This window comes from Paenibacillus sp. J31P190 (assembly GCF_059692075.1).
Map to the genome: position 1 here is coordinate 115,344 of NZ_JCAUAS010000015.1, position 55,821 is coordinate 171,164.

Here is a 55,821-nt window from a genome sequence, read left to right on the forward strand (position 1 = left end):
CCCGAACGACCTAAGTAACTATATTTCATCTTTATCTCCTCCAGTAGTTTTATAGAGCAAAGCTCGTTTCCAGCGTGAAGTGATATCTACTTTATTCATATCTCCATCATTATCATACCTGAATCTGGGAAGCTTCAGAAGTACGCACTTTTCCTTAACATAGTTGGCTTAGGGTAATCTACTTACCTAAATGTTAGTACTATTTTGGTAAAAAAATTGCTGAAAAAATTAAAAAAAGCCGCGACTAGCGCGACTTTCAAGCTTAAACCTTCTTAACAAATTCGGATTTTAATTTCATTGCTCCGAAATCATCAATTTTGCAATCAATATCATGGTCTCCATCAACCAAACGTATGTTTTTAACTTTTGTACCTATTTTTATGACGGATGAACTTCCTTTTACCTTAAGGTCCTTGATTACTGTAACCGTATCACCGTCGTTTAAGACATTACCATTGGCATCTTTAACAATTTTGTTATCGGTACGATCTTCCGTTTCCAATTCTAATGTCCATTCATGTGCGCATTCTGGGCAAATTAATAGATTCCCATCTTCATATGTATACGCTGAATGACATTTTGGGCAATTTGGCAAATCTAGCATTAATCTCATTTCCCCCATTCGTTATATGCTTATATACTGCCATAGTCATCTCAAATTAACAACCCTTTCACCTTCCCTTGTAACGTACAAATGTACAAACACACTTGCAGCTTTTGCATTTACTGTATAAATAAAGGAAGGAGAAGTGATAGGATGAACGCGAAGCGAATTACATTCTCAACTGGTATTTTGCGGAGACCGAAAAAAACCAAGTTTGCCCTTGTCGATGTCGTTAATTTCAATAAAAAGTGCTCCCGCAGGGTAACAGTACAAGTTTTTGACTGGTCAACAGGTTCACCGATTCCCTTGAAGGTAAGTCCTTGCAACACAAAAAAGTGTACAGTTAAGGTAGGATCTAATAAATCGGTTTTCTTGTTTGCAGACGTGTCCAAGGTAAGGTTTAAATATGAGGTTCGTATTACACAGCCCAATGACCGCAAGTTAGTAACGAATGTAACGGGTGTTACGAATGCACCCTTTACTCCGCAAGAAGGGGATACGGTGCTTCAACGAAGCTTAATAAGAATAAAATAGCATCACTATTTTAGTTGAAATTGTTTCATAGACGAGCAGACCGCGACAGCATCTGCTCTCTTTGTGTTATTTTACTTTCGACTACCTTGCCATGTAAGATTAAGGAAACAACCAAAGAAATGAGATGATTTCAGATGGAGAAAACAGTAAAAGTGTTAGCCATTTCGGGGAGTCTTCGCCAAAAGTCTTCTAATACAGCTCTTATGCACGCTATTATTGGTTTAGCTCAAGAAAATATAGTCTTCACTGTATACAACGGTTTAGGTGATCTACCCCATTTTAACCCCGATCTTGACGTCGATGACGGTCCAGAATCAGTCCATGATCTGCGCACACGACTTAACGAAGCGGATGCCGTTCTTATATGCACACCAGAGTATGGAAATGGAGTACCTGGGGTTTTGAAAAATGCACTGGACTGGTTAGTTTCATCAGGTCAGTTTATGAATAAACCGACAGCGGTAGTCACAGCGTCTCCCACTCCAATGGGCGGTGACAAAGCGCATGATTCTATTCTGCTAACGCTGAACATGATCAATGCCAAAATTGTTGAGGCGGGAACTATGATGATACCTCATATTAACTTAAAACTTAATAAAGAAGGCTTCATTACTGATGCTTTAACCGAGAAATGCTTAAGGTCCCTGCTTGAAAGTCTTGTAGAGGCTTCTTCATAAGTCAGATTCTGTTTTGTTATTATGAAAAATCAAAAGAGCTCCGAGTTCTCGAAGCTCTCTTTCGCCATATTTATTACTTGAACCATCCTTTTTCTTTAAAACGCATAATAGCCTCAATACGATTGCTTACATTGAGTTTATCAAGGATGACAGAAATGTAGTTGCGGACGGTTCCTGTGGTTATATACATTTGATCAGCGATTTCTTTCGTATTTTTACCGTCAGCTATCAAGATCAGTACTTCCTTCTCACGCTCGGTCAATGGATTTTCTTCCCCATATGCGTCATCTACTAACTCTGAGGCATAGATGCGGCGGCCGGCCATAATACTGCGAATCGAAGTAGCGAGTTCCTCACTCGGGCTATCTTTCAACAAATAACCGTTGGCACCTGCCTTCACAGCTCTTTCAAAATAACCGGAACGGGCAAACGTAGTCAGTATCATCACCTTGCAGCCAAATCCCTTAAGTTCCTCTGCCGCGTCTAATCCGCTCTTGACTGGCATCTCAATATCCATGATACAAATATCCGGCTTATGAAGATGAACCAATTTCACAGCATCCTCGCCATTGCTTGCTGTACCAACAACCTGCATATCTTCTTCCAAATCCAGCAAAGAAGCAAGTGCGCCAAGCAGCATTCGCTGGTCCTCGGCAATTACAATTCGAATCATATCCCCGCCTCCCTTTCCGGTGGTTTGAAGACATTCGGCACTTTAATAACGATCGTCGTTCCTTGGTTTGAAACAATTTCCATACATCCGTTCACAAACTCAAGCCGCTCTTTCATGCCGCGCAGACCATTTCCAAGTAAAACAACAGATTCTTTGGCCATGCCGACCCCATTGTCCCCCACCTTGATAACCAAATCGGATTGAGATGGCTCAATGGAGATCGAACAGGTAGATGCGCTGCTATGTTTAATAATATTGGTAATGGCCTCTTTTAAGCACATACTCACCACATTCTCGTTCATTAATGAAGTGTTGGTTAACTGAGGATCCCCTTCCAAAATGAGGTCGATCTCAGCAGCCTTCAAGATCTGCTTAACGCGAAACATCTCATCCTCGAGTCTAGTACCCCGCATGGATGTAACCATTTCTCGCACTTCCTTCAATGCACTTCTAGCCGTCTGCCGAACATCATTGATTTCAATTTGTGCTTGCGTCGGGTTTTTGCTAATTAATTTCCCCGCCAAATCACTCTTTAAGCCAATTAATGAGAGCTTCTGACCCAGTGTATCATGTAAGTCGCGGGCTATTCTTTGGCGTTCTTCCAACTTTACAAGCTCGGAAATTCGTTTATTTGCGTCCTCTAGCTGTCCCTGCAGTTTATCACTTCTGTTTCGGTTGTACGTGGTGACTGGAAGCAGAATGACGCCAATCACGTTAATGATGACAAACGGCAGCTGCGTAATATAGACAGGGTTTTGGGATACAAATCCATAGTTGATCGTTACAATAGTACTGACTAAATGAATGGTGTACAACGTAATAAATCCCGCTCGATTTTGAATATTGCCAATAAAAAAAGCTAAAAAAAGCGAGAAATATACATAACTAAAAAGCAAGGTCATGGTAATTGAAATCAGAATTTGTACACTCGACCAGAAGTACATAAGCCAGCCTTTAGAGACAAAGGAAAGCACGTAGCAGATAAAGAAAACAATAATCATGCTAGTGCCTAATACGATTTGGTAAGTAGCAGAAGAACGAAATATGAAGTAAAAAGGGAGGATGTAAAAGACAACCCATACATAAGGACTAAGACCTGTTTTTTTATGAAAAATCTGATGCCATTTTTGCATGGTCCCTTACCCTCTTTTTCTTCCCTGTTGATTTCATTCTATTTTAACATAAACATGTATGGACTGGATTATTTTCCTTATATGACCGATTTACGTACTTTTAAGTTGTTCCCCAAAGAATCTTGCTTATCTTGGTTAGGGAGCACCTGCTTTTTATTTTTATAACCGACAAACGTTTTGTTCTGCTCGTCCCAAAGACGGAAACGTAACGATTGCAGACTCGTGCTAATAGTAATCGTCGTTGCTTTTTGCAGCGGAGGAGTTGCATTATGCGCCTTCTCCAAGTTATAATTTGGCACTTTCGGACTCAAATGATGCACATGATGAAACCCAATATTTCCGGTTATCCATTGCAAAAGCTTGGGCAGCTTGTAATAAGAGCTTCCATCTACCGCGGCTTTCACATAACTCCACTCATCTTCGTTCTCAAAATAGGAATCCTCAAACTGATGCTGTACATAGAACAGCCAAATCCCCAGCAAGCCGGCTACGAAAACGAGCGGAGCTTGGATCATAACAAACGACTGCCATCCAATTGCCCAGCACATAAATGCATATAAACCGATGATGGAGACATTAGTCAAGTAAGTATTGATTCTTTCCTTACGCTTCGCACCTTTTGTATTAAAACGGTTCGTAAATAGGAATAAAAAGATAGGGCCAAGTCCAAACATAATGAAAGGATTCCGATATAATCGATAGGCAACTTTGCGCAATAATGGAGATGTCTCATACTCATCGACCGTAAGAACCCACATATCACCAGTCCCGCGTTTCTCGAGGTTACTGCTCGTTGCATGATGAATTGAATGACTGTTTTTCCATTGTTGATAAGGAAATAGGGTAAGAATCCCCGTTATCGTACCGATGATTTCGTTAGCTCGACGGCTTTTGAAGAACGATTGGTGACAACAATCATGGAAAATGATAAAAGTCCGTATAACAAACCCGGAAGCAATAAACGTAATCGGCAATGTTATCCAATAAGATACCGATAGGCTTAGATATGCAGCATACCACAGCAGTAATAAAGGTCCTAAGGTGTTGAGCAGCTGTTTAACACTCGCCTTCGTATTTGATTTTTCATAAGGGGCAACCTGTTTTTTTAAATGGGATAACGTAGATTGGGTCATTGTAGAGTTCCTCCTCGGGTATGGTAAGCAGGTCATGTTGTCAACGTAAGTCGCAATATCCTATCTTCATTATAGATATCGCTTTCATTTCGTTGTAGTCATAAACGTCAAGTAGCGAGTATGACAAATGTCATGCCCCAACATCAAAAAAGTGCCGCTACTCCGTAAATTACGAAATAGCAGCACTTTTTCACTTGGATTTGATTCACAATAACATCCTCACTTTAAACGCAGACCCATAGATAGCTTCTCAACGGCCTTCTCAATGCGGGCGCTCCTTGTTTTCACTTTCTTAGCACTTTCAATCCAATCACAGTATTCCTTGCGACTGGAATAAGACATTTGTTCAAAGAAATTACGAGCTATTTCGTTATCGAGTAAAGCAGCAGTCAAGTCATCAGGCACTGTAACTTCTCGATCCTCATCATCTTTTTCCAAACGAATGTTAACTTGATCTCCTGCCTCAGCATTTATCGCTTTGCGAATAACACTATTTACGACGAGAATGTGCCGTGCTCCTCCTTGCGCCATCAGAGAACTGCGAAACTTAACGCCATTAATCTCTCCTTTAACCGGAACCCGTCCTTTGACCCCAAACTTCTCTTCTACAGAGAATGGAAATTCTACATAAGTCCACGTACCTGGAGCGTCTGGTCGATAAAGTTTTGCTTGAAATGTCATCATTTATAGATTCACCTCTTCCATTTATTGAACAATCGTTATGGCGATATGCATAGCTAATTGTTAAAACAAATTAGTCATGGTCCTGATCTACTAATTTGCTCATCAAAAGTCTGACTTTCGAATCGGTATCCGAACCGGGAGAAGGTGTATATACACTGCATCTTAAATCCGTACGACCTTGTACTTGAAGCGTTGTCAAATCGAACAGCATTTTGCCCACTTTGGCATGCCTGAATTCAATGAACACTTCGGGGGCTGAACTCACATCACTTTGGTTCCAAAAAGTTCTAAAATCCTGGCTCTGCTCACTGATCTGCTCGATAAACTCACTGTACCAGTTATCTCCCACATACTGCCCATAATAAGATCGAAACATCGCCAAGAATCCCTTTACAAAATCATGCCAGTTGACAGCCAGAGCTTTTAATTCTTTACGTGTAAAAAGCAGCCATATCATATTTCTTTGCTCTACAGGGATAATTGCAAAATCTAGGAATATAGCCGCAGCTGCTTGATTCCAACCAACAATATTACATCTGCGATCTGAAATAATCGTGGGGCAATCGTGAAGTTCTGTCAGGATTCTGCTTAACGCTGGGCTGATCGTAGGTATATGATCTACAAATGTGGTCGGTGCCGGCTGCTCGAGAGCCAACATGAAGAGATACTGGCGCTCATCCTCATTAAGCTGCAAAGCTAAAGCAATACGGTCCAATACTTGCACGGACATTTTGATATCTCTACCCTGCTCTAACCAGGTATACCAAGTCGTGCTGACACCAGCAATTGACGCCACTTCTTCTCTGCGTAAGCCAGGGGTTCGTCTACGGCTCCCGCCAAGCACTCCAGCATCACTGGGTTGAATTCTAGCACGATGTGTAGTTAAAAATTCGGATAGAGCCTGTAACCGTTCCTTTGTATTCACGCCATAATCCTCCTACGCATTTATCATAGAAGCTATTATACCAGTATAAACCGTAACTTGTAATAGGATAAAGAGTGTGACAATCTAATGGAAAGTAAACCATTAGGAGGAATAACAAATGAAACGTGTAGTTGTGACAGGAATGGGCGTCATTACACCCATTGGAAATCAGGTGGATACGTTCTGGGGGAATCTTACGGATGGTAGATCAGGTATTACCAAAATAGATCATATGGATGTAACAGCTTATAAAACCAATTTTGCTGGTGTTGTTCGAAATTTTGATGCAGAAGCAGCTGTTGGTCGGCGAGATGTACGTCGAATGGACCGATACTGCCAATTTGCAGTTGCCGCGGCCAAGCAGGCACTTGATGATGCAGCATTAGTCATTGATTCCACAAATGAGGAACGTATTGGTGTCTATATTGGCTCTGGAATTGGCGGTATCCAAACGATTCTGGACAATTATCGGACGTTACTAACCCGCGGACCTAGCCGCGTGAGTCCAACCGTTGTACCTATGATGATCGCCAACATGGCGGCGGCACAGGTCAGTATCCTGTTCGGAGCCAAAGGCCCCTCACTAGCTCCAGTGACCGCTTGCGCCACGGGCAATAATGCCATTGGCGAAGCTTTCAAGCTTATCCAGCGCGGAGGCGCAGACGCCGTCATTGCCGGCGGCGCCGAAGCGACGGTCACCGACCTCGCGCTGGCGGGCTTCGGCAATGCGACGTCGTTGTCGACGCGCTGTGATGCGCCGGAGCAGGCCAGCCGCCCGTTCGACGCGGAGCGGGACGGCTTCGTCGCCGCCGAAGGCGCCGGCGTACTCGTGTTGGAGTCGCTCGAGCACGCTGAGCGTCGGGGGGCGCGGATCCATGCCGAGCTCGTCGGCTATGGATCGACTTCGGACGCCTACCACATCGTGGCCCCCGATCCTGAAGGCTCGGGGGCTTACCGAGCCATGCGCGAAGCGGTCGCCGACGCCGGCATCGCCGCGGCGGAGATCGACACGATCAACGCTCACGCGACGAGCACGATCGCTGGCGATCTTTCAGAGACACTCGCCATCAAGCGGCTGCTGGGTCACGGTGCGTATGACGTGCCGATCAGCGCAAACAAGTCCATGCTCGGCCATATGCTTGGCGCAGCTGGCGGTGTAGAAGCAGTTGCACTGATCAAAACCTTACAGGACGGCCTCATCCCTCCGACTATTAATCTGGAACATCCAGATCCTCAATGTGATCTTGATTACGTTCCACTCGTTGCAAGACGGGCTGAACTTCAATATGGCCTGTCCAGTTCATTTGGATTTGGCGGGCATAATGCCGTCCTCATTTTCAAAAAACATGAATAAGTAATCCCTTCCTTCTACTCTCATACTAAATAAACCTAATCCGTTCAGCATAACGAAACGGATTAGGTTTATTCCTTGAGTGATTCAGGAAGTCTAGTGCCAGAACCATTTCTCATAAATATAGTAGGTGCAAAATGAAATGAAAGCGAGGGCTATACTGAGCCACCCTGTAAGAAGGGCACCTTTTTTTTCTTTGATCATACCAGTCTTCACATAGATTCTAACATCGAAACATAAAATGAGGATCCCAGAAATTAGTAACAACAAAACCGTGTAATAGTTAAAGGTAATCATTGTCGAACCCCTTCTCACCCGAGCCGCGGTCGTAAAACTCGTAGTATGGAACCAAGCTTTAACGGATTATTTGGTTTTCGTACCAATTCGTCGAATATTTATACGTAGACTTACGTCAACGGACATTTCACGATACATTTCTTCCCATTTCTGCTTCGTTTTAATTTCCCTATTCCAATAGGAAGGATGGAAAGCACGTACGTCTTCCCCGAAACCGAAAATGTCGCAACCGTCCTTTTGGGTCTGGTGAATTAGTTTTTCAAACCCTATTTTCCCGTCCTTTTCTATGGATTGCTCTAATTTTTTAATCGTTTCCTTCGTTAACCTCAAATTTTCATCCGATTTTTCCCGTAAATCTCCTTCGATTTGACTCACAACTTTGGCATGAATTTTACCGTTTATGATCTCCGTAGTAATTTTCGCTTTACGATGCGTAGATTGAAACATGACAGATGTTTCTGAACCGGGTATCTGTGAGATGACGCTGTATCCTCCAGGATTGATTTGCTTCATTGCCATAAAGTGACCAATTTGAAGTGGCGTAGTGATTCCCTCCATTTTATCACCTCTAAAATAAGCCAATCCGGCGATTTCAATGTTAGATTCCTTCTTCAAATCCAGATACGGGAGAGACCCTTCCTGTCCTTTAGCTGAACTAGCACTATAGAAAACGCCTAGGAAATTATTTGGAAGTTTCCCCATTTCCTTGGCACGATCTAAAGTGGCCACTAAGTATAAAGTGGGAACACGTTCCAATTGGGGAGTGGCTCTCATAATATCTGAAGCTCTCCCTTTGGACACAACCATCCAAACGGTTCTTCTTACCTGAGGCTGACGACGGAAGAAATCTTTCTCATTTTCGATCCCCCTTCTTGCCATCGCTTCAGATACCACGATTACACGCAAATGACCGAAAAACAAACGATCTGCCAATTGCTGCTGCAGATTCATCAAAGAATCATTGATGGTACTCCCAACGCTGCTCAGCACCCAGACTGGGTTCTGCCCGGCTGGAACGCCTCCCATACCTCCCGTCCCCAAGGGAATACGTCCCGGAACGGCAATTTGTACGGTGATACGTATTAAACCTTTATGTAACTTAGGATTTTTAAGAATTTGTGTGGCATTGCTGCTTTCGTTCGCTTCTTGCGGTTTGGCCTCATCAATGGCAATGGCTAAAATAACGGCTCGATCTTCGATTTCTAAACGATCCCAGCATCCGGTAAGCATTGGTAAAAGTAATAGAAAAACAAGAACACGGCTAATCTGTTTTCGCCACACGCTGATCACCCCGACTCCCCTTCTTTTTCTTGCGAATGAGGGCTACGATCAATAGAACCAAAGGATAGAAGACCGTGATGACCAGTCCCCAACGACCAACAATTTGAATAATGCCATACATCTGAAGCAGGTTTTGCGGAAACATGGCAATGACATAGATGAAAGGAATGAGAAAAAATGAGAAAAGCTTGTGGTCGCGCAAATGTAACAGTTGGCTTAGAAAGTGAATGGCCAAATAATAGGTCGACAACAATGTCGTAAATACCGCTGTGACCCAAACGGCGAGAAAAGCGCCATCCAACCTTTCCAGGATGTTGGCGGGCAGTGATGTGGTTTTGGCTAATTCCAAGGTAGGCCAAACTAAATTTTTAATTTCCTCAGCTCCAAATACACCAACGGTAGCAACTACAATGAGTAAGTAGAGCCCCCCCGAAATCAACATGCCGACTAAGCTTGCCAACATCGCTCTATCCGGCTTACGCATGGCAGGAATTACGATGGTCATGATGAAAGATCCTTGAAACAAGGCAGCCATGGTAAGGATTCCTTTGGACATGCCGCTCGGTTCATTCCCCCATATTGGCAATAAATTGACCACTTGTGCATTTTTCAGCGATAGAACGACGATCAATACAAGCGGGAATACAATAACCGGGAAATAAAAATGATGGAAATAGGTAAAGGTTGTCATATCAGCACGTGAGGAAACCGCTGCTAACAACAGCATCACAATAACAGTGACTTCCAGCGGAGTTTTCGTTAAAACGGAAGTCACTACGACTTCACCGAATTCGCGCGAAGCCAGTGCTGTAAGTACGGAAAAGAAAACGATAATTAAGACGCTGAAAACCCGAGCCGTCCATTTACCGATCAGATCTTCACTGTATTCAATAATCGTTTGAGTGGGAAAGCGCATGCCGAGTGCGGTAACTAGCCAAAGCCCCAGAGAACCGATTAAGATACCTATAAAGGTTACGAGCGGCGCCCCCGAATCGGCAGCTCTAACAGCAAAAAGCGAGAGTGCTAATACACCAACACCAATAATCGTGCTAATTAGAATTATCGCTGCTTGAATCATTGTTACTTGACGAGGATACTCCATCTTCTATGTCCCTCCTTGTATTGCCTACTTTCAATGGATCTAAGGTATTGCTTGGCGGTTGCTTCATTTGCTTCGTTTTCAATCCCAGACGGTTATCATTCGGCGTATGCAAGAGTGCCGGTCTCTTTGGCATGGACCAGAGTGGCAGCCGAGCCAATGTATCCTTCATCCCTTGGAAATTTCCTGGTACAATCGGACTCAAGTAAGGTACCCCGAACGATTTTAATGAGAGCATATGGTTGGCGATCAGGATAAGCCCGATCATCACGCCGTACAAGCCAAACATGCCGGCCAAAATCACAAGCGGAAAGCGCAGCATCCTTAATGCCAACGCCGCGTTGTACGCCGGTGTGGCAAAAGAACCGATCGTTGTTAAGGCGATGATTACGACCGTAATGGGACTGATGAATCCAGCTGCAACCGCTGCTTGTCCAACAACTAGCACACCAACAATCGATAGCGCTCCCCCAACCTGCTGGGGCAGCCGTAGAGTCGCTTCCCTCAGCACCTCCATGGAAACCTCCATGACCAGAACTTCAATTAGAGATGGAAAAGGCACTCCGGCTCTCCCGCCCGCAACGGCTACAGCAAACTCTGTTGGTATGAGCTCCGGATTAAAAGAAATCAGAGCTACATATAACGAAGGGAAAATCAAGGAAAAAACAAGAGCTACCAGCCGCGCTAACCGAATGAAGCTGACCAGTAGAAATCGTTCCGAGTAATCTTCGACCGTTTGGTAAAACTGACTGAATACGGTCGGCAATATGAGGGCAAAGGGGGAACCGTCGACCAACAGAATAACCCTGCCTTCCAGAAGATTGGCGACAGCTTTATCCGGGCGTTCCGTGTTTTGAATCTGCGGGAAAGGAGATAGATGATTGTCCTCGATAAACTGTTCCAAGTATCCCACATCAAGAATCCCATCAATATCAATCAAGTCTAAACGTCTGAACACCTCTTCAACAAGTTGGGGATTAACAATCCCATCCAAGTAACAGATAGCTACTTTAGATTTGGTTACACGCCCTATTCGAAGCGTTTTTACCCGTAGATCCGGTGTCGGGAGGCGGTAACGAAGCAAAGAAAGGTTCGTACCCAACATTTCGATGAAACCTTCTCGTGCTCCGCGGATGACCTGCTCCGTTTCAGGTTGCGTGATCGAGCGCTTATCTACATTTCGTGTACTGAATAACAGCGCATCCTCCATCCCGTCCACTACAAGAACCGTTTCTCCTTGTACAACGGCTTGGATAACCTCAGATAACTTTTTTTCTGTTCTCCCTTCACAGGCATATAATGTATCTCGAAATAATACCTCCTTTAAGGGCCGGCTTTCCTTCGCTTTCCCCTGCTTGTTAGTCGACGATAACATCAGCGGTTTTAAAATGTGCTCATTCAAATACTGCTTCTCAATTAAGTCGGAGAAATACAAAAGCACAGCCGGGTACTGATCAAATATACGAAACCGGTGCATAACAAAATCGTCGTTTTCACCAAGTATTTTATCAACGAATGAAATCGTCTCTTCGAGAAATGGAGTGATTTTCCCTTCTTCATTTTCCTCCAAAATCTGATGAACAGGCGGCTCCTTCGGCGGAATCATGCGAGGTTGCTGGCTCTGAGCTACTTTTATAGACCTTCGTTTATACCATTGCCACATAGCCACGCTAACACCCCCTCCTGAAAACAGTCCCAAGATGTTCTATTCTTCCTGATTCCCTTTCATTTCCTTCTCCGTATTTTTATCCATTTTCCCAATAATATACATGAGAATAGGTAATCCGTACGGAAGAGCCTTTCCTACCGTGACTCCAAAGAGGAAGTTTCCACAGATACATCGAATAACTGTATGGTAAATTATTTTCGAATTGGCGAGGGGGCCATTATGCTTTATATAAAAGATGTTTTACTGCAATTACTGTTCGCCCTAACTCCCTTTGTTCTATATAACATCTACTACCGTGATAAAACCGCAAACTATTCAAAACGGTTTATCAACATTACGTGTATGATCTGCCTATTTATGTCTATGACCTTTCATTCTAGCGTTCAGAACGGAATCATTTTTGACATCCGTTACGTGATCATGTTTTTCGGAATGGTGTACGGCAGCATGACTACGGGACTTATTTTGCTTGTTGAGTTTGTCTTGTACCGAGTACTAATTGGCGGACAAGGACTGCTTTCAGCGATGACTATTCTTGTCATTACATTCAACTTATCAGTCCTGTTAGCCATCTTATATCGCCGACGCTCCGAGTACCGAAACCTAATAACTTTCCTAGCTGGGTTAAGCTTTTCCGTTATACCAATTTGTGTCATGCTGGTAACCGAGCATAAATATGTAGTCGAGCACCTGACCTTTAATATCCTAGCTATGCCCGTACAAAATTCCTTGGGTATTTGGTTATTGATTTCGCTTTTCAATAAGGCTGTTTCGGACAAGCAGCTATTTCAGAAATATCTTCAAAACGAAAAAGTTGAAACCATCGCTCACGTCGCCGCCTCCCTTGCCCATGAAGTGCGCAATCCGCTTACAGCCGTAATTGGATTCCTGAAATTAATTCGTAATGATTCTCTCTCAAAAGAAAAGATCCACTATTATATTGATATTTGTGTTGAAGAAATGAAGCGGACAGAAGTCATTCTATCCGAATATCTATCTATTGCTAAACCTAATAATCCAATTTATGAACAAATAGATCTTGTGCCTCAGTTGAATTCCGTTATAGATATCATGACACCTTACGCAAACATGAATAACGTCGCATTAGAGGTTCACAATCAGGGAGAAGAACTTTATATATCTGCGAATCCAAATGAAATCAAACAACTACTCATTAATTTTATAAAAAATGCCATTGAGGCTTGCTCGTATATCTCAAGAGGTAAAGTCATCATTCGTATGGCCCCCGAATCCCAACTTTACGCAAAGATAACCATTCATGATAATGGGGTTGGCATGAGCAGCGAGCAGCTTGAGCGGCTTGGAACCATTTATTTTTCAACAAAAAGCAAAGGGACAGGATTAGGACTAACCTCCTCCTATCAATTAATCCGTTCGATGAATGGTGCTGTAAATGTTCGAAGTACATTAGGAAAAGGAACAGAATTCGTTATCTCGTTACCATTGATCAACTGACTATTTTCTTTATTAGTTTCAAAAGTTTGAGATAAAAAAGAAGAGGCTGTCTCAAAAGTAACATGATAGATGTGTGGGACAGATCCAATTGTTTAAAAGTGTGAATATTTGAATGAAAAGGAGCTAAGCGCTTGTATGTGCTTAGCTCCTTTGTTTTTGGCGTCCACTGTCCCAAACTAACATAGCCGTTGTTTTGTCGTAAAGCCTACCTATCAGACATCTTCGGCGATTTTTTGGACAGCCATTTTTGCTGCAATGATGTATTTCATCGTTAGATTCAAGTTGAGGTCGCATTCCGATTGCTGCAACGGTGTTTTACATCGTTAGGGGCGAGATTGGGCGAACTACGGTTCATAAAAGGTTGATGGAACGATGTTTTACATTGTTGCAAGGTAGCTCAATTATCATTTTAATGCTGTAACGATACTTTTCATCATTGCGTAACAGGCCGGTAAACTCTGCGTGTACTGCCTATCTCCCCGCCATCTTCGACTACTTTTTTGGACAGCCAACACTTAATAAAGGGGCAGTCCAAAAAAGTAGATTTTATCCACTTTGGTGACAGCCCCTGCATTCCACTTTATGGCTTCCTTTACTCAATCAACTAGTCAAAAGAACGATGAGATGGCCAAGACCCCTGCAGCTTGCGAATGAACATGATCTGTCCCGTGTGATAAGCATCATGCATGATGAGGCTATTCACCCAACGGCCAACGGGCAGAGTTCGATTGGGGAAAATGTGCTCGAATTCTTCCTCTTCCCAATTTGAGATCCGATCACGAATCCCCTGATGAACGGATTTCAAGCGGTCCAAGGTTTCTTGCCAATCCTTAGTCGTCATTGACATCACGGCAAAAGTATCATCATTGGTTAGTTCCGCAGGATAATCGGATTCTTCACCTGTCATTCTTTTCAATAATCGTTCTTTATAAAAAATCAGATGATGGACATTTTCCCAGATCGTGTTGACATGTTTTCCCTCTGGCCGCCAATTGGCTTGCTCTGCAGTTAACTCCTTAAGCGCATCAGTTAATGGCGGATACCAGTCTTCCTTCTCATAACAGCTATCCCATCCGTGAAGTAACAACTCGACTTTATTCATTGCATATCCTCCTTAAATCGCACATTTATAAGTACCAAAATAAGATTAACGAGATACAGTTTTAATGTACCATGGAATATTTTGGAGGTCACCACATTTTAAAAAGCCTTAACCGGCAAGCGGTCAAGGCTTCTTGTTATTTTTGCCCGGAATCAAAAGGCTCGTCCGTTATTTTGACCTTCCCCTCTGCAAGCTGGTGTATACCGTCACTCGTCCCCGCTGCATACACATCCGAAATTTGTTCTTGCGTAAGTGAGCTGCCTTCTAATTTTTTGTCGCGTGAATTCTTATCATTTTCCACTGCATTCACCTCCATTTTCCTGTTATATCCAATATAGTTTGTACTCTCAGACTGTTCTTATTCTCTACTATTTGCATATCTTATTTAAATATTTCTCCTAAGTGAGGAAAGTCAATAAACGGATTTCGGTTCCCCTGCAATTCATAAATGGCCAAGTTTCTGTGCTTTTCATAAAGAGATACCGGAAATTGCTGATGCCACTCGATTAATAGCTGCAGATCAACGTAATTCTTATTTATTATGTTTGGATATCTGGTTATAAAATACATAGTAGCCCTTGCGACAATTCCCTTCCCGTATTCAGGCTCAAACTTTCCTTCTTCTAACTTTCCACAGCCTTCCATTATTCCTAAAGTACGACTTTCCGGAACATAATCAAGAAAATCATAATAAGGATGGTTTCCACGGCGACTATTGCATGTGGGTTCGCAAGCAAATAAATGATGTAAATCTCCCCTCATCGGTTCCTGCTTATCAAACCATGATTGAGGTACAACATGTTCACAATTCAACCTATTTTCAGCAGATAAACTAGTTATGTTTCCACTTATGGCGTTTTTAAGCATTTGAATATCTTCCTCAATGGCAACGAGCGGATCCATCCCTCTCCCGGAATAAATGCTTTTAAGTTTCTTATTCTCATGAATATCAACCCATGGATACACATAACGATAAGGAGAGTAAAACAGCTTATTCTGGTGCGTTTTTTCTAATAAATGAGAAATACCGTCTCTTTCAAATGAACTATTTTGATAATAAATATGTTGGATTTCTTTATCCTTGTGCTCATCATAATAAACGAGGTTAACGCTATAAGCCAAATAGTCTGCAATTGCTTTCTCCCGTTCTGCGGTCAATAATTCAAGGCTATTCATCATAAGCTCAGTAATTTAGCAACAAATTTGGGATTAAATACTTCGGATAGCTCGTCCATTACATTTAAATAGACAAGCCCATTGCCTTCAAGCTTTGGAGAATTCCCTAGAGGTACGGTTCTTTTTATTAATTGAGCATAAAGCTCACGCTCTGTGAGATTTCGCTCGAAACTTGCATTCACCAGTACCTTTATTAGCGCCATTGCTCCGGCGACATGAGGAGTTGCCATAGAAGTTCCGCTTAATGTTGCATAAGTTCCGTTTAAATAGGTTGATAAAATTTTCTCTCCAGGGCCTACTAGATCGACTTCATTATTCGAATTAGAGAAATTGGAAGAGTGTCTCTCCAAGTCAATTGCACCTACGCTTATGACTTCGTTATAAGATCCTGGGTAGTCAAACTCATCTGTCGAATCAACACCATCGCCTTCATTACCTGCCGCACAAATCACAACAATGTTGGATGCTACGGCTTTTTGAATAGCTTCGTGTAACGCAGGAAGATTTTCTGGACCTCCAAGGGACATGGAGATAATATCCGCTTTTTGTTCAATCGCATAGTTAATGCCATTAATTATCCAATCGTATTGACCAGAACCATTTTTATCAAGAACTTTAATAATAAGCAGATTGGCTTCAGGCGCTACACCGACAACACCATTATTATTTTTTGTCGCAGCGATTGTTCCAGCAACATGCGTTCCATGACCGTTATAATCTTTGTATACATCCGTCTTGCCTTCATCATCATTCGTAAAATTAATTCCGCCGACAATACGTTCTTTTAGATCAGGGTGAGTGATATCACAGCCGGTATCCAGTATGGCAACCGTTATTCCCTTCCCTTTGGCTTGATCCCAGATTTTGGGGGCTTGAATCATTTCCACCCCTGTTGGAATTTCATTGACCTGTTCAATCTTCTCAAGAACTTGAAACGGAATCACATGCACTTGTCGCTCCATTTTAATTACCTCCTAATTAGGATTAAAATAATAAAGCTTGATTCATTCAAATTTGATGTTGATCGACGGGTTATCTCTATGCTATTATTTGGGAGAACATTTTTACCTTATAGTTGGTTTTTGCTAAAAAAAACAAGAGTGCTACCAACACTCCTGTTTTTTAGATACATTGGCTTTTGGGACCTCCTGGGGCTAATGGTTCATACACACCTACCTGATCGTTTAGCGGCGAAGGGGTAGGTTTTTTAGTGTATTCTAACAATAATTAAGGCTATAAAAGTTAACAATGCCAAGAGGAAACTCCCAAATTGTAGAATCAACTTTATCATTTCATCTGGTTTCACCTTTACCCTCCTCCTTTCTGACGAAAGGGAGATCCGGGTGGCCTAGTATCTAACAAAAGTATCTACAAAGAGTCATTTTGGACAGAAAAAGCCTACCCTCATGTGATAGCTGGCTGGCATAGTTTCCCTTAGCCCCTCTAGCTTTGCGTCACCGCCTTTAAACGGTTTTGCCATTATCGTGGGTAGACTTCTATATACTGTAAATCTATTATATGCCTAATTTTTATATAAGAATATAGGGAGTTAGACACATTATAGATTGTAAGTGCATTCAATGAATTTGTCGAACTTAATCAAGAAATACACCGGATCCCAGAAAATCGTCATTCGAGTAGTTCGAAAGCAATGTATGCTACATCTCCGCCATTAAATTCTCATTAACTTGCTGTCTTGTGAACTCATAGAAAGCAAAGGCTTCCTCCCAAGTCTGGAATCCCGCCTGCGCGATGATATCGCTACCTCCGCCTTTCCCATTGTAGCTACCTACATATTCTTTGAAGAAGGCAACGCAAGAAAGGCGAGAACTACTGTTGTTAGCAAGAATAACTTTGTTCTCCGCAATAGTAGCGAGCAGCACTGGGGTCTCACTTTCCGAAGCTAGCTTCACCGCCAAGCTTTGCAAATCTTTATGCGTCTTGTCTTCAAAAACACTTGCTATCAGTTTGCCATCGCTCTTTGATAACAGCTCCTGCGTTACATAAGCGTTGTTTTTCACTTTGAGAGCAGCCAGTTCAGCCTGCAGCTGTTTCTGTTCATTTTCCCACTTCTCAATTCGGTCGATAATCTCGTCTTTACCGGTGTTGAATTTGGATGACAAAGCACCCAATATCCGCTGACTTTCATTAAACTCCTTCAGGGCGCGATATCCGCATAAGAAGTATATTCGAGTGTTCCCCTTTTGTTTTTCTGCTTTTAGCAGCTTAATTATGCCAATTTCGCCCGTTGATGAGACATGTGTCCCACCGCAAGCATTGTATTCTACGCCTTTTATCTCGACAATTCGAATATGATCCGTCACTTTGGGCTGTTTAACTAGCTGCAGTTGAGCTACTTCTTCTTGGGTAATAAAATAACTAACAATGCTGTTGTTCAGGTAGATTTGCCGGTTTACTTCGTTCTCGATTGAAGTTAGCTGGTTAAGCGTCAGTTCTGGCTGTTCCACATCGATGGTGGCATAATCATTACCCAAATGAAAGCTTACCGTCATGGCCTGATAGAGGTCTCGGCACACCGCAGAGAGCAGATGCTGGCCACTGTGCTGCTGCATATGGTCGAATCTTCTAGTCCAATCGAGCTGGCAAGTCACCTTGCTCTCATCGGGCAAACGTTCCAACTTATGCAGTACTTCATCTTCTTCAGTGATCACATCGAGCACTGGAATCCCGTTAATATGCCCAACATCGCAGGGCTGTCCGCCCCCGTGTGGGTAAAAAGCTGTCTCCTTCAGGATGACATAATACCCATCTTCTCTTTCAAGCGTTTGGTGTATGTCCGTTTGCCATTCGGTTACATAAGCGGAATTGTAATATAGTTTTGTGGACATGACGAATTCCTTTCTGCTTGCTAGCCATTACAAAGGCTTTTATCATTTAGCTAATATTAACTACAAGTGCTTAACCAACGTGCGCTGTTGAGCACTAGACGCCTGTAAGCTTCCGGTTTAAATGATGGAGCATGATGCCCGGGTTGTAAATAGATAACTTTTCCCAGACCGTAGGCTTGTTCCCAGGCTGCTGGATACCTGTTTCCATCAAATTCGTACTCTAGAAAAACGGTTTTCTTGGTAAAAGGGTCAAAATCGAACATATACGGCTCTTCCTCCATGCTGAAGTCCTCGACACCCTCGAGCAATGGATGATCTTCAACAGATTTGTAATAATCCAGAGATTGGTAAGGCGGGTGGCTTGTAAACTTTGCACCGATCATCTGAATCAGCTCGTAGCTGCGTTGAACCGAAATGCCATTATGGATCACAAGTAAGCCGCCACCACTCGCAACAAATTGAATCAGGCCTGCGGTTTGTTGCGGAGTTAGATCACGGTTCCAGCAATCCGTATAGGATATGCAAAGTGGAAATTGTTTCCGAGCCAATTCCGTGAAACAGTTATAGTCCTCCGTACTCGTAATCAGAAAATCTTCGCCAAGAATCCCGCTAAGCTCCTCCTGGGCGGGTTTCAATGGATGCCATGGGGCATCTGCGTAGTCACCAACCAAAAGTACATTCGTTTTATCACTCATGCGCTCTTCTTCCCCACCTTTAGTTTCACCCTTCTGTTCGACATTTGAACGTCCTCCCCCGTATTGGTGATCGCGTTTTACTAAACCTCTCCCCAATATACCTCGGTTTCATAGTCGAAAAACACATTTCCATCCTGCTCATGCCGTTCAAATATATTCTGCAGTTCCGTCATCATCGGCACAAAATTGGGGTGCTCAGGTACGGGAATGTAGGAAGATGACATCAACCGTCCCTTCAAACCTTCAAAATCGAAAACCTGAGTAATTGCGAATCGTTCAACCTGCATACTGTCGTTTTTGAAGAAAGACGCCAGCGTTTCCTGCGAAATATTTTTATGAGTAACTTTTTCGTAATCGCTTCCGAAAGTACGGAGCAGTAAGTCGTACTCTTCTCTGAATGCATTGCCATGATCCAAACGCGAGTTCCAGATCAATAGCACCTTCCCGCCCGGCTTTAGAATCCGATGGAATTCGGCTTGTGCGGCCGTGCGATCAAACCAGTGAAACGCTTGGGCACACACGATAAAGTCGACGGACTTATCAGGCAGACCAGTCACTTCAGCAGACCCCGACACGGTACGAAAATTTGCATCTGCGCTTAACATTTGCTCAGCGGCTTCCCGCATCGCTTGATTCGGTTCAACAGCGATAACTTGGCTCCCTCTTTGTAAGAGCAGCTTTGAAAAAATACCTGTTCCTGCGCCGATGTCCGCAACTACTGCCTTTGCGCGCAGACCAACGACGTCGTACAAATAATCAATAGCCTCTTTCGGATAACTCGGGCGGAATTTCACATAGGTATCAACGCGATTTGAAAAACGGTCTTTATGATTATTCATCACATACCTCTCCCATCGGTTAAAATATCCATCTACAAACAAAGCGGCCAACTGTTGTTGAGTTAAGTAACTACGACTTTTGTTTCACTTAATGAAACAACGTTTCACAATATACACCTCTATCATATTCAATTATTTGGCAAAAGTCCATAACAAATACATGGCTTTACAACACAAAAAACGACCGCTAAATTCGCGGCCATTCAACCTTTTTATCAACTTCAACTATTCTCGAATTCGGCAGGATAACTAGCTCCGAAGGGAGCATCCGGTCTTGCAAATTGCCCCATTAAATAACGGCGTGTTGACGTTGTGCGGTCTAAGAACTCTTGATTATTCTCGAAACGATCTGAGCATCGAACCCATGGCGGACTATAGATATAGTGCATGGTATATCGGTCGTAATCACCATCATGAGCGAAAGTCCGATGCCAAACGGCATTATGAAAAAATAATACCGATCCCGCCGGAGCACAGATGACATGACCAATTGGCACATCATCTTTGGCTGATCTAATCGCATCCGGAAGCTGCGCTTGGCTTCTATGGCTTCCTGGGATCATCTCCATATTCCCCGTTCTAGGAAAGGATTGGTCCGTCAATAAGAAAGAAGCTCGTAGCTGAATCAAAGGAATCGGATATCCGAGTTTACTAAATTCGTAGGCTCCTGATCCATCCTGATGCCATCCCCCCACCCCGCCGAAAGCCGGCTGTTTGGTACACCATGCTGACTGTAAAATGAAGCGATCTCAGTAAAGCGCCCTAACTTTAGGCAATATTGCGGGATGATCAATCAATCGCTCCAAAGCGGCTTCCGTTTCATAGCCTTTTCCCACCTGTGCCCAACCTTTTGAATCGGCTGACTCGTGTAAGCGGATGGATGCTTCCAGGCTTTCCTTCACCTCATCTTCTGAGAGTACATTAGGAATAATCAGATAGCCCCATGATTCAAACATAAACCGATCGAGCTCCGTAAATTCTCCTGGATTAGAAATAGGATTCATAGTAAAGCTCCTCCTTTTTTAAACAAATGCTTATTCCTTTGCAGAACACGCTTCAGTGGAATCTCCTACTACTAAGGCTGACTTTACGATCACTTTAGCTGGCTCTGTCACACTCTCCTGGTTATTCAGCAGTATAAGCAGAAGCTCCGCCGATTTAACGCCAATTTCCTGCTCATGTTGGTCTATATGAGTAAAGGTAGGGTTCCCTTCTATCTCTGATGAGGGATTATCATACGTTAAAATAGAGAGGTCGCGCGGTACATTTATTCCCATTTTTTTGGCAATACTACTAATATTCAAGCCCAACTTCAAATTCAATGTAATGAACGCGGTTGCTGTGCGATATTTGAGATAATGATATAACGGGTGCTTTTCTGTGGGGATCAAATCCATCACTTGAAAATCCGTCACAATTAAAGCCGGGTTAATCATCGAGCCTTTTTGTTTCAGTGCTTCCATATAACCGCGAATCCGCTCATCGACGGTCACTGTATTAATCGAAATATCAGAGCAAATAGCAATGTTTCGATGGCCTAGCTCCCACAGATGGTTGACCGCCAATTGAGCGCTCATCCAATTATCCGAACAGACACAATGGGTTTCAAATCCTGGCAAGTAGCGATCAATGAGCACGAAAGGAAATTTCCGCAGTTTCAGTATCAATATTTCTTCATTGTACGTTTCCGCATCAATCGGAAAAATAATAAGTCCGACGGCACCATTCTTCATCAGCTCTTGAATCGCTTCCTTTTCCCGCTCCTTGCTATTGTGAGTTAACACAATCGACACATAATAATCGGTGTTCTGGAGCACGGAATTGATTCCCTTTAATAGTCGAATTGCAAAGAAATCCTCCAATAAGGGGAGAACGAAGCCGATCATTTTGCGGGATGAAGCACGCTCAATATGCTCTTTCACATCCGTAACGTCAAGCTGATTGTTCTCCAGGCTCTCATCTGCTTTCGCGCGGTATTCTGGACTAACGAAGCTTCCTCTCCCCGGTATCCGGTAAATCCATCCGTCTTTCGCCAGCTGCGTAAGCGCATTAGAAACCGTCATCCGACTGACACCGAATTGCTCCATCAGCGCTTTTTCCGTTGGAAATTTGTCGTTATCCTCCATTGCTCCTAATTGGATCAACTGTTTAAAATGCTCTTGAATCTGCAAGTATAGCGGTTGTCGTTCATCCGTCCTGGCTGATACCCGCATTCTGCTCATATATCTCCCCCTCAGAAGGGCTCTGTGTGACACATCGCCATGCTTCTTCCATATCCCGAATTAAATCGTCCGGATCCTCAGAACCTATATAGAGTCGAACAAGCGAACCTGTTTGTTGATCATTGTTAGTGAAGGCATTTACATTGATTAAACTCTCGAAACCACCCCAGCTGGCTCCAATCCGAAAATAGTGCAGACGGTCCGCCCAAGCCCTTAATTTGAAAACCGGCTCATCGGATTCGAACGAAAATAAACTGCTGTACCCTGACATTTGCATACGAGCTAGCTCATGCTGAGGGTGGCTTGTTAACCCAGGATGGTTAACCTTCCGGACATTATGCTGCCTGCCTAAATATTCGGCGACCTTCAGCCCACTCGTTTCATGCCGCTGCATCCGCATTGGCAGCGTACGCAGCCCCCGCGTAACCAATCCCGCTGTCTGTGGCGTCATAATGCCGCCGAACAACATATATTCCGTTGACATCAGCGGGTCCATGAATGGATGGGAGCCGACCACAACGCCTCCTACACAGTCGCTATGCCCAGAAATATATTTCGTAATGGAATGGACGACGAGGCTAACCCCCATCGTGAGCGGGTTTTGATGACAAGGTGTCGCCCACGAATTGTCGAGAATCGTTTCTGCTCCTATGCTTTGTGCCAGCGCCGCACAACTTCGTATATCTTGCAGCTGGAACATCATGCTAGTCGGGCTCTCCAAATACAGCAGTTTGGTATTCGGCTGAACCGCACGTTTCCAGTTTTCCAATGAGCTGCCATCAACAAAGGTCGTTTCGACCCCAAACTTTTTCAAGTAGACGCCTAGAAATTCCCGTGTCGGTCCATAGGCCTGATGGGTGCAAATGACGTGGTCACCTTGTTTGACAATAGACATAATCGCTGCCGAAATTGCTGCCATTCCGGATGAAAAACACTTGGCCCTCTCCCCTTGCTCCAGCTGGGCGAGCTTGTCCTCCAGGTACCTCACCGTCGGATTATTGCCTCTGGAATACACGAAGTTTTCTTGCTCATCGCGTCTTGCCAAATTGAATTGCTCGTACGTATCGAACGAAAATAAACTCGTCTGATAAATGGGAACACTGATGGCGCCGTGATGACGATCATCGTGCTCATCATGCGCCACTATGGAGTACATCTTCTCCTTTGCGCTCACTACCCTTTCACCGCCCCTTGGGTTAGACCTTCTACAATAAATCGCTGCGCTAGAGCAAACAAAAGTATCGTCGGAAGTACAGACAGCACAGTTCCGGCGGACATAGAGCCCCAATCCACATTAAATTTGAGGATAAAAGAATTCATCGCTACCGGCAGTGTCTTTAACGATTCGTTATCGATAAACATGACGGCCAAGAAAAGCTCGTTCCAGTTCTGGACGAAAGCAAATATGAACATGGAGGAAATGCCCGGCATCATGATCGGGATAATGACTCGCATGAGGGCAGACAGCTGGGAACAGCCATCGATCATTGCCGCTTCCTCTAGATTGGCAGGAATTCGCTGGAAAAAGCCTCGCAGCATAATCGTGGAGAATGGGATCAAGATGACCGTATACATGAGGATTAATGAGATTCGCTGATTAAGCAGATGCAAGTTTGACATCATCATGTAAAGCGGAGCTAGAGCAATGAATCCAGGAAGCATCTGCGTGATGAAGAATCCAAGCATGATTTGTTTGTGGCCGCGAAACCGGAATCGCGCGAGTACATAAGCGCTGCAAATAGCAATTACAATTACGATGAGAGCAGAGGAAATCGAGACGAGAAGGCTGTTGGCAATATATACGTTAAACTTAGACACTTTGAAGATGTTGACGTAATTTTGAAGCGTGAATTGCTCGGGCCAGTAATGAACGGGATAACTGAATATTTCCTTCTGCGGCTTTAACGAGGTGACGACGATCCAGTATAACGGAAATACCATAACAAGTAAGTATACGGAAAGAAAGGCAACTTTGATGAACCGATACCCATAATTTCGTTTCATTTAGAAGTCACCTACTTTCTCCGACTTAGTTACCATCAAATAAAACAAAGTGTACAAAAATAACATGACGATCATAATAACCCCGACAGCCGATGCAGCCCCATAATCTCCGTCATAAATTATTTTATTGAGCATCAAGGAGGATAAAATGTGGGTCGCCCCTCCCGGTCCGCCATTCGTCATGCCGTAAATGAGCGTAGGATCGTTGAAGATCCAAATGACCCGCAGCAGCGTTGTGGCGATGATGGTCGGCATGATGTACGGAATCGTCACATAAAGCAGCTTTCGATAACCGTTCGCTCCATCAATACTTGCGGCTTCATACAGCTCCGAAGGTATAGATTGCAATGCGGCCAGCAGCATGATGGTAAAAAAGGCGATCCCGTACCATACGTTAGCGACAATTACGGAGGACATCGCCCATTTGGGATCCGACAAGAATCCGATCCGATCTTCAATCATACCAAAACGCAATAAAAGATCGTTGATGACGCCAATTTGTGAGTTAAACAGCCATTTCCAAATAAGGCCGATCAGAAATCCCGATAATGCCCATGGATAAAAAATAAAGGCTTGGTATACGCCTCGTCCCCAGAATTTCTTGTTCAGGAACAATGCCAGGATGAACCCTAATAGAAATTGCAGAATTAGGGAGAAAAACACCCAGTAGGCGCTGTTTTTTAGTGCCGCAAGAAATTGATGGTCACGAAACGCATCGACGAAGTTTTGCATGCCGACAAAATGAACCTGGTTCAGATTGAACAGCTTGTAATTTTGAAAAGCCATCACCACTCCCTTGAAGAAGGGATAGTATGTAAAAATCAATACAAGCAGCAGTGCGGGCAGCAAGCTGGAGAGAATGAATTTTTGCCGAGAACTCACATGAACACCCCCCGGTAAGAAAAAGCGGCAAGCGATGACCGCCCGCCGCTTTCAACTACTTCTTTTATTTTTTCATTCCCGCTTTCTGATCTAACCAAAATTTATCCCATTCCTTCAGCGTATCGTCTGTCGATTTCTTGTCGAGCAAATACGATTGCTGCCCTTTCATGCTCAGTTCTCCCCAGCTCCCGTTGCCTGGATATTTGAAAGGCGGTGTAAAGTTGACGAAAACATCTGCTTTTGCAGTCATATCTAGCAGCGTCTTGTAAGGGCCTGTTTGGAAGAACGCATCAGCTGTCGCCGATGTATGAATCGGTATCGTGCCAATTTGCTTAGAAAATTCCGTATTTTCTTTGGGGCTCGAGAGATAAGAAATCAATTTCCACGCTTCGTTCTTACTTTTGGAATTCGCAGTTACGCCCCATCCTGCAGCTCCTGTACTGACCAGCGATTTGCCGTTAGGGCCAAGTGGCATCGCTGCCGTTTCTAATGTTTTGGGGTCCATTTTATCCTGAAGTACCTTGATAACGTCTGGATCCTGGAGTAAAATGCCGGTTACCCCAGATGTAAAAGCTTGAACTTGATCCTGGAATCCCCAGTTGATCGAATCTGGCGGCGATGCGTCTTTATAAAGCTTCTTGTACAGCTCCAAAGCCTGCTTAGCTTCGGGTGTGCTGTACACCGACTTGCCGTCTTTCGTAAATGGCGCATCGTCGAGATTCATCACTTTGTCGTTATAATCGTAAATCATATGGTCGAAGTTGCCGTTAGCTCCCGGACCGCCGCGGAATGAGAAACCGTACCGATTTTGCTTCGGATCCGTCAGTTTCTTGGCAGAATCGACCAGTTCTTCCCACGTCTTCGGTGCAGTAAGCCCCTTGGCGTCGAACCAATCTTTTCGATAAAACATTTGTCTTTGATATAGAGCATTCGCGATAAAATAAAGTTTGCCGTTATTCGAGCCTACAACTTTGGACGTACCAGAGAGAGTTTTACTATCCGCCCAACTCGATGCATAGGTATCCAATGGTTCCAAATAACCATTATTCACGTACTCGGCAATGTTCAGATCCCGTACCTCGAGAATATCGAGCTCTTGCTTGGCGGCAAGCATTGTTCTAATTTTGTTGTCCGCTTGATCAAATGGCGGGGATATGAGCTCCACTTTGATGTTCGGATTGTCCTTTTGAAACCGAGCTATGGCATCTTGAAGCAGTTTGGTGCGTTCCGGGCTCGTTAAACTTTCAATCATATGAAGCGTTACTTGTTTGGCTGGTGGCTCGGTGCTCTTTACACTCTCACTTGGCGCTGCCGTATTTCCGCTTGGAGTTGCCGTATTCTCGGAGCTACCACTCCCACTACATCCTGCTAAAGTACCTAATAACATAACGCCGGCAAACAACGTTGTCCATCCTTTGACCACAGCTGCCCCCATATCTGACGCCCTCCTCAATTTAGTCATATTCAACTATATTGTCTTAATTAAATAGATATGTCTTATTGCTGCTGCTTTGTTTAATAAATAGGCTGTGTTAAAGGTAACTGTTGATAATTGAAACCTCACTGTTTCCCTTATATAATTAATATAGGGACAAAGTATTCGGATAGCTAAAAAATGGATGACAGACAGGAGTTAGATACGATGATAAAAGGTTTCGGAGGAATATTTTGGAGAACTAAGAATCTTGAAGTTATAAAAAAATGGTACAGTGAAGTGTTGCAGATTGAAATAGAAAATTGGAATGGGACTGTGATAAAACCACAATTAGGAAATGAGACTATCTTTTCTTTCTTTACCGAGAATGACAGTTATTTCCCAACAGAACAACAAGTGATGTTAAATTTCGAAGTACATAATCTAAACGAGACTATTAAGCATCTTGAACATATTGGTGTACCTCTTGCAAAGAAAAAAGAGATTAGTGAATATGGAAAGTTTATTTGGATTGAAGATCCTGAAGGTCGACTGGTCGAGCTTTGGGAGAAATAACGAGTTGTCATTCATTTGCTATTGAGCAAACGGGTGCGCCAATAAATAAAAAAAACGCTAATGACAGTTACATGTCATCAGCGTTTTTTTTAATTTCTTATACCCCTTCATTAACAACATGGTTTTGGTTATGTTCAACAACAAGTGCAGCCCGCATGAGCTCTCTCATGACATCGGATTGCAGTTGTGGATTTAAATAGAGGGTTTTGATATACAGCTGGCCTTTTTCACTCGACGTGTATTTGGGAGGGATGCGATTTAAAACTAGAGCAAGAGTATCCTCTTTGCAATGCTGACATCCGCATTTGATCTCATAGCTTTTTTGAAACTCTTCATATAAATTGCTAACGATTGCTTCTACTGCATTAACTAACCCCATACGTGTTCAGACCCCTCTGTACCGGCATTTATCGCTCAAAAACGATTGACGCTATCCGTAAATCATCAACCTTTAACTAAAGTCTCTTGTACCTATTCAATCATGAATATGTTTAGTAAGTGTTAGGTTGTCATAAATGGAACCCTTATTAAAATTCATCTTTTTTCAAAATAAAAAACGAGGAAGCTTATAAGAAGCACCCTCGTTTTTATGATGTTATACGGTTTCCGTGCTGTTTATGAATGCTTTCAATCGCTCTAACTGAAGAAGATGATGGCGATAATGCATCTCAATGAGTGCAAACCATTCTTTCGCGTTAAGCGCGCCTAATCTTGGATGCAAAGAGGTACATTTCGGAGATATGTCTTCAAGTAAAAGTTCGATTTCTTTCATTCTTTGGAGCACCGTATGCATGCCATCAATGATCTGCTGCTTACTATCTGGCTGCTCGGGTGTATATTGAGGAGAAGCTGGAACCCTAATGCGTTCAGGTGGAAAACCGCCTAGCACAAAAATGGCTGCTCCCGCTTCCGTTTTTTCTCCTACAGTATCAATTTCATCTGCACTCTGACTTCGGCATTTCTCAATATTGCCAATCTGCATATAGATTGCTGTTTTGATGAGATGGAGGTACAACTGTCCAAGCGACCACTCATTATCATTTGGTTGATGCTTCAGTTGCTCTATGCTCAGCGGATGTAATTCCTCCAGGTATTTGTACGTGAGTACTTCAATTCGTTTCAAAATTTCGGCTGTTTTCATCATATGATTAGCTCCTCTCGATTCTTGTACCTTAAGTATACCAAACACTACTGACAACTGTATGTCAGTAGCGTTTATGCGTTTTAAGATTTTCGTATGAGATAAATTCCTTGCGGAATGGCGACCCAGAAGCCCGATATAGGCATTATTATTGCCCCAACAACAGACAAAATGAGTATATGCCAGCCTACAAAGCGGGGGATTGCAATGCTTTTCTCTTTGGTCATCCAACGCAACATTCGTCCAATAAACCACATTAACACACCAAATAATAAAAACCAGATAGCTGCCATCCTGTCGAAGGAATGACCAACGGAATTCCATACCCCCGCTTTCACCATCTCACTGAGCGGTTTCCAAAATATAATCAAACCGACTACATTATGAAGATAAGATGTCCACTCCATCATCCATCCGCTGTGCTTCTGATTGGCCATGCTGCACCTCCTTAGCGTTCCGTTGTTATAAAAATATCTAATGTAGACATAGCTCTAATCCTCAACTGGAATCTGTTTCAAATGATTACTTTCGCTCACTTGTTTCATGGAATCATCTTCTTCTAACCGGACAATAGCCGCATCAAGCAGAGATTTGACTCCTAATAGGGCTTCTTTTTCCGCTTGACGAAAATGTGCTCTTGCTGCCTCTGGAACGAGTCTTGCCACAGCGATGTTTTTAATATCCTCGAAGAGGTGCGCAATGTTTTCTAGATCCTGCATGTTTGTGCGGATGCTCATGAATCATCTCCTCCTTTCTATTTACGATTGTTCGTTCGGACCAAAATGTATGTTAAGTATGCCGTCTGCAAGACGTGCAGCCTCCACCTGTCGCCCCAGCAAGACCCTCGGCAGTGCAACAATACGTCTGTAGCTGCCCACCTGCAGTGTCAATTCATCGCCTTTTTGGTTTAATTGGAGTTGTTTCTTTTCGGTAAAAGGCAGCGAGATGCGGAGCTCATATCCTGTTTCTGTTTTCTTCACTTCCTCTATGATTCCTCTGTGTAGAATCGCTCCGCATTCCCGTTCGTGGAAAGCCGCTGCTGCAACGCGCTCAAGCATCTCCTTACCAACAACCTCAAGCGGCATCAGAGGTACTTTCAAGATCGGTAGAGGATTAAAGCATTGGACAATTTCTTCTTCGTACTTGTTTTGAATTTGTTTCCACTGCGCGAAGTACCCTTCAGATGCTTCCTCGGAAAGAACTTTATTTACAATGACCGCATCGGTGTGAAACCCGTATAAGTTGAGGTTTGTAAAAGCTCTCCGCGCTTCGGAAATAACCATTTTTTCCGGATTAACAACAAGGCGAATGCTAGTAATTTCGGGATCAGCGATTACCTGCTGCAGTTTTTCCAATTGATCGACAACTTGACTGAAGCTGTCCATAACATCGTCGTTGGGCAGTTCCAAGCCCTTGGTCACTTTCAGAATCGGGCGTGCCAGCTTGAGAATTTTACGCTCGTAAGGAAATATATTTCGCACCCACCATCGAAGGAGCTGGGGATAGCTTAGCAAACGAAGTGTTTCTCCGGTCGGTGCACAATCCACAATGATTGCATCATACAATCCACTTTCGGCATGCTCTTTAATTCGCAAAAGACTAAATAGTTCTTCAAAGCCTGGAAACACCATAAGCTCTTCAGATCCGATATCATCCAGGTTGGCCCACTGCATAAAGTTCGAGAACCAATTGCGAACACTTCCCCAATACCGCTGTGTTTCCTTTAAGCTATCGATTTCTTGAGCCCACAAACGCTCATGAATTAAAATGGGTTCGTGCTGCAGCGGAATACCGAGCGAATCCGATAAGCTGTGGGCAGCATCCGTACTTATCACGATTGTTCGTTTTCCTTCGGCAGCCATTTGGTAAGCCGTTGCTGCGGCGATACTGGTTTTTCCCACTCCGCCTTTACCTGTGTAAATAATAATGCGCAAGCTTAGCACCTCCAATAGTACGATTTCGTAGTAATTTCACAAAAAAATTTAATCAATTTCAATCGTTCTCGTCTGCGTCGATTTCGAAGGTCCAGCAGGATCTGCGTTCTGCTGCAAAGCTTTAGCCACTTTTAACGAGAGATGAATGAATTGCTGAAGCTCCTCAGCCGTCAAGGCATTTTCAATACGCCCAAACATGACATTCATCGTACCCAGCGCCTCTTCGGCAATCAGTTCCCCGTCTTCCGTCAATCGATTAACAATGATTCGCTGATCCTGCTGCGATTTCTCTCTATAGATGTAGCCTTTTCGAACAAGCCGCTTGGCAATACTGGTCGCCGTACTAAGAGGCGCACCCAAGTGATCTGCCATTTGGGACATTGTCAGCTGCCCATGAAATTTCAGCAACAACAATGTGGAGAAATCAGAACTCGTGAGCTGCAGTTCCAGGTAGGTCGTATCAGGAAACATACTAAGTGGACGAAGTCCATTTTTGAAAATAAGCTCAAACAGCTGCTGCATGAACATTCCTTTCTTCTTACCATAAACTACGATATCGTAATTAATTCCTACCGTTAAATTACTACGTAATCGTAGTAATGTCAACTGTTCATGCTGGAATTTCTAAAAAAGCATGTTGACATAGCGTCCTGCCCGTTGGTGTCTTTTCGAATATAGGTTTTATAATAAAGGGAAAAATAGGCGTACTGCTTGCTCGATTATATATGAGTTCTTGATGCACAATTATCGGAAGGAGATTTGAAAAACTCAAAAAAACGCTCAATTCCTGTTTAAGAAATTAAGCGGTTCCAGAATCAAAATCTTCTATTGTCAGCTTTTCTTGATTTCCTAAGATAGTTAATAAACAGTAATAACAATAACTGCACGATCCCAAAAATAATTGCTTCTAGAACAACAAGTACTATTCAATCACAGCTATAGCATCAATCTGAACCATAAAACCCATATTTGATGGTCCTATGGTTCGTGCTGGGTATGGTTTAGAAAAGTAGTCTTTGTAAATCAAATTAAATTCATCGAAGCCTGCTCCTTCTCCAAGGAAGACAGTTACTTTAACAACATCTTTCAACGCAGCGCCCGATTCTTCTAAAATTGCTTTCAGGTTTTCTAATGCCCTTCTCGCTTGTTCATCCAAAGTACTTCCTACTACCCTACCAGTTTCAGGATCAAAAGGTCCTTGTCCAGCTACGTATACCGTATTACCTGCTTTAATTGCCTGAGAATAGGGCATTCCCCCTGGGTTTTGTGCTTTCTCTGTAAAAATAACTTCTTTCATGGTATACCTCCAAACAGTTATGGTTTAGCAGCTTTCCAAATATATTTATACTCTCTAAAACCGATATTTCCATTAATTAAATTTTCTTTGACCTTTTGTTGAAGCTCGTTACTCATTGTTGGAGCAGTATAATCCGGGTTGCCGGGTGTATCCGTTAAAAACTTAGCAAATTCCCTCTCATTGGGAAAATAATAGATGGCGCCCTGAAACTCTTCAATTTCAATATTAATAAATCCATTAACTCTTCCTAGTAAATTCCCCGTGACCGCAGCCTGCATCTAAGACGGAATTAAATGTTGGCAGCATGCTCGTTAATCTCTGTTCAAAAATCTCCTCCGCAGAAATACCTTCAACTGTATAAATGGCAGTACTTTTATACCCACCATTTTTCCTGGCAATCATGTCATACCACTCTATCCCCAAGCTCATACCTCCATCCTCAAGGTCGAATAATACTTCACTAATTCAATAACCATGGCCCCCATCCGTTCGCTTTCAGGTACTATGACTTGGTCCAGTCTTTCTTCTCTCAATGCCTCTTCCGTTACTTTGCCTACCGCTACTGCATGTACTCGTGTATTGAACGATTCACGAACTGTATCTGCGATGCCTTGACGTTTCGCGTATTCAAACAGATATCGCACCTGCACCGCGGTAGTAAAACAAACAGCATCTATCGATTTCGTTGAAAGCTCATGACACAACGTCTCCAAAGTGGATGATTCCGGTTCTACATGCCGATAAGGCAGCAGTTGAATAACATTCGCCCCTCGATTCTCTAAGAATTGGATCAAATTGGGCTGTGGTTCACCATGTAACTGGACAACTACTGTTTTGCCTGCGAAATCGCAAGAGTCCATACTTTGAATTAACCCTTGCGTCGTTCCATCCTCATCGACAACTTCAGGTTTTATACCCAATTTCTTAAGCAAAGCATACGTCTTATATCCGCGTGCCGCTACCTTCGCTTCTTTCATTTTTTGAATCAAGGTTGAATGAATTCCTAACCGTTCTGCAGCACCAAGCAGCGTATCTGTTCCTGTCCCTGTTGTAAGAACAAACCAATCAATCTTATTATTCACGCAAAACAATAATTCTTGTTCTATCGCCGATTCATCAAAATATAAAAGGCCTTGCAAAGGACGAATGACAGGGATACCTCCCTGCTTCTCAATTAATAGGCTCATTTCCTCTGTTTTTCTTGAGCCCGCAATAACGATTTTCTTATTGTTCAACTTTTCCATTTTTCTATGAATCCCCCTCTGAATGCCATCCCTTTAATAGTAATTGTTTTCAAGACATTTTAAAATGACCACGCTTCGCATTATGCAGCGAAGACGTGGTCATTTTTATCCGATCGAATACCGAATATACGCTAGCAAGGCTAATAATCCTGCAGCAATTGAAATCACATAAAAAGATGTAAGCCGAACCCATTTCACCTCTGTTTTTTGGAAATAGGATTGATCGCCTTCACGATTCTTACGAGAAAAACCAATCATAAAGGTAACGACTAAACCAAATAATAATATGATTGAAAATATCCCGAAATAGATATACATATTCATAAAATAACCACCTTTTCATAGTAAAATGGATCCTTCGGTGAAAATTATATAGGAATTCGATTTTAAATTCATCAACCACTTTCGTGCTATTTATACCATCCAATTTATGAAACTAGCTCGTTATTTTCTATTTATGGAGGAACTACTTATGAACCATGATAATATCATTATAGCTTGAATGAACTTGTTCGAAGTTAAATAATCACAAAAAGCCGCTGTCTATAAAAGACTGCGGCTTTTTGTGATTATACTTGCTTTATGACTTCATTCCGCTCACAAGCTCTTCAATCGCCTTGCTCAGTGGTGTAACCGGGCGACCAAGAAGTGTCTGAAGATCATTGCTCTTTAGTTCTAGAACGCCATCTCTAATCGCGCTTTGGATAGCAACAAGAATGGGAACGACTTGCTCAGGAACCCCTGCGCCGACCATGATTTTACCGTAAGTCTCATCGTCAACTTGCTGAATTGGAACCTCACGATCAAGGACCTTAGACAGAACCGCCGCGAGTTCTTCATGTGTGATCAGTGTGCCTGATAGCTCATAAACGGTATTCTCATGTCCGTTACCTGCAAGCACATTTGCAGCCGCTTGTGCATAATCCCCGCGAGCAGCCCACCCTACCTTGCCGGCTCCTGCAGAAGTCACGAGCGGTGCACCCGCCAATACCCCTTGTATCGTTCCAATCTCATTCTCAATGTACCAGTTATTACGCAGGAATGAGTATGGAATTCCCGTTTTGCGAATCGCTTGCTCTGTTGCACGATGCACTGGCACGAGAAAGAGAGAGCTTTCCTCTGCGTTTGTGGCACTAGTATACGCGATGAAACCAACCCCAGCGCGCTCAGCCGCGGATACAGCAGCTAAATGTTGACGAATTCGAGTTTCGTTATCCCCTTGCGTCGAAACGATAAGCAGGCGGTCAACACCAGCGAACGCTTTATCAAGAGATGCTGGATCATCAAAATCACCATGGCGTACTTCAACTCCCCGAGAACTTAATTCGGTTGCTTTCTCCGTATCTCTTACGCTAACAGCCAATCTTTCAGCTGGTACGGATGCAAGTAAAGCCTCCACCACTTTTGATCCTAATTGTCCTGTAGCACCAGTTACTAGAATTTTCATTTGTAAAAACCTCCATCGGATTATTTAATAAAGAGTTAGAATCACTTTAGTTATAACTATTTTAGTTACAACTAATTTATAAAAATTAGCTCATTTAAGAGCTATTTTTATTTAAAATTAGATATCAGCTGTTGCAAGGAAACGTTTGACAATTTTTGTTCCATCGCGTTTTGAGCATCACGCATTTCTGCACGAAGGGCTGATTCAATATTTCTCCCTACCGTACAATTGGGGTTAGGATGGTTGTGGAAATTAAACAATTCCCCATTCTCGATCACTTCCACTGCCCGGTATACATCAAGTAATGTAATTTGATCTGTATCCTTACACAGCGAAGTTCCGCCAACTCCAGCACGTACTTCAACGAGTCCTGCCTTCTTCAGCATCCCAATAATTTTGCGAATGATGACAGGATTCGTATTCACGCTGCTAGCTATGAAATCACCTGTACATTCCGTCGGAATTGTCGCTATTAACGACAGGATATGAACAGCTATCGAAAAGCGACTGCTAATCTGTTTCATTCATCATCACCTACTCGTTGTAACCAGTATAGTTCTAACCAGTTTCAAAGTCAAGGTTGCTGTTATTTCAATTAAATCGTTTTGTTCGTTCTATGTTCCAAAATAAGTTCTTTGATTTCCAGTGGATTCTCAATTTGAAAAACAACTTTTCCAAACTGATGATTATTTAATTCAAGGATGACGACATCCTTATGATTCTCATAGGAAATGAAACACCATTTATCTCCGATCAGAAAACGTCCTTCTCTAATATCAGCGATTGACGTACCTACTCTAAATTGAAACATGGATAATTTAAAGTCATCTATCGAAACATCCATTATATCCGAATACGGAATTTCAACACGTTGTTTCAGAGCAGCAGCACTTGTCAATCCCGAGAGATGAAGAATAAGTGCATCATTTGCAAATTCAATTGTTCTAGCCATTTATATTACCTCCGCTTTATATCATTTGGATTTTCTTGTGGAAACACCTATAGTACGACTGAGTATGAAAAATCGTTCACTTATTTTATAATTAATTTAAATAAAAACGAGCTGCCCCTAGGGTCATTGACCTTAAGGCACAGCCCAAAATTTAATGTTCAATGCATTTATACTCATTTATCTTTGAATCCTTCATGAGATCTTTCTTCCAAAAATTGATGACATTCTGGTCCGCTAATTCCATGGAATAGCTTAATCAGTAGAAAAAGAACTCCTTTCGGAGTTCTTCTTGACGGTGAATTGATTGATGGTACTTATGCCTTGATCCTTACTTGGCTTGGTCTATACCTCATCCATTATTGCAGTACAAGTACTACACTAAGTGTTTGCGGCACATCTCCTCGCTTCTATACGGATTCAAAAACAACTTCCCTGGTATTTATCTCGTTGAATGTACAACGGAACCACACCTCTCTTGTTTCACCGTCATAAGTATTATGGTTGATCTGGAATCAAATTATACACATTCATTTTATAAAAGAGTTTACGCCCCGCTGTTAATTCTTCATTATTGTATGTAGTTCTCTAGGTGCTACATCCTATGTTGCAGCAGTAAGGTCCAATCTCCAGTCGTTGCATCTTATAAAGCTCCCGGGAGGGTACTCGAAACTGCACTCGGCGTTGAACGTGAAGTCTAGTTTCCGGCAAATGGCATTAGATGCGGGATTGTCGACCGACGGGAACGCGTGAATGTACCTGTGCTTCTGTTCCGCTCTAGCACTGGCAACAGCCGCCGCAGTTGCCGCGCTTGCTATACCTCTGCCTTGGTAAGTCGGCAGAACACCCCAACCGATTTCATACACGGTCTCTTCCTGCCATACACGTTCCCAGTACCCGATGTTGCCGACCTTTTCTAATTCCGGAAGCAGGACGATGCTGAACATCCGGCCATTCCCCTTTCCTCCAATCTCGACGTAACGTTTGTGGCGCGCCAGAATTTGTTCCTCCGTCTCCGGACCACCCAAGTGCTCCAACATCTCAGGTGCATTCATGCGATACAGCAGTGCAAGATCCGACTCTGCCCATGGCTCGATCCGCACCTGTGAATCGTTCGTTTGATTTAGCATCATTCTCACTCCTAGTAAGGAAATCATGTCATAATTAGTTCTCTTTCATTGTACCAGAAATTGAAAAAAGCCATAGTCCTCTAATGGAGGCCCTACAGCTATCGGACTAAACCATTTACGTATTCACAACATCAGCAGCACGATTCACTGTTTTCACAGCTGATGTGTTTAATTTATTTGCCCAGATGCAGTAGCCCATCCCCACATAAGTTAATCCCCAGAAGAACGCAAACCATTTATTATCTGCCACTGGAATGACCATGGAGAGAATCATAAGCAAGAATAATCCGGGAACCCAGCGCGGAAACACTTTAGCTCGGAAAGTCAAGATCACGAATAACAAGGTGCCGCCCATGAAACCAAACATGCCAAACATTCTAGAGATATTAACTAATGTACTCTCTGGCATGACCGCTTCCGCCCCGCCTGCTGTAAATTGGGACCACAGCATCGCAGTCGTTAAAATGTTCCCCACAATGATAAACAGTGTCGTAATGAATCCGGTGACTCCCGTTTCACGCGATTGTACCATATAGGTGACGATCGTCCCGACTGACATTAAAATACAAGCAATCAAGCCCGTTGTCAGCTCTTGCGTGCTGTCTGTCCCCCAAATAATTGAAGCTGGTGTCATTCCCATTCGTGTAATCCCCGCTAGGATACAGATCATGCCTAACCATTTGATGATTTGCTTCTCATTCATTTTACCTCATCCTCCAAAATCAAATATGTGCTGCTCTGCTATTTAGATTACACGGTGGGAAATCACAGAAAACAGAGCAGAGACTCCCGACTTTTCGGGAACTTTTAGATTTTTTTAAGGAATACACAGGAAAGTCAATGGGAAATTATCCAATAACCATTTTCATGAAGCCAGGGATCAAGCTATAATTAGTTGAATAAGGAATCAAATAGGAAGGCGATTGGGGAATGTCGATGGAGATTGTCAAAGGTAGTAATCCCGAAGTGCGAAGAGTACGAAAGCCAGCTTGGAGAATGCTGATCTTGCAGCTGTTTGTGCTTGTTTTCAGCTTGATAACAGCCGCGATGTATATAGGCAGCATTCCGAAGTATTATACGGCTTTGGTACAAACATGTATTGTCCAAGGGTGCGGCATACTAGTCCCTGCCATGCCTTTGCCCGAACAGGGACTAAGCTTAGAAAGTTATGCTCTTTTGTTTGTGCTCATTGACTGCATCTTTACGTTTGTATTTTACGCCACTTCCGCTATTGTACTGTGGAAAGGTTTTCGAGAACCGATGGGACTGCTTGCAGCTCTAGCTATGGTTTCTTTTGGCACGTCATTTCCCTCGTTAGTCATGGTTGCTTCTGAAGGTTCTACAATCGTCCACAGCTGGTTTATGTTTGTAGCGATGTTTGGCTGGATTTCTTTGTCCTTATTTTTCTTTCTTTTTCCTGACGGATTGTTCGTGCCGAGATGGACTCGCGCTGTCTTTGTTCTGATTGTATGCGTTGATGTAGTAAATTTCTTTTTCGAAGGAAACGTATGGAATTCCTATGATGTTCCCGCATTCCTCCAACTATTCTGGTATGGGGGATCAACGCTCATACTAATCTATTCACAAGTTCACCGTTTCCGCAAAGTGTCCTCGCCAGCCCAGCGGCAGCAAACCAAATGGGTGGTGTTTGGGGTTTCGATCGGAATCGTCGGCTTCGTTGGGATTAGCGCTTTATTTGACCCCAGTCTCAACGACGGTACAGCTATGACTTACGTTTATTTGAACGGCATTCTAAACCTCTCCTTAACTGCAATTCCCATTACGCTGATGTTTGCGATTTTGCGGCAGAGGTTGTGGAACATCGACCCACTCGTCAATCGGACGCTTGTCTATGCAGCCCTATCCATCTGCGTTGTGCTGCTGTACACACTGGCTATTCTCTATTTAAGCCGTTTATTTCAAACCCGGGATAACTATATCGTATCCCTTTTGGCCACAGCTGTAGTTGCAGTAGCGTTCGCTCCATTAAAAGAATGGCTGCAGCGCCAAATAAACCGGCTTATGAAAGGTCGACATGATGACCCGTATGCGGTTCTTTTAGAGCTCGGCAATCAATTCATTCAACCGCTAGCCCCAGAAGACATGCTTGATGCCGTCGTTAAAACTGTGAAAGATGCTTTACGCCTCCCTTATACCGGTATCTCTATTGGTGTTGGTGGTCAGGACACTTTAGTTGCTTCTGCCGGTGAGCCTCTTAATGACCTTCATGCAATGCCTATTATTCATAGGGGGGAAGAGCTTGGCATGCTCCATATTGCAAGTAGATCGCCTGGAGAAACATTCACCTTAGAAGATAGTAAGTTTCTAGATGTCCTACTACGGCAAGCTGGACCGATCGTTGAAAATGTAAACATGACGCTGGGCATGAAGCTGCTGGCTCAAGACTTGCAGGAGTCGCGGGAGAAGCTGGTATTAGCCCGGGAAGAAGAACGCCGGCAAATTCGCAAGAATTTACACGACGATCTGGCGCCCAGACTAGCCGCGCTTGCTCTAAACGCAGCGACGGCTCAGAAATACGTCGTCAAACAGCCCGATACCGCCATCGAGATGCTGGCGGATTTGCGGCAAGTCATTCGATCCACGGTGGATGAAATCCGCACCTTGGTCCATGACTTGCGCCCGCCTACGCTGGATGAGCTGGGGCTGATTGGGGCGATCCAAGAGCGGATCGCCCTGCTGTCCAAGCCTGCGATGCTGCTTGCGGATGAAGCGGGAGCAGCTCCACTGAACGTGGAGCTGCTTGCGCCACAGCCCTTGCCCTCTCTGCCTGCAGCGGTGGAGGTGGCCGTGTATAGAATCGTTACCGAGTCACTTGTTAACGTCATTAAACATGCCAAAGCTACCTCCTGTGCCATCCGGTTGGACGTCTCCTCTTCCCACCAGCTGCGAGTAGAAATCACGGATAATGGCACAGCTCTCCCCTCTCGGCCAGGGATTTCGGGCAGTAAAGGCGGCATTGGCCTTGTCTCCATTCGGGAAAGGGCTGCTGAATTGGGTGGACACTGCACAATAGAGAGGCTTGAAAACGGGGGCACAAGAGTTTTGGCTGTACTGCCGCTGTAAGAGATGGTGTCGAGAGATTTAAAACTTGAAGGAGATTGATGATTAAACATGAAGATCATAATCGCGGATGACCATCCGATATTTCGCAGCGGGGTCAGAAATTTGCTTAGAACGACAGAAGATTTGGAAGTTGTTGGAGAAGCTTCCTCTGGAGATGAAGCTTTGAAGCTGGCGGAACAATACCAGCCAGATTTGATTTTAATGGATATTCGCATGCCAGGACTGAATGGGATCGAGGCTACGCGGTTGATTAAAGAGAAATATCCAAATATCGAGGTGTTAATCCTTACCATGTTCCGCGACGATCAGTCAGTCTTTACCGCTATGCGTGTCGGGGCCAAGGGCTACGTGCTGAAGGACGCCGACGAAGTTGAGCTGATGCAGTCGATCCGCATGGTGGGCAGTGGCGGAGCTGTATTTAGCTCGGATATCGCGGCACGGATGATGCATTACTTTTCGGCGCCGAAGCTGGTGAACACCGTGGAACACCCTGCTTTGGCCGAGCTGTCCAAGCGAGAGATGGAGATATTGGAGCGTATCGCTGAAGGGGACACCAACGCTCAAATCGCTACACGGTTGCATATCAGTTACAAGACTGTAGCCAATAACGTGTCTACGATATTGAATAAACTTCAAGTCGTAGATCGGAACGAAGCTAAGCGGCTTTTGAAGGAATCACGAGAGGGTTGAAATTCAAACCAGCTACTCAACCACACCTGAGCGAACCATGATTGCCTTGATGTCCACTTGAACCTTGGCTTTGGGATACATTTCCCTCCACTTCTCATCCGTCAAATTGGAGTGTCGCACCTTTGAGTGAAAAATTTCACCAAACCCAACCGGATCCGAATTAACCGCTTGGGTTTTGGTAATGAGATGTTGCGCACGCCGAACTAATTCCTTAGCAATCTCCTTTTCGAGGGCATGAACGACCTTTGGTTCTCCTAAATTCATCTCGTTTGAAATCTCTTGAACTCTGGCAAGCATAGATATATGGACAGAATATGACGGAATAGCGGGGTCTATTAGCTTAATTTTACTGGAACTTGTGATGTTCTCTATCACGACATTAATTTTATCTGTCGGAATACCAGACTTAATTAGTTTGAAAGGTTCAGCGTCCAAGGTTAATTCCAACGCACCGGCTCTGTAACGATCTCGAATAAGTTTAAGCACAAAAGCCTCGTCCACCCTAAGCCCTCCTACCATCTTATCATTATGAAACATCGCCGTATTATGCATTGAAATTTCGTCGCCAGAACGCTCAACAATTGGGAGAACCGGGTCTTTTCCTACTGCATATACATCATGAATAAATTCATGCAGTGTGCATGAGAGGATTTGTTCTCCTAGAATATTTTGACGAATCATTTTATATAGATAGGTTCCGATATTGCTTATTTCCGGAAATCGATGCGTGATGATATTCTCCGTGCTCCCTTTACTAATGGTCAAAAACATGGTGTCCGAAATGGAAGGGTCTCTTGATAGTGTATCGGTAAGGGATAAGATCCCACTCCGGGCTAACTTCTCATTATACATGGCAATTCGGAGCTGTCCACCAACGACGCGCTTTGATACTTCACGGTTTTGAGCATTTCGAATCCCTTTGCTTGTGTTACCGGTTGTAACGACGACTTGAACCTTTTCTTTCGCTTCCGGATCTATTTGGTGGAGCAGCGCTGTTCCCTTGATGCGGTCATTCTCTTGAGGATCATAACCAACAATGACGATGAGTCCTAATTCTTCTAAAATCTTCTTTTGCACACAGCCAGTAGGAAAAAGTAGTACGATAACCGATAGAACTAGCAGGGATTTTCTCATTAGATCCCCTCTCTTTTCTTGTGAAAATGTTTTTTTAATAAAACCGCCGCGTAAAGTACCCAAGGATAACCAAATACAATGATCATGGCCGCTTTCGAAAAGATGTTATTTAAAGAATTAATCTGTAATCGTGTTTTAAAAAAGATCGATACAACAACCAGTATAAGAGCAAAGATATAAAGGGCATATTTTTGCTTCCAGCCAAATATTCGTTTAATTCCTTTGGACGCTGCCCACATGTACATCATTAAGTTTGGAAGGACGACCAACATCCATATACTGATAGCCACATATTCAAAGCGTTCCAGAAATGGAAACACGACAATCTTAAAAAGACTAAATGTAGCCCAAACGGTCTTCGATAATTGACCAGGACTAAAGTAAACAATCGTGACCAACATAACTGCTACATAGATGACAGTGGTCGCAAAAAGTCCCAAATGGACGAACAAGGGAGCTCGGTGTTTGTTACGAATAAAAGGATACACAAACATCAGAATTTCGAAGCCAACGATGGTCAATGACATTTTAACCATGCCTTGAGCTAGCTCAGAAATGCTTGCTTCCATGATCGGTGTAAGATGTGTCCATTCTGCATATCGAATAGGAAAGTACATAAATACAATCAACCAAATTGTTAAAATTACAGATATAAAGGCGATCCCAACAACAATCCGAATACCGCCAAGAACGCCATAGGTAATTAACATAGCCAAAAAAGCACTCAGCAGCCATGTTGGCAGGTCCGGGAATATCCAGGTCTGGACCATTTCCACATAATTGCGGGATATCACGATGACTGCAGTAAGCATATACAGCATAATTAAAGCGTTCATTATTCCCCCGAAATATCGACCATAAAGGTCCTTGTGAACTTCATAGAGGTCCATGTTCGGATTCAGCTTAAGTGTTCGCAGCATGACCCAAACTGTTAGATGAGACCATGCCCCAGCCATAAAGACGGATATCCAGGCATCATGCCCCGCCGATTGGAAAATGATACGTTGAAATCCAGATAAACCAGTTCCTACCTGATTGGCATTAATAACAAAGAATAAGAGAAATGAACTGAACATCAATCTCTTTGGAGGACTGCCAGTCTTCACCATAACTCCTCCTCCTTGTCCATTATTCATCAATATCTCCATGGCCAGACACCGTCTCTTGTTCCTCAAACCTGTAGGTGTCATCACCATGGATATACATCGAGCGTTTGCGCAAAAAAGTGAAAGGTAATCTCAAAATGCTGTCTTTCAAGTCCCCTTTTCGAAATGGATAGAGCGGGTACAAATAAGGTTGTCCCAGACTTGTTAAACGAAGAAGATGAATGATCAAAAAACAAATTCCAATCATGATACCAATTCCTCCATAAAAGCCCGCGAGTATAATGATTGGATACCGGATGATACGAATCGTAATGCCCATTAGATAAATCGGAGTTATAAACGATGCCAATGTTCCGAGCGCTACGATAATGATGAGAATATTACTAGTAAATCCTGCCTGCACGGCTGCCTGTCCGATGACGATACCACCTACGATTCCGATTGTTTGACCAATCTTGGTCGGAAGTCTTGCGCCTGCTTCACGCAGCAGCTCGATCGTAATTTCCAGAAACAAGGCTTCCATTAAGGGGGGAAATGGTACCCGTGTTCGAGATTCAGCCAGCGGCACGACCATGGCAGAAGGAATGATTTCATAATGATACGTTAATGCAGCTACATAGATGGGTGTGAATAGTAAGGATAAAACCATGGCTCCAACCCGCAAAAGCCGGAAAAAGGTAGCCATATTCCACCGAACTTGATGGTCTTCCGGGGAGGCGAAGAAATCCATCATCGTCGAAGGACATACAATGGCAAACGGACTTCCGGAAACAAACAGCGCAATTTTCCCCTCTGATAGGGAATAAGCTGTACGATCTATACGTTCGGTCATTACAAACTGCGGGAAGATCGTAAATTTATTATCCTCTATTAACTGTACTAGTTGTGCACTAGATACCACACCATCTATCTCAAGACTATTGATCTTATCGCGTACTCGTTTAACGAGCTCATTGTCAGTAAGATTTTTGATATAAAACATCGCCAATTGTGTCTTGATATCCACCCCAACTTCCAAGTTCTCCTGACATAAGTTTGGACTCGGCAGATACATTTGGAGCAAGGCAATGTTAGACCTTAATATTTCGTTGAAGGCGATCTGGGGGCCAAATACTTGGCTTTCAATATCAGCTTTTGAAAAGTTCAGATTAGCAGGTTTGTACATATTCAGCAAAAGATTAAAACGGGAATCATCGGAGTGAAGAAACACCCATCCGAACAATAATTTTTCCACAACAGCCTGAGTATCTTTAACCTCAATAATCCCTGCAACGGGAAATCGTTCTGTTTCACTTAATGAAGGTACATCGACTAAATTTAATAAAGGTTGAATAATATCCCTTTGAAGCAAATCCTGATCAACTAGTGTTTCTATGTAGTAGATGGCAGCCGTTTGCTGTCCAAGCATGACATATTTGGCAATTAGATTTGGATTATCATTGAGAGCCTCTTGAAGCAGCTGTTCCAACTCAATAATATCGGCAGGTAAGTAGTTATCCATGTTCTGCACGTTAAACAATCCCTCGTTTCACAATGCCATATCGCATAGTATGTCAAAAAGTCAGGAAAACAATCCCATATAGCTTTAGAAAACGCAAAAAACCATCGCATGATTGCGATGGATCTTAAGGGCGTGACGCGTTCAGGGCCAATGCGGCTTCTTGCTCTAATCCGTGGCGACGGTTAACAGAATATGATTTCCTGATGGATCGACTGCTATATATTCGTTAACAGGATAGCCCAACAGTTCTAGATTCTTTATCGCACCATCTCTAGTTATGTCATCGGCAAATACAATCGTGAAATATTTCAGACCAACGCTGTTACGAGATGGCGCTTGTATGTTTTTACCGTTCCAGATATTTAATCCGATATGATGATGGTATCCTCCACTCGAAATAAAGAGCGCTTGATTGCTTATTTGATAAACAACCTTAAACCCAAGTCCATCCATATAAAATTCCGCTGCTTTAGAGAGGTCTGAAACATGTAGATGGATATGCCCCATAATGGTACCAGAAGGCAAACCCGTGAACTTCTCTCCATTCGCTTCGGACAAAAGACTGCGTAAATCAACGTGTTCAGTTGCCATAGTGACTTGCTCGCCAATCCATTCCCAGCTTTCAGATGGACGATCTACATAAATTTCCATCCCATTCCCGTCTGGGTCTGCCAAGTACAGCGCCTCGCTCACAAGATGATCGGATATTCCTTGTAACGGGTATTTGATATCAATGAAGTGCTGAATAACTTTTGCCAACTCTTTCCGATCCGGCAACAGTATTGCGTAATGATAAAGTCCTGAGCGACGCTGTTCTTTCGGTAAGACATCTGTTGGCTGTTCTAGGGTCACCAGAGCATCCTTTCCATTTAGCGTCATTGAAACTGAGGATCCTGTGCGATCCGAAATTTGAAACCCTAATACCCCTTGGTAGAACGATAATGACTTTTGAAGCTGTTCTACGATTAAATGTACATGACTAACAAATGTATTTGGACGTTGATGAAACTTCTTCATATGAGTACCTCCCATAAGTTTTATCTTTGAAACCTGAATAATTACTTGAACTCTTTATTATCAAGCATAATCAATTGGGAGTTTGACGTTTTCGCGGTCTGTTTCGTATGTTGAACGAGATTAAAAATGTCTTTATACGCTTGTTTTGCCCCTATAACCAATAAGGGCACACCTATGAAATCAATTTTTAACCATCGTGAAAGCATGCCACCACACGTCATCGCAAAAGGCACAGTTGGAGACGTATTGGATAAAATGACTTTTTCGTCGAGAACCTCTTCTTCAATCAGCATATCAATGAGATTAAAAACGCCCGGAACGAGGATTTTAGACCTCCCTCTGCCCATTGTGAATACTTTATTGCCATCCTCATCCTTGCCATGAAAGTAAAATTTCCCTCTGTCTTTATAAACTAGCTTATTGAAATTGTGTGTATTCAGTATTTCATCTTTTGAGGGCTCGTGAGAACCGTCCAATTTATTGAGATGATAAGCTGCAGCTAAAGCTGTTGTATGTGTTCCCCCGAAATCGTTATAAATATAGATCATAGTTCATACCCACCGCCCTGAGAATATTGTATAAAACTTCTTTACTCATTATCTCCTATCATGAATAAAACAACCTTATTCTCGTGCATATTACAGTTTGTTGTATCCTTATAAATAACAGCAAGGGAGCCTTCATGACGATGACAACAAACAGTGGACATCAAGGAGCGCATGGGATCGGCCAAGAGGAAGAACAGTTGAACAATCAGGCACAAGCGGCAGAGCTCATGCAAGGAAAAAATAAGGTAGATCAAGAAATCATTGCTGCTGCAAACGAGCATAGTTCAGAACTAGAGGAAATCATTGAACGTGAGACAACGTAATTAGTAACTAAATAAAGAAATATACAGAGAAGCCACGCACTGAGTGCGTGGTTTTTGTTGTTAGTCCGTCTCTTGGAATTTCCTTTAGGTATGATCAGCTGCATGATCGGGGTCCGTATTTTTTGTTTCTTTGCCAAAAAACAACAAAACGAGTGCTCCGATCACTATCGCTACGAAGAATACCATAAAAATGGAGGTGATTGCTTTATTACTCGCCACCAACAAACCTACCAGGTACGGACCAATGATACCGCCGATACGTCCGATGGATGCGGCAAGCCCAACACCCGTAGAGCGAACTTCGGTAGGGTACAACTCCGGTGTGTAAGCATACATGGCTCCCCATGCACCAAGATTAAAAAAGGATAAACTAACGCCCGCTGCTATCAACAGCCCTTCCGTTTCAGCATTACTGAACCATAATGCGCTTGCTGCTGTTAGCAGCAAATAGGTGACGAGTACAAACTTACGTCCGAATTTCTCAATAAAATAAGCAGCGGTAAAATAACCTGGAAGCTGTGCCAACGTCATAATCAATACATATTGAAAGCTTTTCACAAGGCCAAAACCCTTAAGAACCATGACCGTTGGAAGCCATAGAAACATGCCGTAATAGGAAAATACCACTGTGAACCATAAAATCCAAAGTGTTACGGTCGATCTTCGATATTTAGATGACCATACGGAAGCCATACGTTCGCGGAATGACAATTTCCGACTACGCAGCTCGGTAAATCTAGGTGAATCTTGAATCGATCGTCTGAGGTATAAAGCATATAAGGCCGGCAGCGCACCGATAACAAACGCCGAACGCCAGCCGTATGTAGGAATGACGAAATAAGCAATAAGCGCCGCGACGATCCACCCGCATGCCCAGAAGCTTTCTAGTAGAACCACAGCCCGTCCCCTTTCGTTAACGGGAAATGACTCAGAAACAAGAGTTGATGCGACAGGAAGTTCCCCGCCAAGTCCTACTCCAGTAATGAAACGCAGGATACATAGGATAACAAAGCTAGTCGCAAGAGCAGAGAGTCCGCTAGCAGCTGAGAATACAATAAGCGTCCCAAGCAATACCATACGACGTCCGTATCGGTCAGCAAGGGAGCCTGCTAGTAAAGCTCCTACGGCCATTCCGATCGAATTAATAGCTGCCAGCAGTCCAATCTGCTGTGCACCTAATTTCCATTCGACAGCTAGCGCAGCAACTATAAATGAGATTATACCTACATCCATAGCATCGAATAACCAGCTGATCCCTGTGCTGAAAAGCAACTTTCGTTTTGCCGGTTCACGTAATAAATTTGTTTTATTCACATTCAAAACGCATTCTCCTATTCATCGCATTAGCTTGCCTTATCCTATTTTGTGTTACATCACAGAAAAACACTCCCTCTGCAAATCAATTATCAAACCTCAAGTCGTTCACGCTGCCCATCGGATTAAATGTGACAGATCTAAACATAATATGGGTATCATCGATAGGAGGCCTATAATGAAACATACAAAAAAAATACTAACAGCATTAAGCTGTATACTTGTTTTATCCGGGTGCGGTAAAGGGAATGTTGCCCCTCCAAAAATTGGGGTCTCCACGCAACAAGGCGGTATGGATAGTCGGTTATTGGATCCAAAAATTACAAATCAAGACGTATTGCTTCAACGGGGTGACGCGAACATCGAAATTGAAAAACGGGGCTATCGCGCTCAAAATGCCGCTTCTTCGACTAATAGCTCTATCAAAATCCTCGGAGGAAATCAAGGACTCGTTCAAGTTTGGCCCAATCCTTCTATCCAGCCCAAAGAAGGTAATTATGCAGAAAATGTGATCTCACAAGCGGCTATGTATTATGGAACTCCATATGAATTCAGTTCGGATCGATCGGACCCTTCCACATTTGACTGCTCCGATTTCACGCATTGGGTTTATCTTTCTTCTTTAGGGATGGATATCCCACAAGATTCTCGAAGCCAAGCGTCCTATGTTCAATCTTTTTCCAACCGGACTTACACATCTATCGATCAAGCCCAGCGTGGAGATTTACTTTTCTTCATCAGTTTTAAAGGGACAGATCCGAATAATTACACTGGGATTGATAAATCAATCGAAAACATTACACATGTTGGTCTCTATTTGGGTAATGGTAAAATCATACATACAGCCTCAGCGGCCACAGGTGGCGTACGTATTGATGAAGTTGCCAATAATCATCTAACCTATCGCTTTGTCTTAGGCGGTTCGATACTAAATACTAAATAAGAATGTTCTCGTAAATAAAGAGACGTGTTCTTTTCTGAAGAACACGCCTCTATGTAATTAATCTCTTATAGGAATTAATATTTCAACATTTTCTTCCTCTACATTTTCTTCAAAGTAATATATTTCGATCGGACATGAATGATCCAAAAACTTCTGTTGATATCCGTTTTCTTTCATCCACTCAAATATTCTCGTGTACGCTTCACCTATTGTTTTCGTTGTACAATTTATTTTGGCATAAGTGACGGTGGGGAGCTTAAAACCAATCATCCCTTCGGGTATTAAAGTTAAATCATCCACTTCAAGGCAAGCAAAATAAGTAGCAAATATACCATTACACATATATGGCGAAAAGAGTACTTCCTGATCCTTAGCATTCGTGATCTCATGTCTTCTCTCAGCAAATTGACTTTGTATTTGTAGGGCTGCATCTGGGAAACCTTTTGGAAAATTGGCTGTATGACTCTGACCAACTAATTGATACTCTCTTCTAAGAGTCTCACAGTGAAATTTAATCATCGTTTTATTTTCCAATGTACTCGTCCCTCCTATTGCTTATTTATTTTGTATTAAACCGATCCCATTCCCTACTGGATCCACTAAATAAGCAAGATAAAAATCATCAAATTCCATTTTACCTCTAACAATTTGCGCTCCCGATTCAACGGATTTCGTAAGTGCCTCATCTATGTTGTCAACTTCGATTTGAATTCTTATTCCGTGTGGAAAATCACTGGGTCCCTTAGAAATACCGCCGTTAATGCCAGATTTATCATTATTTCCTGTTGTTACTGGATGGTATCCCCAGTTAGGCTCTGCAATCTTCCAACCAAAAACAGACGAATAAAAACTTGCAGCACGTTCCGGATCTTGACTATTCATTTCAAATAATACAACACGACCCAAATGATTCAACCTCCACAATTGGTATTTATACCCATCTCTATTATACCGAATATTTGTTCCCATGTATATGAAAATATTTCTGGAGCGAACAAAAAAACCGAGCCTTGATGACCAAGGATCGGCTTCTTTTTGTATTAATTATACGTAATCTTTAAACCTAATTCTGAGGCTCTGGCAAGCGCCCCTTCAGAAAATTTAGGTTTCTTATACTTTTCTTCAAACTCTTCTTTAGATAGCGGTGCCCAGATGAAATCTTTATTCTGATAGATCCACGTTTTGGTTCCCCAATCAACGTGAACCGTCCGGCTCGCAACCTTTTTTACGACGCCAATCTCGATAATAACACCTGTTTTACCGAATATTTTGGCACAGTATTTGTTAAGCATTTCGCTCACAACAACACCCCATTCCTATACGTCTGATCTTAGTGAATGTATGATTCTTGAAGCTATTTCAATAGACTGTTCGTCTGCTTGAAATTCATCACGAAAGGAATCTCCCAATACTTCATTAATCGCCTTGCCAAGGGATGGAGCATCCAAATCATCTAGATGTTTCGTGATGTAAATGGTTATTGTTCGCGTTTCACCATCATACTCATCATCCGGACCATCCATCGCTAGAAGCTTTACGGGGTCCCATCTATCGATGTGGTGTTTCACGACCTCCATCATTGGCGTAGGGTCATAAGGTAGGGATTCTAAATACCTATTCTCTTTCATGATTTCCTTTTTAATACTCCAAAGCATAACATTCATTTTCGTCTGATCAGATACTGCTCTAAATTTCAATAGAAAAAGCCTCCTTTACAGGACGCTTTCTCGATCTTCTGTCACAATCTTTTCAGACCGTTCAATTATCGCCCCATTGAAGTTTAGCATTTTCCCTGTACCTTGAGCAATACATTCCATCGGGTGCTCTGCGAGATGAACGGGTACGCCTATGTCTTGCTGAAGCCGTTTATCCAATCCTTCCAGCAATGCGCCGCCCCCACATAACAGAATGCCCTGCTCCATCACATCTCCGGCAAGTTCTGGCGGGCATTTCTCCATCGCGAGTCGAATGCATTCTAGAATCGATTTCACAAAATCATCCATAATCTCGTAAATTTCCAATGATGAAATCGATATTGTTCTAGGCAATCCCTGCATAAGGTCACGCCCTCTTATATCCATCTTCACTTCTTTTACAGGCTTAACAACGGCTGCAACGTTCTTCTTGATTTCCTCCGCAGTCCGTTCACCAATGGCCATATTATAAGTTTTCTTCACATATTCAATGATATCCTGATCGATCGACATGCCACCACGGCGAATCGACTCACTTACGACAATTCCACCTAGTGATATGATGGCTACTTGGCTTGTCCCTCCGCCTATATCAAGGACCATACTGCCAATTGGTTCTGCTACAGGTAGACCAGCGCCCATAGCCGCAGCCAGCGGCTCCTCGATCGTGATAGATCTTCTCGCTCCTTTATGTACAATCATTTCCTCGACGGCGCGCTTTTGCACATTCGTAATGCCACAAGGCACGGAAATCAGCACTTGGAAGCTGCGAAACCATTGATACCCTCTTTTTATTTTGCCTATAAAATATTTCAGCATCGCTAAGGTCATATCGAAGTTGGCTATGACCCCATCTTTTAATGGATAGATGACCTCCACATTAGCCGGAGTTCTCCCTATCATGTCATAGGCTTCCTTGCCAAAAGCTTTAATTTCCCCCGTATCCGTTTGGATGGCGACGACAGACGGCTCTGACAATACAATCCCTTTTTTCTGTTGATAAATTAGTGTGTTACAGGTCCCCAGGTCTACTCCAAACAGTTCTTCCAATCTCTTTAACATGACTCGCTCCTTCTCGCTGTTCAATAGACTATGCCCATAGTAGCGTGTATATTAGTTGATTTTGACTTAACTGCATCTTCATACTTGTTCGCATAAAGCAGCCATTCTAGGGGGGTAACCCAAAAAATGCCGCCCACCATAAAGGTGAGCAGCAATTTTAAATAGGCATAATTTAGTTCGCAGCTGCTGGTTCTGCTACTGCTTTATAAGCTGAGGAGACGTAAGTTACGGCTTTCGCCTCTGTGATTACTTCAGCATACATCGTGTCCGGTTTTGGATCTTGCAGAGTATATGAAATCACCGCTTGACCGTTTTGGTCAAATTTAACATTTTGAATGGCAATGCTGTAACCTGAATTCGGTTTTTGACCTCTTGATAGGGTAACCTTGTTCACTTCATCATTTACTTTCTCCACAGTTACGGACACATCTTCTACAGGTGCCGGTTTTTGGATATGTGTTTCCAAGACGCGAATCGCATTATAGATCCATCCAGCAGCTTCGCCACGAGTGAGTTCGGCCTTAGGATTAAACATACCTGCTTTGTCTAGTTCAGCAATTTTGTAAAGCAGCAATCGCTGTAAAGCGCCTTGATATTCGGGAGTGATCTGAGCTTCATCTTTGATCGGGATAAACATTTTCACTAATGGGAAATTGCCCTTCTTTTCCAAAGCTCGTACGAGCATTTCACCAAATTGTTCACGAGTAATTGTAGCGTTCGGGTTTACATCCTTCGGAATGTTCATACCGTTGTAGTGCGCTATGATAAAGGCATCCGCATACCAAGCATCATTAGGGATGTTGGAAAAGATGTCCGAAGCTACTGGCTGTTTAATGAAACGTAACGTATCTAAATTCAAATTCATGCCTTTAACAATCATTTGAACGGTTTGTGCATAACTAATCTTTCCTTTTGGGACGAAATGATCCTTATCAACACCGCTCACGATTCCGCGATCTTGTAGAGCAGAGATCGCTGCAGCTTGTCCTTCCTCTACATCCGTAAAAGCGAATGCACTGCTAAAAGTCAAACTGCTAACCAATGCTGTTGTCAAAGTTAAAGCTGCTATCTTTTTCATAGTTAATTCTCTCCTTTTAGTTGGTTATCTTATTACACACTCTTAACGTATCGTGCGTGAAAAATGTTTCAGTGATTAAAAAAAAAAAATAAAACCGATGAATACCCCCGGCATAATTACTTTAATTTAAGTTCTATATTCTGCTTCAGATCATGATTTATTCTCCTTAATTCTTTGAACGACATACGTCAAACAATCACTCTTAAGCAAAATTTCGCGCCCATTTCTCTCTATTTTAAATTGCAATGCTTTTAAAGTAGTAAAGGTTACTTCCCAGTCTGAATACGCCGATGATAATAATTGTTTCGCATCATTTGTTGTCAAGTTTAGTTCCATATATGGATCTAATTCCATTCCTGATTCTATATCTATTTCTTGAATATTGGTGCTCATAATAATTTCTTAAGTGCAGATTCAATTATATCAACACAAATGATTTTCCCCGATTGGCGTTCCTTCAGTGACTCAGCAATTGGAATACTGTTTCGGCCTACTCCACAGCCTAGATCTAATACCGTGAGATTTTCTTTAGATTTAAAATGCGTTAGCGTATCCATCACTGTTTTTACAGGTTTTGATAGCCAAGATCCCTCTTCAAATAATTTGTAGTTATCATAACAAGCTTCATGATATTTTCGCTCTTCATCTCTAATGATTTTGATCCTATTATCCATTTATGTTTTCCTCATTTTCATTTGAAATAATTTCACATAAATAAACATTCAGTTTACATTCACATAACTCATAAGTAATAACTCTTTGATAAAATAAAAAGACTATACGTTCCTATTCAAAAACTTTAGTTAGAAAGGAACTAAACTATGCCCCCTAAACAATCTTTCGAAGTCGCTATTAAGAACGATTCTACTTTACGTTATTGGGAAATTTTGAAATCAACTGCCCGCTATGTGCTCTCTCGCACTATTATAAGACGATGGCGCACAGACCGAATTGTACTCCCCAGTTCATCTCGTATCCTGTATGTCGATCCAACGGAAAACCGTGGAAGAATTTTGTATATGACAGGTGGAATGACACAACCAAGGCTGAATCTGTTTTGGAAAACGGCAGTTGCCTCTTTCCGACCAACTTTGATCGTAGACGTAGGTATAAATTATGGCGAATGTCTCTTTTCCGTGACCTATCCCAAGAACAGCAAAGTAATTGGAATTGAAGCCAATCCCAATTTGAAGCCGTATATTGAGCGTTCCAAGAAAATACATCCTAACCGCAAAAGAATTAACACCGTTTATGCTATGGCTTCTAATGAAGTTAGCGAGAAGCAATCGTTCTTCATCAACAAATACTGGTCTGGCCTTTCAACCGCAGCTCTTGGCAACCCCAACGGATCGAAGCATTACCAACAACACGATATTTCAAGCATTACACTTGACTCTTTACTTAGCCAGTATCCGCTGCATAAAGAAAAATTCTTATTTAAAATCGATGTGGAAGGTCACGAAGAGAAGGTCATCCAAGGGATGCTGCAATCCATTAAAAATTGTCCCCAAATGCTTGGATTCATTGAATTTGACAGTAAATATTTAGCCAAAAGTGATACAGATGCGCACGCATTCTTAACTTTTTTACAAGAGCATTTCAACCTTTATGTTTACTTGAACAATCAGGAGCTGTACCATTTCGAACAAATTTCTCTGGAGAAACTGCAACTGTTATTCAAAAAGAAGAATATTCACACGGATATCATATTGACCTCACCGGGCGTGACGATTCCGGAGATCTATTCGCAGATTCTACATTTGAATTAGTAAAGCTTCTTTCATTATAATCTTTAATAAAATCTCTCTCGTTTTTATACCGGTCAAACCGTTCTAATACGTATATGTCCTTCAGGTTAATAAATAATGATATAAATTCCTTGATATTCCCCGCAGCTACCTTTATTTCTTGTCCAAATAACATTGGTTGAATAAAAACTATAGGGGCATCTTCAAGGTTTCCAATTGTTCCGTTATTAGTGAGGAATGCAAGGTGATCCCCGCCAACTCCGGTTCTTCCAAATATGATGGCGTCCAGTGGTGTGCAAGGGTAACCATCATCTTCGTTAAATCTTAGATAGAAACCTAAATACTCGTCAAGAGTGCTTTCATATTCGTTGCGTAACTCTCTATCCAGAAGATATAAGCTCTTTAAGGTTTCAGGCATTTCGTATTTCACAGTCTACATATCCTGCAAAGCATTCTTTAGAGCAAGCCTAGGGTATCCTTCCACTAGCTGCAGACTAACAGAATCATTCAGCCACATATTAAGACCAACAATATTCAGCTCGTTAGAAGGGAGATATTCATCAATCCAATGTTGTGTTATATAAATTTGATCATTTATCGATCCCACGATGCTTCTATTGTGAGTTTTCGTGTAAATAAACTTGTCCATATTCGATAAAAACAAACGAACCTCTTGATCTGTGAATTGATCTGCTCTTAAGACAACCTCTAAATTTTTCAAAAACAAATGATCAAAGTCTTTAAAATGCTCTTTCCTTACTCCATAAAGAACTACCTGGTATCTTGTTAAATCGTTCATTATCATTACACAGTTCTTTCTGCCTACCTTAAACAAATGAGCATGCCAACTATTCAGTGGACTATATCCCACTTCCGGAATTGGCGAAACTGGAAAATTGCTTAAATCAAATAACTTCTTTGTACATGCAATTACAGTCATTCATATTCACTACTTTCTTATAGTTTCTTACTCATTACATACCAGCTATCTGTTCGATCCGGATAAAATTCATGTTCAATCACTTCATATTTTAGCCGCTTATACATAGCTATGTTTTCTGGAATCGATAACCGTACAGCAACTTTTGATTCTTTAATTCCCATTGACAATGCTTTATTTTCTATAAAATTTAATAAAGATTTACATATTCCTCTTCCGCGATATTCCTGTATAACTGAAACTCTCCCAATATATATATAATCTTCAATAAATCTATATCTAGCAGAGCCTACAGCGCAATTTTCATTATATACTAATACGGCTCCACCACCTTCATTAAAAGTATTTATTACATTTTGAATCGTTTCGGAAAGTGCTCCTGAAGGTGGATTGAGTTTCCCACTATATTCCATAAATGATTCTTGCATTGTACGAAATACAATGTCTGCTTCTTCCATTTTTGCTTCTCTAATTTCAAATGACATGTAACACGCTCCATCATTATTCGTGATATTTTATTAACGTTTCTCATGTATCCATTTGTTTAAAATTTCTTTACCAGTTACATTTTCAAACGTTTTTATAAAAAACCATGTAAACCCAGAATAGAAACCTATAAGTGGGTAGCGAAACGATGCTGGTTTATTCCCCTCGAAATAGAAATGTCCTATCCAAGATAAAAGGTAATGTAATACAGCTAGTATCAGCGTTACTTTCAAATCATAAAACAAGAATAGCCAAGCCATAAAAGCCGACATAAAAGCAAAATAGTGCAGTATTCGATTGGTCTTATTCTGATGCTCTTTCAGATAATAATCTAAGTCGCGTTGAACTCGAACTATGAACTTTTTTAGTCTCATCTCAATTCTTCCTCATTTATTAGTGTCCATATCTTTATTTTTCTCATTCACTTTGTTCGAATAGTCTTCAAGTTCCTCTTCAAAATAATTAACATGAGTTATTCCTTTCAGATTGTGGATCAAATTTTCTATAAACTTCCTTTGGTTAAATTCAATAAATCCCAAAATATCCCTGCACAATCTCTTCCCTTTCTCAAAAATTCTTATGGTCATATCAAAATGGACAGCCCCATGTGAAGTAACTGTCCAGTTGGTAACCTTTTTTTCAAACAGGATACGAATAAAACCCTTGACCAGATTTACGCCCCAAACGCCCTGCTTTCACGTACTTCCGCAGAAGTG

General features: G+C 42.5%; 69 protein-coding genes, 1 pseudogene and 1 riboswitch (2 of these 71 running past the window's edge). Of the genes and pseudogenes, 10 read left to right on the top strand and 60 right to left on the bottom strand.

What is annotated here, in order from left to right; translation table 11 throughout:
* Positions 1 to 29, bottom strand: partial view of an aldo/keto reductase gene (locus AC58U0_RS23840; protein ID WP_497381433.1) — the start only. 952 nt of this gene lie to the left of the window's left edge; the window shows 29 of its 981 coding nt (coding positions 1-29); it begins with the start codon at positions 27 to 29; its stop codon lies beyond the left edge, outside the window.
* Between the two features lie 233 nt (positions 30 to 262).
* Positions 263 to 604: a zinc ribbon domain-containing protein YjdM gene (locus tag AC58U0_RS23845; RefSeq protein WP_497381434.1), complete on the bottom strand. Its 342-nt coding sequence runs from the start codon at positions 602 to 604 to the stop codon at positions 263 to 265.
* Positions 605 to 757: 153 nt separating this feature from the next.
* Here AC58U0_RS23845 and AC58U0_RS23850 point away from each other — a divergent pair, with 153 nt between their 5' ends.
* A complete protein-coding gene (locus AC58U0_RS23850; protein WP_497381435.1) occupies positions 758 to 1,138 on the top strand; it encodes a hypothetical protein in 381 nt (126 codons plus the stop codon).
* 134 nt (positions 1,139 to 1,272) lie between these two features.
* Complete coding sequence (locus AC58U0_RS23855) at positions 1,273 to 1,815, top strand: NADPH-dependent FMN reductase (RefSeq protein ID WP_497381436.1); 543 nt, start codon at positions 1,273 to 1,275, stop codon at positions 1,813 to 1,815.
* A 73-nt stretch (positions 1,816 to 1,888) separates the two neighbouring features.
* On the opposite strand, the gene AC58U0_RS23860 is transcribed toward AC58U0_RS23855, so the two are convergent.
* From AC58U0_RS23860 to AC58U0_RS23880, 5 genes are all read right to left on the bottom strand, one after another.
* The gene (locus AC58U0_RS23860) at positions 1,889 to 2,488 is read right to left on the bottom strand and encodes a response regulator (protein ID WP_497381437.1); all 600 of its coding nucleotides are present in this window, start codon (positions 2,486 to 2,488) and stop codon (positions 1,889 to 1,891) included.
* Complete coding sequence (locus AC58U0_RS23865; RefSeq protein ID WP_497381438.1) at positions 2,485 to 3,621, bottom strand: sensor histidine kinase; 1,137 nt, start codon at positions 3,619 to 3,621, stop codon at positions 2,485 to 2,487. The genes AC58U0_RS23860 and AC58U0_RS23865 overlap by 4 nt, the downstream gene beginning before the upstream one ends.
* Positions 3,622 to 3,698: 77 nt before the next feature.
* On the bottom strand, positions 3,699 to 4,754 hold the full coding sequence (desA, locus tag AC58U0_RS23870; protein WP_497381439.1) for a Delta(5) desaturase DesA: 1,056 nt from the start codon (positions 4,752 to 4,754) through the stop codon (positions 3,699 to 3,701).
* Between the two features lie 219 nt (positions 4,755 to 4,973).
* A complete protein-coding gene (locus AC58U0_RS23875; protein WP_497381440.1) occupies positions 4,974 to 5,438 on the bottom strand; it encodes a YdeI/OmpD-associated family protein in 465 nt (154 codons plus the stop codon).
* Positions 5,439 to 5,508: 70 nt separating this feature from the next.
* Positions 5,509 to 6,363 (bottom strand): helix-turn-helix transcriptional regulator, encoded by an 855-nt coding sequence (locus tag AC58U0_RS23880; protein ID WP_497381441.1) that lies wholly within the window; start codon positions 6,361 to 6,363, stop codon positions 5,509 to 5,511.
* 118 nt (positions 6,364 to 6,481) lie between these two features.
* On the opposite strand from AC58U0_RS23880, the gene fabF reads away from it, so the two are divergent.
* Positions 6,482 to 7,717 carry a beta-ketoacyl-ACP synthase II gene (gene fabF, locus AC58U0_RS23885; protein ID WP_497381442.1) on the top strand — a complete coding sequence of 412 codons (1,236 nt, stop codon included), beginning with the start codon at positions 6,482 to 6,484 and terminating at the stop codon, positions 7,715 to 7,717.
* A gap of 93 nt (positions 7,718 to 7,810) precedes the next feature.
* Here the strand turns inward: fabF and AC58U0_RS23890 are convergent, their stop codons facing one another.
* The 4 genes from AC58U0_RS23890 to AC58U0_RS23905 form a co-directional block, all read right to left on the bottom strand.
* A complete protein-coding gene (locus tag AC58U0_RS23890) occupies positions 7,811 to 8,011 on the bottom strand; it encodes a CLC_0170 family protein (protein WP_497381443.1) in 201 nt (66 codons plus the stop codon).
* Positions 8,012 to 8,077: 66 nt separating this feature from the next.
* The gene (locus AC58U0_RS23895; protein ID WP_497381444.1) at positions 8,078 to 9,301 is read right to left on the bottom strand and encodes a Ger(x)C family spore germination protein; all 1,224 of its coding nucleotides are present in this window, start codon (positions 9,299 to 9,301) and stop codon (positions 8,078 to 8,080) included.
* Complete coding sequence (locus AC58U0_RS23900; protein WP_497381445.1) at positions 9,273 to 10,394, bottom strand: GerAB/ArcD/ProY family transporter; 1,122 nt, start codon at positions 10,392 to 10,394, stop codon at positions 9,273 to 9,275. Before AC58U0_RS23900 ends, AC58U0_RS23895 begins: the two co-directional genes overlap by 29 nt.
* Positions 10,342 to 11,997 (bottom strand): spore germination protein, encoded by a 1,656-nt coding sequence (locus AC58U0_RS23905; RefSeq protein WP_497381511.1) that lies wholly within the window; start codon positions 11,995 to 11,997, stop codon positions 10,342 to 10,344. Before AC58U0_RS23905 ends, AC58U0_RS23900 begins: the two co-directional genes overlap by 53 nt.
* Before the next feature lie 282 nt (positions 11,998 to 12,279).
* Between AC58U0_RS23905 and AC58U0_RS23910 the strand changes: the two genes are divergently transcribed.
* Entirely contained in the window at positions 12,280 to 13,536 is a 1,257-nt protein-coding gene (locus tag AC58U0_RS23910) for an ATP-binding protein (RefSeq protein ID WP_497381446.1), read from the top strand.
* Positions 13,537 to 14,140: 604 nt separating this feature from the next.
* On the opposite strand, the gene AC58U0_RS23915 is transcribed toward AC58U0_RS23910, so the two are convergent.
* The 15 genes from AC58U0_RS23915 to AC58U0_RS23985 form a co-directional block, all read right to left on the bottom strand.
* Complete coding sequence (locus AC58U0_RS23915) at positions 14,141 to 14,638, bottom strand: DinB family protein (protein WP_497381447.1); 498 nt, start codon at positions 14,636 to 14,638, stop codon at positions 14,141 to 14,143.
* Positions 14,639 to 14,774: 136 nt separating this feature from the next.
* Positions 14,775 to 14,939 (bottom strand): YozQ family protein, encoded by a 165-nt coding sequence (locus tag AC58U0_RS23920; protein ID WP_497381448.1) that lies wholly within the window; start codon positions 14,937 to 14,939, stop codon positions 14,775 to 14,777.
* Between the two features lie 80 nt (positions 14,940 to 15,019).
* Positions 15,020 to 15,817, bottom strand: a complete 798-nt coding sequence (locus AC58U0_RS23925; protein WP_497381449.1) for an endonuclease I family protein — start codon at positions 15,815 to 15,817, stop codon at positions 15,020 to 15,022.
* A complete protein-coding gene (locus AC58U0_RS23930; protein WP_497381450.1) occupies positions 15,814 to 16,776 on the bottom strand; it encodes a S8 family peptidase in 963 nt (320 codons plus the stop codon). The genes AC58U0_RS23925 and AC58U0_RS23930 overlap by 4 nt, the downstream gene beginning before the upstream one ends.
* Positions 16,777 to 17,021: 245 nt before the next feature.
* A complete protein-coding gene (locus tag AC58U0_RS23935; RefSeq protein ID WP_367618672.1) occupies positions 17,022 to 17,105 on the bottom strand; it encodes a putative holin-like toxin in 84 nt (27 codons plus the stop codon).
* 116 nt (positions 17,106 to 17,221) lie between these two features.
* A riboswitch (cyclic di-GMP riboswitch) is annotated at positions 17,222 to 17,302 on the bottom strand.
* A gap of 170 nt (positions 17,303 to 17,472) precedes the next feature.
* Entirely contained in the window at positions 17,473 to 18,663 is a 1,191-nt protein-coding gene (locus AC58U0_RS23940; RefSeq protein WP_497381451.1) for an alanyl-tRNA editing protein, read from the bottom strand.
* Positions 18,664 to 18,719: 56 nt separating this feature from the next.
* Positions 18,720 to 19,358, bottom strand: a complete 639-nt coding sequence (locus AC58U0_RS23945) for a ThuA domain-containing protein (protein ID WP_497381452.1) — start codon at positions 19,356 to 19,358, stop codon at positions 18,720 to 18,722.
* A gap of 80 nt (positions 19,359 to 19,438) precedes the next feature.
* Entirely contained in the window at positions 19,439 to 20,197 is a 759-nt protein-coding gene (locus tag AC58U0_RS23950; RefSeq protein WP_497381453.1) for a class I SAM-dependent methyltransferase, read from the bottom strand.
* Between the two features lie 221 nt (positions 20,198 to 20,418).
* Positions 20,419 to 20,937 carry a phytanoyl-CoA dioxygenase family protein gene (locus AC58U0_RS23955; protein ID WP_497381512.1) on the bottom strand — a complete coding sequence of 173 codons (519 nt, stop codon included), beginning with the start codon at positions 20,935 to 20,937 and terminating at the stop codon, positions 20,419 to 20,421.
* A 9-nt stretch (positions 20,938 to 20,946) separates the two neighbouring features.
* Positions 20,947 to 21,201 (bottom strand): hypothetical protein, encoded by a 255-nt coding sequence (locus tag AC58U0_RS23960; RefSeq protein ID WP_497381454.1) that lies wholly within the window; start codon positions 21,199 to 21,201, stop codon positions 20,947 to 20,949.
* 30 nt (positions 21,202 to 21,231) lie between these two features.
* Positions 21,232 to 22,419 (bottom strand): GntR family transcriptional regulator, encoded by a 1,188-nt coding sequence (locus AC58U0_RS23965; RefSeq protein ID WP_497381455.1) that lies wholly within the window; start codon positions 22,417 to 22,419, stop codon positions 21,232 to 21,234.
* Positions 22,385 to 23,575: a trans-sulfuration enzyme family protein gene (locus AC58U0_RS23970; protein ID WP_497381456.1), complete on the bottom strand. Its 1,191-nt coding sequence runs from the start codon at positions 23,573 to 23,575 to the stop codon at positions 22,385 to 22,387. The genes AC58U0_RS23965 and AC58U0_RS23970 overlap by 35 nt, the downstream gene beginning before the upstream one ends.
* Positions 23,576 to 23,592: 17 nt before the next feature.
* Positions 23,593 to 24,423, bottom strand: a complete 831-nt coding sequence (locus tag AC58U0_RS23975; RefSeq protein WP_497381457.1) for a carbohydrate ABC transporter permease — start codon at positions 24,421 to 24,423, stop codon at positions 23,593 to 23,595.
* Positions 24,424 to 25,305: a carbohydrate ABC transporter permease gene (locus tag AC58U0_RS23980; protein ID WP_497381458.1), complete on the bottom strand. Its 882-nt coding sequence runs from the start codon at positions 25,303 to 25,305 to the stop codon at positions 24,424 to 24,426.
* Between the two features lie 64 nt (positions 25,306 to 25,369).
* Entirely contained in the window at positions 25,370 to 26,740 is a 1,371-nt protein-coding gene (locus AC58U0_RS23985) for an ABC transporter substrate-binding protein (protein ID WP_497381459.1), read from the bottom strand.
* 207 nt (positions 26,741 to 26,947) lie between these two features.
* Between AC58U0_RS23985 and AC58U0_RS23990 the strand changes: the two genes are divergently transcribed.
* Positions 26,948 to 27,295, top strand: a complete 348-nt coding sequence (locus tag AC58U0_RS23990; protein WP_497381460.1) for a VOC family protein — start codon at positions 26,948 to 26,950, stop codon at positions 27,293 to 27,295.
* Between the two features lie 97 nt (positions 27,296 to 27,392).
* Here the strand turns inward: AC58U0_RS23990 and AC58U0_RS23995 are convergent, their stop codons facing one another.
* From AC58U0_RS23995 to AC58U0_RS24070, 16 genes are all read right to left on the bottom strand, one after another.
* Positions 27,393 to 27,674: a late competence development ComFB family protein gene (locus AC58U0_RS23995; protein ID WP_497381461.1), complete on the bottom strand. Its 282-nt coding sequence runs from the start codon at positions 27,672 to 27,674 to the stop codon at positions 27,393 to 27,395.
* A 216-nt stretch (positions 27,675 to 27,890) separates the two neighbouring features.
* The gene (locus AC58U0_RS24000) at positions 27,891 to 28,436 is read right to left on the bottom strand and encodes a DinB family protein (protein WP_497381513.1); all 546 of its coding nucleotides are present in this window, start codon (positions 28,434 to 28,436) and stop codon (positions 27,891 to 27,893) included.
* A gap of 83 nt (positions 28,437 to 28,519) precedes the next feature.
* Complete coding sequence (locus AC58U0_RS24005; RefSeq protein WP_497381462.1) at positions 28,520 to 28,873, bottom strand: DUF6463 family protein; 354 nt, start codon at positions 28,871 to 28,873, stop codon at positions 28,520 to 28,522.
* Between the two features lie 54 nt (positions 28,874 to 28,927).
* A complete protein-coding gene (locus AC58U0_RS24010; protein ID WP_497381463.1) occupies positions 28,928 to 29,173 on the bottom strand; it encodes a hypothetical protein in 246 nt (81 codons plus the stop codon).
* Between the two features lie 21 nt (positions 29,174 to 29,194).
* Complete coding sequence (locus tag AC58U0_RS24015) at positions 29,195 to 30,370, bottom strand: ArsA family ATPase (RefSeq protein ID WP_497381464.1); 1,176 nt, start codon at positions 30,368 to 30,370, stop codon at positions 29,195 to 29,197.
* A 48-nt stretch (positions 30,371 to 30,418) separates the two neighbouring features.
* Positions 30,419 to 30,976: a MarR family winged helix-turn-helix transcriptional regulator gene (locus AC58U0_RS24020; protein ID WP_497381465.1), complete on the bottom strand. Its 558-nt coding sequence runs from the start codon at positions 30,974 to 30,976 to the stop codon at positions 30,419 to 30,421.
* A 316-nt stretch (positions 30,977 to 31,292) separates the two neighbouring features.
* The gene (locus AC58U0_RS24025) at positions 31,293 to 31,667 is read right to left on the bottom strand and encodes a Rid family detoxifying hydrolase (protein WP_057301409.1); all 375 of its coding nucleotides are present in this window, start codon (positions 31,665 to 31,667) and stop codon (positions 31,293 to 31,295) included.
* Between the two features lie 17 nt (positions 31,668 to 31,684).
* Complete coding sequence (locus tag AC58U0_RS24030) at positions 31,685 to 31,945, bottom strand: hypothetical protein (RefSeq protein WP_497381466.1); 261 nt, start codon at positions 31,943 to 31,945, stop codon at positions 31,685 to 31,687.
* On the bottom strand, positions 31,905 to 32,090 hold the full coding sequence (locus AC58U0_RS24035) for a hypothetical protein (protein WP_497381467.1): 186 nt from the start codon (positions 32,088 to 32,090) through the stop codon (positions 31,905 to 31,907). The genes AC58U0_RS24030 and AC58U0_RS24035 overlap by 41 nt, the downstream gene beginning before the upstream one ends.
* Before the next feature lie 2 nt (positions 32,091 to 32,092).
* Positions 32,093 to 32,911, bottom strand: coding sequence for a uroporphyrinogen-III synthase (locus tag AC58U0_RS24040; protein WP_497381468.1), 819 nt, complete (start codon positions 32,909 to 32,911; stop codon positions 32,093 to 32,095).
* Positions 32,912 to 33,016: 105 nt separating this feature from the next.
* Positions 33,017 to 33,235 (bottom strand): hypothetical protein, encoded by a 219-nt coding sequence (locus AC58U0_RS24045; RefSeq protein WP_057301411.1) that lies wholly within the window; start codon positions 33,233 to 33,235, stop codon positions 33,017 to 33,019.
* Positions 33,236 to 33,491: 256 nt separating this feature from the next.
* The gene (locus AC58U0_RS24050) at positions 33,492 to 34,358 is read right to left on the bottom strand and encodes an SDR family oxidoreductase (RefSeq protein ID WP_497381469.1); all 867 of its coding nucleotides are present in this window, start codon (positions 34,356 to 34,358) and stop codon (positions 33,492 to 33,494) included.
* 107 nt (positions 34,359 to 34,465) lie between these two features.
* Positions 34,466 to 34,882 (bottom strand): Rrf2 family transcriptional regulator, encoded by a 417-nt coding sequence (locus AC58U0_RS24055; protein ID WP_497381470.1) that lies wholly within the window; start codon positions 34,880 to 34,882, stop codon positions 34,466 to 34,468.
* A gap of 71 nt (positions 34,883 to 34,953) precedes the next feature.
* Positions 34,954 to 35,310 carry a hypothetical protein gene (locus AC58U0_RS24060; protein WP_497381471.1) on the bottom strand — a complete coding sequence of 119 codons (357 nt, stop codon included), beginning with the start codon at positions 35,308 to 35,310 and terminating at the stop codon, positions 34,954 to 34,956.
* Positions 35,311 to 35,909: 599 nt separating this feature from the next.
* A complete protein-coding gene (locus AC58U0_RS24065) occupies positions 35,910 to 36,437 on the bottom strand; it encodes a GNAT family N-acetyltransferase (RefSeq protein ID WP_497381472.1) in 528 nt (175 codons plus the stop codon).
* Between the two features lie 115 nt (positions 36,438 to 36,552).
* Positions 36,553 to 37,140, bottom strand: a complete 588-nt coding sequence (locus AC58U0_RS24070; RefSeq protein ID WP_497381473.1) for a hypothetical protein — start codon at positions 37,138 to 37,140, stop codon at positions 36,553 to 36,555.
* Positions 37,141 to 37,367: 227 nt separating this feature from the next.
* Between AC58U0_RS24070 and AC58U0_RS24075 the strand changes: the two genes are divergently transcribed.
* Together AC58U0_RS24075 and AC58U0_RS24080 are read left to right on the top strand one after the other, a co-directional pair.
* Positions 37,368 to 39,521 carry a GAF domain-containing sensor histidine kinase gene (locus AC58U0_RS24075; protein WP_497381474.1) on the top strand — a complete coding sequence of 718 codons (2,154 nt, stop codon included), beginning with the start codon at positions 37,368 to 37,370 and terminating at the stop codon, positions 39,519 to 39,521.
* 48 nt (positions 39,522 to 39,569) lie between these two features.
* The gene (locus AC58U0_RS24080) at positions 39,570 to 40,211 is read left to right on the top strand and encodes a response regulator transcription factor (protein WP_497381475.1); all 642 of its coding nucleotides are present in this window, start codon (positions 39,570 to 39,572) and stop codon (positions 40,209 to 40,211) included.
* Between the two features lie 12 nt (positions 40,212 to 40,223).
* Here the strand turns inward: AC58U0_RS24080 and AC58U0_RS24085 are convergent, their stop codons facing one another.
* The 5 genes from AC58U0_RS24085 to AC58U0_RS24105 form a co-directional block, all read right to left on the bottom strand.
* On the bottom strand, positions 40,224 to 41,345 hold the full coding sequence (locus AC58U0_RS24085) for a Ger(x)C family spore germination protein (RefSeq protein ID WP_497381476.1): 1,122 nt from the start codon (positions 41,343 to 41,345) through the stop codon (positions 40,224 to 40,226).
* Positions 41,345 to 42,454, bottom strand: coding sequence for a GerAB/ArcD/ProY family transporter (locus tag AC58U0_RS24090; protein ID WP_497381477.1), 1,110 nt, complete (start codon positions 42,452 to 42,454; stop codon positions 41,345 to 41,347). Before AC58U0_RS24090 ends, AC58U0_RS24085 begins: the two co-directional genes overlap by 1 nt.
* Positions 42,455 to 42,473: 19 nt before the next feature.
* Entirely contained in the window at positions 42,474 to 43,952 is a 1,479-nt protein-coding gene (locus AC58U0_RS24095) for a spore germination protein (RefSeq protein ID WP_497381514.1), read from the bottom strand.
* A gap of 165 nt (positions 43,953 to 44,117) precedes the next feature.
* Complete coding sequence (locus AC58U0_RS24100; protein WP_497381478.1) at positions 44,118 to 44,969, bottom strand: VOC family protein; 852 nt, start codon at positions 44,967 to 44,969, stop codon at positions 44,118 to 44,120.
* A gap of 41 nt (positions 44,970 to 45,010) precedes the next feature.
* Positions 45,011 to 45,517, bottom strand: coding sequence for a DUF3189 family protein (locus tag AC58U0_RS24105; RefSeq protein WP_497381479.1), 507 nt, complete (start codon positions 45,515 to 45,517; stop codon positions 45,011 to 45,013).
* Positions 45,518 to 45,657: 140 nt separating this feature from the next.
* Here AC58U0_RS24105 and AC58U0_RS24110 point away from each other — a divergent pair, with 140 nt between their 5' ends.
* Positions 45,658 to 45,840, top strand: a complete 183-nt coding sequence (locus AC58U0_RS24110) for a hypothetical protein (RefSeq protein WP_057301423.1) — start codon at positions 45,658 to 45,660, stop codon at positions 45,838 to 45,840.
* An 84-nt stretch (positions 45,841 to 45,924) separates the two neighbouring features.
* Here AC58U0_RS24110 and AC58U0_RS24115 read toward each other — a convergent pair whose 3' ends face one another.
* Complete coding sequence (locus AC58U0_RS24115) at positions 45,925 to 47,160, bottom strand: MFS transporter (RefSeq protein WP_497381480.1); 1,236 nt, start codon at positions 47,158 to 47,160, stop codon at positions 45,925 to 45,927.
* Between the two features lie 172 nt (positions 47,161 to 47,332).
* Here AC58U0_RS24115 and AC58U0_RS24120 point away from each other — a divergent pair, with 172 nt between their 5' ends.
* Entirely contained in the window at positions 47,333 to 48,097 is a 765-nt protein-coding gene (locus AC58U0_RS24120; RefSeq protein WP_497381481.1) for a C40 family peptidase, read from the top strand.
* A gap of 57 nt (positions 48,098 to 48,154) precedes the next feature.
* Here the strand turns inward: AC58U0_RS24120 and AC58U0_RS24125 are convergent, their stop codons facing one another.
* The 7 genes and pseudogenes from AC58U0_RS24125 to AC58U0_RS24155 all read right to left on the bottom strand — a co-directional run bounded on the left by AC58U0_RS24125 (position 48,155) and on the right by AC58U0_RS24155 (position 52,605).
* A complete protein-coding gene (locus AC58U0_RS24125; protein ID WP_497381482.1) occupies positions 48,155 to 48,631 on the bottom strand; it encodes a GyrI-like domain-containing protein in 477 nt (158 codons plus the stop codon).
* A gap of 21 nt (positions 48,632 to 48,652) precedes the next feature.
* Entirely contained in the window at positions 48,653 to 49,003 is a 351-nt protein-coding gene (locus AC58U0_RS24130) for a VOC family protein (RefSeq protein ID WP_497381483.1), read from the bottom strand.
* 134 nt (positions 49,004 to 49,137) lie between these two features.
* Entirely contained in the window at positions 49,138 to 49,398 is a 261-nt protein-coding gene (locus AC58U0_RS24135; RefSeq protein ID WP_057301426.1) for a hypothetical protein, read from the bottom strand.
* A 15-nt stretch (positions 49,399 to 49,413) separates the two neighbouring features.
* Positions 49,414 to 49,794 (bottom strand): hypothetical protein, encoded by a 381-nt coding sequence (locus AC58U0_RS24140; RefSeq protein ID WP_497381484.1) that lies wholly within the window; start codon positions 49,792 to 49,794, stop codon positions 49,414 to 49,416.
* 15 nt (positions 49,795 to 49,809) lie between these two features.
* Complete coding sequence (locus tag AC58U0_RS24145) at positions 49,810 to 50,853, bottom strand: rod shape-determining protein (protein WP_497381485.1); 1,044 nt, start codon at positions 50,851 to 50,853, stop codon at positions 49,810 to 49,812.
* Between the two features lie 172 nt (positions 50,854 to 51,025).
* Positions 51,026 to 51,931 carry an S-layer homology domain-containing protein gene (locus tag AC58U0_RS24150; protein ID WP_497381486.1) on the bottom strand — a complete coding sequence of 302 codons (906 nt, stop codon included), beginning with the start codon at positions 51,929 to 51,931 and terminating at the stop codon, positions 51,026 to 51,028.
* A 150-nt stretch (positions 51,932 to 52,081) separates the two neighbouring features.
* Positions 52,082 to 52,605, bottom strand: a pseudogene (locus AC58U0_RS24155) (methyltransferase domain-containing protein).
* 147 nt (positions 52,606 to 52,752) lie between these two features.
* Between AC58U0_RS24155 and AC58U0_RS24160 the strand changes: the two are divergent.
* Positions 52,753 to 53,700, top strand: coding sequence for an FkbM family methyltransferase (locus AC58U0_RS24160; protein WP_497381487.1), 948 nt, complete (start codon positions 52,753 to 52,755; stop codon positions 53,698 to 53,700).
* On the opposite strand, the gene AC58U0_RS24165 is transcribed toward AC58U0_RS24160, so the two are convergent.
* From AC58U0_RS24165 to AC58U0_RS24185, 5 genes are all read right to left on the bottom strand, one after another.
* Complete coding sequence (locus AC58U0_RS24165; RefSeq protein WP_497381488.1) at positions 53,636 to 54,109, bottom strand: hypothetical protein; 474 nt, start codon at positions 54,107 to 54,109, stop codon at positions 53,636 to 53,638. The two genes, AC58U0_RS24160 and AC58U0_RS24165, sit on opposite strands and share 65 nt — an antisense overlap.
* Before the next feature lie 3 nt (positions 54,110 to 54,112).
* Complete coding sequence (locus AC58U0_RS24170; RefSeq protein ID WP_497381489.1) at positions 54,113 to 54,619, bottom strand: DUF6933 domain-containing protein; 507 nt, start codon at positions 54,617 to 54,619, stop codon at positions 54,113 to 54,115.
* 17 nt (positions 54,620 to 54,636) lie between these two features.
* On the bottom strand, positions 54,637 to 55,104 hold the full coding sequence (locus AC58U0_RS24175) for a GNAT family N-acetyltransferase (RefSeq protein WP_497381490.1): 468 nt from the start codon (positions 55,102 to 55,104) through the stop codon (positions 54,637 to 54,639).
* Positions 55,105 to 55,137: 33 nt separating this feature from the next.
* Positions 55,138 to 55,479 carry a DUF962 domain-containing protein gene (locus AC58U0_RS24180; protein ID WP_497381491.1) on the bottom strand — a complete coding sequence of 114 codons (342 nt, stop codon included), beginning with the start codon at positions 55,477 to 55,479 and terminating at the stop codon, positions 55,138 to 55,140.
* 265 nt (positions 55,480 to 55,744) lie between these two features.
* Positions 55,745 to 55,821 carry the final stretch of a 3-hydroxybutyryl-CoA dehydrogenase gene (locus AC58U0_RS24185; RefSeq protein ID WP_497381492.1) on the bottom strand. Its footprint extends 778 nt past the window's final position, so 77 of the gene's 855 nt are visible here — the last part of the coding sequence; the start codon falls outside the window, past its right edge; it ends in the stop codon at positions 55,745 to 55,747.

What these genes read in the sequence shown, in the direction of transcription:
- AC58U0_RS24050 (WP_497381469.1), bottom strand. Translation starts at nt 34,358, where the DNA reads ATGAAAATTCTAGTAACTGGTGCTACAGGACAATTAGGATCAAAAGTG.
- AC58U0_RS23910 (WP_497381446.1), top strand. Translation starts at nt 12,280, where the DNA reads ATGCTTTATATAAAAGATGTTTTACTGCAATTACTGTTCGCCCTAACT.
- AC58U0_RS23985 (WP_497381459.1), bottom strand. Translation starts at nt 26,740, where the DNA reads ATGGGGGCAGCTGTGGTCAAAGGATGGACAACGTTGTTTGCCGGCGTT.
- AC58U0_RS24065 (WP_497381472.1), bottom strand. Translation starts at nt 36,437, where the DNA reads ATGCTAAATCAAACGAACGATTCACAGGTGCGGATCGAGCCATGGGCA.
- AC58U0_RS23970 (WP_497381456.1), bottom strand. Translation starts at nt 23,575, where the DNA reads ATGTACTCCATAGTGGCGCATGATGAGCACGATGATCGTCATCACGGC.
- AC58U0_RS24070 (WP_497381473.1), bottom strand. Translation starts at nt 37,140, where the DNA reads ATGAATGAGAAGCAAATCATCAAATGGTTAGGCATGATCTGTATCCTA.
- desA (WP_497381439.1), bottom strand. Translation starts at nt 4,754, where the DNA reads ATGACCCAATCTACGTTATCCCATTTAAAAAAACAGGTTGCCCCTTAT.
- AC58U0_RS24090 (WP_497381477.1), bottom strand. Translation starts at nt 42,454, where the DNA reads ATGGTGAAGACTGGCAGTCCTCCAAAGAGATTGATGTTCAGTTCATTT.
- AC58U0_RS23915 (WP_497381447.1), bottom strand. Translation starts at nt 14,638, where the DNA reads ATGAATAAAGTCGAGTTGTTACTTCACGGATGGGATAGCTGTTATGAG.
- AC58U0_RS23975 (WP_497381457.1), bottom strand. Translation starts at nt 24,423, where the DNA reads ATGAAACGAAATTATGGGTATCGGTTCATCAAAGTTGCCTTTCTTTCC.
- AC58U0_RS24175 (WP_497381490.1), bottom strand. Translation starts at nt 55,104, where the DNA reads ATGTCATTTGAAATTAGAGAAGCAAAAATGGAAGAAGCAGACATTGTA.
- AC58U0_RS24045 (WP_057301411.1), bottom strand. Translation starts at nt 33,235, where the DNA reads ATGAATATGTATATCTATTTCGGGATATTTTCAATCATATTATTATTT.
- AC58U0_RS23845 (WP_497381434.1), bottom strand. Translation starts at nt 604, where the DNA reads ATGCTAGATTTGCCAAATTGCCCAAAATGTCATTCAGCGTATACATAT.
- AC58U0_RS23905 (WP_497381511.1), bottom strand. Translation starts at nt 11,997, where the DNA reads ATGATTCCGCCGAAGGAGCCGCCTGTTCATCAGATTTTGGAGGAAAAT.
- AC58U0_RS23960 (WP_497381454.1), bottom strand. Translation starts at nt 21,201, where the DNA reads ATGAATCCTATTTCTAATCCAGGAGAATTTACGGAGCTCGATCGGTTT.
- AC58U0_RS23945 (WP_497381452.1), bottom strand. Translation starts at nt 19,358, where the DNA reads ATGAGTGATAAAACGAATGTACTTTTGGTTGGTGACTACGCAGATGCC.
- AC58U0_RS23940 (WP_497381451.1), bottom strand. Translation starts at nt 18,663, where the DNA reads ATGTCCACAAAACTATATTACAATTCCGCTTATGTAACCGAATGGCAA.
- AC58U0_RS23950 (WP_497381453.1), bottom strand. Translation starts at nt 20,197, where the DNA reads ATGAATAATCATAAAGACCGTTTTTCAAATCGCGTTGATACCTATGTG.
- AC58U0_RS23965 (WP_497381455.1), bottom strand. Translation starts at nt 22,419, where the DNA reads ATGAGCAGAATGCGGGTATCAGCCAGGACGGATGAACGACAACCGCTA.
- AC58U0_RS23875 (WP_497381440.1), bottom strand. Translation starts at nt 5,438, where the DNA reads ATGATGACATTTCAAGCAAAACTTTATCGACCAGACGCTCCAGGTACG.
- AC58U0_RS23900 (WP_497381445.1), bottom strand. Translation starts at nt 10,394, where the DNA reads ATGGAGTATCCTCGTCAAGTAACAATGATTCAAGCAGCGATAATTCTA.
- AC58U0_RS24030 (WP_497381466.1), bottom strand. Translation starts at nt 31,945, where the DNA reads ATGCAGGCTGCGGTCACGGGGAATTTACTAGGAAGAGTTAATGGATTT.
- AC58U0_RS23930 (WP_497381450.1), bottom strand. Translation starts at nt 16,776, where the DNA reads ATGGAGCGACAAGTGCATGTGATTCCGTTTCAAGTTCTTGAGAAGATT.
- AC58U0_RS24010 (WP_497381463.1), bottom strand. Translation starts at nt 29,173, where the DNA reads ATGAGCATCCGCACAAACATGCAGGATCTAGAAAACATTGCGCACCTC.
- AC58U0_RS24180 (WP_497381491.1), bottom strand. Translation starts at nt 55,479, where the DNA reads ATGAGACTAAAAAAGTTCATAGTTCGAGTTCAACGCGACTTAGATTAT.
- AC58U0_RS24085 (WP_497381476.1), bottom strand. Translation starts at nt 41,345, where the DNA reads ATGAGAAAATCCCTGCTAGTTCTATCGGTTATCGTACTACTTTTTCCT.
- AC58U0_RS24110 (WP_057301423.1), top strand. Translation starts at nt 45,658, where the DNA reads ATGACAACAAACAGTGGACATCAAGGAGCGCATGGGATCGGCCAAGAG.
- AC58U0_RS24145 (WP_497381485.1), bottom strand. Translation starts at nt 50,853, where the DNA reads ATGTTAAAGAGATTGGAAGAACTGTTTGGAGTAGACCTGGGGACCTGT.
- AC58U0_RS24025 (WP_057301409.1), bottom strand. Translation starts at nt 31,667, where the DNA reads ATGAAAGAAGTTATTTTTACAGAGAAAGCACAAAACCCAGGGGGAATG.
- AC58U0_RS23990 (WP_497381460.1), top strand. Translation starts at nt 26,948, where the DNA reads ATGATAAAAGGTTTCGGAGGAATATTTTGGAGAACTAAGAATCTTGAA.
- AC58U0_RS23890 (WP_497381443.1), bottom strand. Translation starts at nt 8,011, where the DNA reads ATGATTACCTTTAACTATTACACGGTTTTGTTGTTACTAATTTCTGGG.
- AC58U0_RS24060 (WP_497381471.1), bottom strand. Translation starts at nt 35,310, where the DNA reads ATGGCTAGAACAATTGAATTTGCAAATGATGCACTTATTCTTCATCTC.
- AC58U0_RS24055 (WP_497381470.1), bottom strand. Translation starts at nt 34,882, where the DNA reads ATGAAACAGATTAGCAGTCGCTTTTCGATAGCTGTTCATATCCTGTCG.
- AC58U0_RS24105 (WP_497381479.1), bottom strand. Translation starts at nt 45,517, where the DNA reads ATGATCTATATTTATAACGATTTCGGGGGAACACATACAACAGCTTTA.
- AC58U0_RS23860 (WP_497381437.1), bottom strand. Translation starts at nt 2,488, where the DNA reads ATGATTCGAATTGTAATTGCCGAGGACCAGCGAATGCTGCTTGGCGCA.
- AC58U0_RS24040 (WP_497381468.1), bottom strand. Translation starts at nt 32,911, where the DNA reads ATGGAAAAGTTGAACAATAAGAAAATCGTTATTGCGGGCTCAAGAAAA.
- AC58U0_RS24075 (WP_497381474.1), top strand. Translation starts at nt 37,368, where the DNA reads ATGTCGATGGAGATTGTCAAAGGTAGTAATCCCGAAGTGCGAAGAGTA.
- AC58U0_RS24160 (WP_497381487.1), top strand. Translation starts at nt 52,753, where the DNA reads ATGCCCCCTAAACAATCTTTCGAAGTCGCTATTAAGAACGATTCTACT.
- AC58U0_RS24170 (WP_497381489.1), bottom strand. Translation starts at nt 54,619, where the DNA reads ATGACTGTAATTGCATGTACAAAGAAGTTATTTGATTTAAGCAATTTT.
- AC58U0_RS24095 (WP_497381514.1), bottom strand. Translation starts at nt 43,952, where the DNA reads ATGGATAACTACTTACCTGCCGATATTATTGAGTTGGAACAGCTGCTT.
- AC58U0_RS24000 (WP_497381513.1), bottom strand. Translation starts at nt 28,436, where the DNA reads ATGAAAACAGCCGAAATTTTGAAACGAATTGAAGTACTCACGTACAAA.
- AC58U0_RS24150 (WP_497381486.1), bottom strand. Translation starts at nt 51,931, where the DNA reads ATGAAAAAGATAGCAGCTTTAACTTTGACAACAGCATTGGTTAGCAGT.
- AC58U0_RS24080 (WP_497381475.1), top strand. Translation starts at nt 39,570, where the DNA reads ATGAAGATCATAATCGCGGATGACCATCCGATATTTCGCAGCGGGGTC.
- AC58U0_RS23865 (WP_497381438.1), bottom strand. Translation starts at nt 3,621, where the DNA reads ATGCAAAAATGGCATCAGATTTTTCATAAAAAAACAGGTCTTAGTCCT.
- AC58U0_RS23855 (WP_497381436.1), top strand. Translation starts at nt 1,273, where the DNA reads ATGGAGAAAACAGTAAAAGTGTTAGCCATTTCGGGGAGTCTTCGCCAA.
- AC58U0_RS24100 (WP_497381478.1), bottom strand. Translation starts at nt 44,969, where the DNA reads ATGAAGAAGTTTCATCAACGTCCAAATACATTTGTTAGTCATGTACAT.
- fabF (WP_497381442.1), top strand. Translation starts at nt 6,482, where the DNA reads ATGAAACGTGTAGTTGTGACAGGAATGGGCGTCATTACACCCATTGGA.
- AC58U0_RS23925 (WP_497381449.1), bottom strand. Translation starts at nt 15,817, where the DNA reads ATGATGAATAGCCTTGAATTATTGACCGCAGAACGGGAGAAAGCAATT.
- AC58U0_RS24005 (WP_497381462.1), bottom strand. Translation starts at nt 28,873, where the DNA reads ATGGCCAATCAGAAGCACAGCGGATGGATGATGGAGTGGACATCTTAT.
- AC58U0_RS23935 (WP_367618672.1), bottom strand. Translation starts at nt 17,105, where the DNA reads ATGATAAAGTTGATTCTACAATTTGGGAGTTTCCTCTTGGCATTGTTA.
- AC58U0_RS23995 (WP_497381461.1), bottom strand. Translation starts at nt 27,674, where the DNA reads ATGGGGTTAGTTAATGCAGTAGAAGCAATCGTTAGCAATTTATATGAA.
- AC58U0_RS24120 (WP_497381481.1), top strand. Translation starts at nt 47,333, where the DNA reads ATGAAACATACAAAAAAAATACTAACAGCATTAAGCTGTATACTTGTT.
- AC58U0_RS23850 (WP_497381435.1), top strand. Translation starts at nt 758, where the DNA reads ATGAACGCGAAGCGAATTACATTCTCAACTGGTATTTTGCGGAGACCG.